This window comes from Phenylobacterium sp., assembly GCF_035475775.1.
In the GTDB taxonomy this organism is placed as follows: Bacteria; Pseudomonadota; Alphaproteobacteria; order Caulobacterales; family Caulobacteraceae; genus Phenylobacterium.
Genome location: NZ_DATIMC010000060.1, coordinates 1 through 55373, shown reverse-complemented (window position 1 = coordinate 55373; position 55373 = coordinate 1). Strand labels below are relative to the sequence as shown.

Below are 55373 nucleotides of genomic sequence, written 5' to 3'. Positions count from 1 at the left end.
GCCCGGGCGCATCGCGTCGCCGGAAATGGCGTTCTCCACGGCCGGGACCAGCACCACCAGCCGCACCGGCAGCCCCGCCGCCATCACCATCCGCCCGAGCGCCAGCGCGTGCGCCGCCCCGCCCATGTCCTTCTTCATCAGCCGCATGCCGGCCGAGGGCTTGATGTCGAGGCCGCCGGTGTCGAACACCACGCCTTTGCCGACCAGCGCCACCAGCGGCGCATCGGCCTTGCCCCAGCCGATCTCGATCATCCGCGGCGCGCGCTCGGGGACGGCGGCGCGGCCGACGGCGTGCACCGCCGGATAATTGGCCTCCAGCAGGCCCTCGCCCGCCACCACCGTGATCTGCGCGCCGTACCGCTCGGCGATCTCGCGCGCGATGGTCTCGATCTGCCTGGGCCCCATGTCGTTGGCGGGGGTGTTGACCATGTCGCGGGCGAGCGCGCAGGCATGCGCCACCTGGCGCACCTCAGTCGCCTCGAAGCCCTCCGCCAGCAGCCGGGGCTTGTCTGCGGCCGGCTTCTTGTAGCGGTCGAACTTGTAGCCGCCGAGCGCGAAGGCGAGCGCGATCTGGTCGGCGGCGAGCGCCTTCGGCGCATGGGCGATGCGGTAGGTCCCGGCGGGCAGCTTGGCGGGAAGCGCCCGGAACGCCATGGGGTCCGGCTTCGCCCCGAGCCCGAACAGCACGCTGGCCAGCGCCCCGTCGGCGTCCGGCACGGCCAACACCTGGCCGGCCTTGCCCTTGAACTCGGAGATGGCGGCGTAGGCCTTGGCCGCAGCCGGGGCGGCGTCGAGCGCCCGCTCCGTCTCGCTCTCCAGGAGCGCGCGCACCGGGATCGCGGGGCCTTCGGCGGTATCGAGGATGACGTCGGACATGGGCGGCCTGGCGGGGGAGGATTTCTCCCTGTCGCGCAAGTGCCGCCCCGCCGCAACCGCCCCGCGCCCCAAAAGCAGAAGGCCCCCCGGCGTCGCCGGGGGGCCTTGCCATTCAGGAAGTCCCCTGGACCGATTACGGCAGGTTGTTCGACACCGTCGTGAAGGTGTTCTGCAGCTTGGTCCCGAGGGTGGTCAGCGCGGTGACCAGCACCACCGCCACCAGGGCGGCGATCAGGCCATACTCGATGGCCGTGGCGCCCGACTCGTCCTTGAGGAAACGGGTAATGGACTTGGACATGACTTGCTCCTTCCAATTCGCGGGCCGGCGGCGGAGGGGTAGGAACCACCGCCTGCTCGTCCAATCGCAGGAGCAACTTCGCCGAACGCGTTTAATTCCCAGTAAATAAGAGAGTATTCGCGACGTTATTTCTTTGGTTTACTGAAATTAATCATGAGTATCGGTTAAGCATGTCGCCGTTGCTCTAGAGAATTTTGCTGTAGATTCAACGCCCCATATGCGCGCGAGCGGCCCGCGGCGACCCATTCCGGCCGCCCGAAAAAATCGCGCGGGCTGCGGGCTTCGCCGCGATCAGGCCGCCCGACGCCCGGCGCCGCGCACGAACAGGAGGCCCGCGAGCCCCACGCCGAGCAGCAGGACGATGCTCGAGAAGCCGCCCTGCTGGGTGTGCGTGAGCCGGGTGCCGATGTTGACCAGGCTGGGCGCGAGCCAGGCCGTGGCCACGCCGGACAGGGCATAGACGCCGAAGAAGGCGCCGGTCTGCTCGGGCGGGGTCAGGCGGGTCAGCGTGGTCCGCGCCGAGGCGTACTGGCCGGTGATGAAGATCGCATTGTTGAAGCCGATCAGCAGGTAGATGAGGTCCGGAAGCGTCCGATAGACCGGCCCGGCCCACAGCGGCGCATGGGCGTGCGGATCGTAGTGGATCGCGTAGAGGATGGTGTCGGGCCGCATGCCCAGGAGCGCGATCAACCCCAGCATGGTCATGAAGATCTCGATCCTGAGCGCGTTCTTCGGTCCCAGCCCGGCATCCAGCCAGCGGCCGACGAAACCGCCGAACACGGCCACCACGGACAGGATGATCCCGGTGATCAGGAGATCGAGCGGCCCCCATTTCATGACGCCCGCGGCCAGCACGCCGAAGAAGAACAGCACCCCGTTCATGCCGTCGACGAAGAACATCCGGCTGACCAGATAGACCACCGCGTCCTTGTAGCGGCGCACGGTCTTCAGCATGCCCCACAGGTCGGCCGCCCCCTCGGCGAAGGCGCGCAGCGCCGGCACCCCGGTGCGCGGCGCATCGGGGGTGAACAGCAGCAGCGGGATCGCGCCCACCAGCAGGATGCCCGCCGAGAGCAGGGCCACCACCCGCTCCGGCTCGTGCAGCGCGGGGTTCAGCCCGAACAGCGGCGTGGCAGGCACCCAGGCCCAATGCACCTTGCCGGGCAGGGCGAAGGCCCAGGCGGTGAACGCGAGCGCCAGCACCGAAGCCCCGTTGCCGAGCGACAGCGCCAGCCCCGAGGCCTTGTGCGCTCCGCTCAGCCCGGCGGCGCGCACCAGCATCGAGTTGTGCAGGACCTCGGTGTAGGAGAACAGCACGTTGACGACCATGGCGATCAGCATGGCGGCGGTGACGGAGAGCGCGCTCTGGTCGGGTCTCGCCCACCACAAGGCGGCGATCATCGGGGTCATCACCGCCACCAGCAGGGCGAGCCAGGCCTTGCGCGGCCCGAGCTTGTCGATGGAGGCGCCGAGGAAGGGCGCGGTCCCCATCACGATCCAGCCCGCGTACTGCTGCCAGCGCGAGATCACTTCCTGGCCGCGCACCGGGTCGCCGACCATCACCGAGGCGACGTAGGGCATGAAGATGTAGATGGTCATCAGGATCACGTACGGATCCCGGCCGCCCTCGAAGATCGACCAGGAGACCGCGCCGCGGTCGAGCCTCGCATCGCCGCCGATCTCGGAGACGATCGGCGGATCGAGCACGGACGCCGGGCCGTGCGTCTCGAGCGAGCTGGATTCGGCCAATTGCGTCTCCCCGGGTCCGCCCTTGTTGGACAGGCGGTTTGCGGCGGACGTTAGACGCTGCGTTCCCGCACGGCCATCCTCCATGTCGTCCCGGGCCGCCCCCCTTGCCGTGGAGGGGAGCGGCAGAATTCAGGCCAGCTTCTTCTCGGCCGCGGCGACCGCCGCCGCCGCATCGGCCGTCCGGCCCTGCGCGCCGAGCGCCTGGCAAAGCGCGGTCAGGCACAGCCGCACGTGCCAGGGGGTGGCCGAGGCGCCCATCAGGCCGATGCGCCAGATGCGGCCCTTCAGCGGCCCCAGGCCCGCGCCGATCTCCAGGTCCCAGGCTTGCAGCACGTGGGCCCGCACTGCGGCCTCGTCGATCCCCTCGGGCACGACCACGGCGTTCAGTTGCGGCAGGCGGTGGGCGGGGTCGACCAGGATGGCGAGCCCCACCGCCTCCAGTCCCGCCGCGAAGGCCTCGTGCACGCGCGCATGGCGCACGATCGCCGCCTGCTGCCCCTCCTCGAACAGCGCGACCAGCGCCTCGTGCAGGCCGTAGAGGGCGTTGATCGGGGCGGTGTGGTGATAGGTCCGGCCGCCCTCGCCGCCCCAGTAGGACATCAGGAGGTTGAAATCGAGCAGCCAGTTCCTGACCTTCTCCCGGCGGCCGGAGATCGCCGCCTGCGCCCGCTTCGAGAGCGCGATCGGCGCCAGCCCCGGCGGCGCGGAGAGGCACTTCTGGGTCCCGGAATAGACCACGTCGGCGTCCCAGCCGGCCACGTCCACCGCGATGCCGCCCAGCGAGGTCACGCAGTCGACGACGCTCAGCGCGCCGTGCTTGCGGGCGATGGCGCAGAGCGGGCCGGGATCGGTCCGCGCGCCGGTCGAGGTCTCGGCGTGCACGAAGGCCAGCACCTTGGTCGGCGCCGCGGCCAGCACCGGCTCCACCTTCTTCGGATCGACCGGCTGGCCCCACTCGTGGTCGATCGTGACCACGCTGGCCCCGGCGCGGCCGGCCATGTCGGCCATCCGCCCGCCGAACGCGCCGTTCACCGCGATCACCGCCCGCTCGCCCGGCTCCAGCAGGTTCATCATCGCCGCCTCCATGCCGGCGGTGCCCGGCGCGGGCAGCGGCACGCAGGCGTGCTCGGGGGCGTTGAACAGCCGCTGCAGCGCGGCCTTGATCTCCTCCATCAGCGCCTGGAACTCGGGATCGAGGTGGCCGATCGTCGGCCTGGCGAGCGCCGCCAGCACGCGCGGGCTGACATCGGAGGGGCCGGGCCCCATCAGGATCCGGCGCGGCGGTTGGAAGCTTTGCATCATCACTCCGTGATTCACGGCGTGGTGATTAGGCGCCTCGCGCGGCGCACGCAATTCTGAATGCGGGCCTTCCTCTGGAGGTCTGTCCCTGATTGCGCCCGTCGCGGTTTGCGGAGACTGCGGCGGGCGCATGCATCTCAGCCGTCCAGCAACCGGTGGCGGATGCGTTCGCGCAGGGCCCGATCGACCCCCAGCGCCTGCTCCAGATAGGCTTCCACCGAGCCGTAGCGCTCACGCATGCTCGCAAACGCGGTCTCCAGGTACTCCGGGAAGACGGAAACCGCAGTGCGCACGGCCTCCGGGCTCGCGGTGCGGCCCAGGTGCGCGGCGAAGTAGGGCTCCAGCGCGGCCATCTTGCGCTCGATCCGCGTCTCGTCGTTGGTCAGCAGGAAGTCGGCCATGATGTCGTCGGGATGCACGCCGGCGATGTGATGGGTGAGCGCGCAGGCGATGCCGGTGCGGTCCTTGCCGGCCGCGCAATGGACGATGACCGCGCCCTCCGCTTCGCCGAGCGCCCGGAAGTAGGCGCTGTAGAGATGGGTGTAGCGGGCCTCGAAGGGCGTCAGCCGGTAGTAGTTGCGGGTGTCCTCGAAGAACCAGCCGGCGCTCAGGTCGCAGAGCTTCAGCTTGTCCAGCCAGTCGGGATGTTCCGAGACGATGTCGTTCTCGATCACCGCCGCGTCGAAGCCCGCCCAGCGGCGCGACGGCTCGCGCTTGCGCTCGTGCGGCTGGCGCAGGTCGACCACGACGCTGACCCCCAGTCCGCGCAGCCGGGCGAGGTCGGCCTCGCTCGCCATGTGGTGCGCGCCGGACCGGTAGAGCCGGGCGGATTTCAGGCCGCGGCCGCAGGTCGTCGGATAGCCCCCGAAATCCCGGAAGTTCTCGATCCCGTCGAAGTCGATGTGCCGGCTCATCGGCCGATCCTGTAACCCGCTTCGGCCGGCGGATCGAGACGGCTATGGCATCGCTGCCGGAGTGGCGGGCGCGGCGGGATGGGCCTCCTGATAGCGGGCGCCCGCAAGAGCGTTGGGGAGCGAGTAGTTGCCCTCGTGGCAGGCGTATTCGTAGATCGGCCCCTTGGTCGCGCGCATCGGCATCTCGGCGCGCCAGGGCTTGGTCAGATAGGCCGGGTCGTCGACGCCGAACTGGTACAGGATCTCCCCGGGCCCCGTGCGGGTGAACCGCTCGATGAGCTTCGCCTGCGGCGAATAGACGATGTCGCCGTTCAGCGAGGAGACGTGTGAGCGGGGCTCGAAGTTGGTCGTCTCGATGACCAGGGTGTCGCCCTCCCACCAGCCCACCGAATCCCCCAGCCAGGGGCGGATCTCGGCCGGGATGTGCCGGCGTTGGGGGTCGAGCCGGATGATCCGCACGTCGTGGTTCATTTCGATCTCGATGGCCACGGAGTCCTTGGTCTGGACGATCTGGTAATTGGCGTTGAAGCCGGTGTTCATCATTGGCGGCCCGTCGGGCGAGCCGATGGCGATCAGGCAGCGCTCTTCCGCAGGCCGCGACTCGGGCCCGTCGTAGGAGTGCCTGTCAGCGGCCTTGAGGGCCGCCTTGCCAGCCTGGTTGTAGGGGATCTTGCCGTCCGCCGGGTCGACCACCCATGACGAGCGCATCTGTCCGTCGATGCGGCCCAGGTGCAAGTCCATCTCCAGGATGTCGGCCTGCGGGGCGTTCTTCACCTCCGGCGGCGCCGGCAGCTTCGGATCGACGCTCGGTTCCAGCAGGCCGCCCACCATCTTCCTGAAGCCTGCGATCACCATCGCCTCCTCCTGAGGCGTCGCGATCAGGCCCTTGAAGATCGGCGGCCGCTCCAGGAAGGTCAGCGCCGAGTTGGTCCAGATCCCCTGAAGGTCGGGCGCTCCATAGGCCGTGTGCGGCGCACGATAAGGAGCGGCGAACGCGGTTCCGGCGACGAGCGTCGCGGCGAGAGCGAGTAGCGGCAGGCGGCGCATGATCCCCTCCGACTCCGGATGGCGTCCGTTCGTGTTCTTTCATGACTTTCGTGGTCGAAACCGCCTCAGCGGAACGGCGGCTCGTCGAAGCTGCGGAGCTTGCGCGAGTGCAGCCGCGCGCCCTCGCCCTTCAGGAGGTCGACGGTGGCGATGGCGATCTGCAGGTGCTGGCCGATGGCCCGCTCGTAGAACGCGTTCGCCTGGCCGGGCAGCTTGATCTCCCCGTGCAGCGGCTTGTCGGAAACGCAGAGCAGGGTGCCGTAGGGCACCCGGAACCGGTAGCCCTGGGCGGCGATGGTGGCTGACTCCATGTCGATGGCGACGGCCCGGCTCTGGTTGAACCGCTGGGCCGAGGACGAATAGCGGAGCTCCCAGTTGCGGTCGTCGGTGGTGACCACCGTGCCGGTGCGCAGGCGCCGTTTCAGCAGCTCGCCGGTTTCCCCCGTCACCCGTTCGGCGGCGGCGTTGAGCGCCACCTGCACCTCGGCGATCGGCGGAATCGGGATCTCCGGCGGCAGCACCCGGTCGAGCACGTTGTCGTCGCGCAGATAGGCGTGGGCCAGCACATAGTCGCCGATGGTCTGCGAGCCCCGCAGCCCGCCGCAGTGGCCGATCATCAGCCAGGCCTGCGGCCTGAGCACCGCCAGGTGGTCGCAGATGGTCTTGGCGTTGGACGGGCCCACCCCGATGTTGACCAGCGTGACCCCGCGGCGGCCGTCGGCCATCAGGTGGTAGGCCGGCATCTGGTGCTTGCGCCATGAGCCGGCGGCGACCTGCGCCTCTGGATTGGGCGTCTCCGCCGTGACGTAGACCTGGCCAGCCGCCGAGAGCGCCTTGTAGGCGCCGCCGCGCTTGAGCTGCTCGCAGCCCCAGCGGACGAACTCGTCGACGTAGCGGTGGTAGTTGGTGAACAGGATGTACTGCTGCACGTGCTCGGCCGGCGTGCCGGTGTAGTGCGCCAGCCTGGCCAGGGAGAAGTCGGTGCGCAGCCCGTCGAACAGCGCCAGCGGGCGGGGCAAATCCCCGGGCGTCAGCCAGGATCCGTCGGCGATCTCGTCGCCGATGTAGGCGAGCTCGGTGGTCGGGAAGTAGCGGGCGATCTCGGCCGAGCTGCGGTCGGCGAGCTCGATGTCGGCGGCCCCGTCCAGCACATAGGCGAAAGGGATCTCCTGCGCCGAACGGCCGACCTCGATCTCCACCTCGAAATCCCGCTGGATCAGCGAAAGCTGCTCGACCAGGTAGTCGCGGAACAGGTCCGGGCGGGTGACCGTCACCGAATAATGGCCAGGCAGACCGATGCGGGCGAAGGCCCGGCCGATCCGCGGATAGGCCCGCCCCGCCGGCCAATGCAGGCGAAGCTCAGGATAGCTGAAGGCGGCTTCGGCGCGCAGCTTCGGATCGGGCGGCGTTCCCTCGGCTAGGAACGCCCGCAAGGCGATGCGCAACGCCTCCACGCTTCGGCGGTACTCCGCCTCCAGCCGGTCGGTGATGCCGGCGGCCGTGCTGTCCAGGGCCATGTCGCCTTATATCGCGCCCCGCCCGGGAAGCGAGCGCCGAGACAAACCGCGCTCGACTGCCGCGGCGTTCATGTTGTCATCGTCCCTTCGCCAGCCCATGTTGGATTCGAACAGCCGTTCGGCAGGTCGACGAGCTTGCTGGTGGGGAGAGCCCGGCAGTGACAGCGCCCACGCGCGAAAGACGCCTCAGCGCGATCCTGGCGGCTGACGTCGCGGGCTACAGCCGCCTGGTCGCCGCCGACGAGGAGGGCGCCCTGGCCCGGTTCGCCGCGCTTCTCGGCGAGGTGATCCGTCCTGCTGTCGGCCGGCGCGGCGGCGAGGTGATCAAGACGACGGGCGACGGTGTTCTGGCGACCTTCGCGAGCGCCGCGGCGGGCCTGCATGCCGCGCTCGAGATCCAGGCCGGCGTGGCCGAGCGCAGCGCCGATCTGGCGCCGGAGCGGCGCCTGCTCTTCCGCATCGGCCTGCACGTCGCCGACGTGGTGGTCGAGGCGGGCGACGTGTTCGGCGACGGGGTCAATGTGGCCGCGCGCCTGCAGGCCATGGCCGACCCTGGGGGCGTGCTGGTGTCCAGCCGCGTGCAGGAGGACACCCAGGGGCGCGTCGAGGCGGTGTTCGAGGACATGGGCCCGCAGCAGCTGAAGAACATTCCGCGCTCGGTGCAGGTTTATCGCGTCCGCGCCGAGGGTCCGGCTCCGGCCGCCGCGACGCCGCGGCTGCCGTTGCCCTCGAAGCCTTCGATCGTGGTGCTGCCATTCCGCAACATGAGCGGCGATCCGGAGCAGGAGTACTTCGCCGACGCGGTCACCGACGACATCGTCACGGCGCTGTCCCGCTGGCGCTGGTTCTTCGTCATCGGCCGCAACTCGAGCTTCGCCTACAAGGACCGCGAGGTCGACGTGAGCAGCGTCGGCCGCGACCTTGGCGTCCGCTACGTGCTGCAGGGCAGCGTGCGCCGCGCGGGGCCCCGGATGCGGGTGAGCGCGCAGCTCATCGAAGCCTCCGACGCGACCCACGTCTGGGCCGAGAACTACGACCGCGAGGTGACCGACGTCCTAGCCGTGCAGGACGAGATCACCGAGCACGTGGTGGGCGCGATCGAGCCGGCCATGCTGCAGAGCGAAGGCGTGCGCACCGCGCGCAAGGACCTCGCCGACTTCGACGCCCTGGACTTCTACCAGCGCGGCATGTGGCACCTGAACAAGGTGTCGCGGGAGAGCTGCAAGGTGGCCGTGGGCTTCTTCCGGCGCGCCATCGAGCGGGACCCGGACCTGCCCCTGGGCTACATCGGCCTGGCGCGCGCGTTCTATGGCGCGGCGGTGTACGGCTGGTCCGAACGGCCGCTGTCCGATCTGGCCGAGGCGCGCGAGGTGGCCCGCAAGGCGATCCGTCTCGATCCGCGCGACGCCTACGGCTACTTCGCCTGCTCGGGCGCCTCGCTCTATCTCGGCCGCCACCGCGAGGCGCTGGAGGAGGCGCGCAAGACTATCGCGCTCAACCCGAACTTCGCCTTCGGCCACTTCCGGCTGGGCCAGGTGCTGGTCTATTCCGGCCGCGCCGCCGAGGCCATCGGGCCCATCGAGCGGAGCATCCGCTACAGCCCCTATGATCCGCAGCTCGGCGCCATGCGCTCGCTCCTGGCGCTCGCGCACTTTCACGCCGGCCAGTACGAGGCGGCCATCCGCCACGCCGAAAGCGCCACCGCCCTGCACGACCTGCGCGCCTCCGGCGTGATCGCGGCGAGCCTGGTGCGGCTCGGGCGGCTGGAGGAAGCGCAGGCGGCGTTCGCCTCGGAGGACCAGGACCGCGCCCGCCGGACGCGCGTGCCGAGGCTGTCGCCCTACGCCCGTCCCGCCGACCGCGACGGCTTCGTCGAAGCCCTGAAGGTCGCGGGCGTCGGGGATAGCCTGCTGGAGCGGATCAGCTAGCCGGCCGGCCGGCGCGATCCTGCGGGTGCCGGTCGGCGGGATAGCGCGTCTTGATCAGCATGGTGATGCCGCCGCGGGTCATGTCCGTGTCGGGGGCGTGCCAGACGTTGAGCTCATAGTCGTAGCCGGGCGCCCAGGCGAAGGTCAGCGGGATCGGCGGATCGGCGGCGAGCGCCGAGTGGATGACCCCGCGGATCGCCTCGCGCAGGCTTTCGGGGATGGTCTCGAAATGCGTCTTCCAGGCGCGGCCCAGCGGCGTCTTCTCGTCGCCCAGGAACGCCAGGTCGAGCGGCCGCCCCGGCGCGAAGTGCTGCTGCCGCTGGGCCTTGAACGCCCCGATGCGATCGGGGTGGAACTCGCGGTTCAGCTGCGCAAGGTAGGTCTGCAACATCGGCATTGGATGGGATCCCCCACAACGGCCCCGATCGGCCAGGAACTCGCATGATTATGCCCGAAATGCGCGCCTGTCTCGGGCGCCCTCCGGGCGGGCTCAGCCGTCGAGACCGCCGCTCACCAGCCCCTGCAGCCGATCCGGCGCGGTCAGCCGCACGCCCGCGGCCGACAGCTCGACCCAGCCCTGGCCCGCCCATTCGTTGAGCTTGCGGTTGACCTTCTCGCGCGAGGCGCCCACCCGCCGCGCGAGCTCCGACTGGGTCAGTCCGACCAGCCCGCGCGCGCTCTGCTCGGCGAGCAGCGACCGGGCCAGCCGGCCGCCGAGGTCCAGACCGGCCATGGCTTCCAGCGCCGCATTCGTGCGCCGCAGGCGGGCGCTCAGCACCACGAGCAGGGCGACCGCCGCCTTGGGCTCGGATTCCAGGGTCTCGAGCAGCGCGGCGCGCGGGATGCGCCACAGCCGACTCCGGCGAGTCGCGGCCATGTCGGTCGAGCGCGGGCCGCCGTCGATCACGGCCATCTCGCCGATCAGGGCGCCGCGGCCGAACGCCACGAAGCGGACGTCGCGGCCGCCGCCGAGACTGGTGCGGATCTCGATCTCTCCGTCGAGGATCAGGAACACCGCATCGCCCGGATCCCCCGCCTGGCACAGCAGCGCCCCCGACGCGAGGTCGAGCGGGGCGCCGGCGCGGGCCAGCGTGAGGCACGCCTCCATCGAGAGCACGCGCAAGACTTCGCCCTCCTTGAGCGCCGTCGCGACCCGCTCGAGGGTCTCGCTGGCCATGACCATGCCGCGTCCTCATGGAAGCGCCGCGGCGGAACGAGAAAGCCCGCCGACGCACCGGCTGTGAGATTATCACAGACGATGCGCCGTCGGGTCTCCCTCGGGGAGAGGGCGTGGTCAGCGAGCGGTGCGGCTCGCGACGATGATGCTGGGGTGCGCGCCGGTCGAGGCCTGCAGGACGTTGAGCTTGGTGACCGCCTGGGCGGTCATTTGCGAGGCGCACTTCTGCTGCTCGAGGCGCCGGCCGATGTCGCGGCTCAGGTCGCCGCCGCAGAATTGGGTCGCGGCGTTGTCGATGCGCTTCAGGGCGACGGCGGAGCCCTGCGGGGTCCCGAGGTTCAGGTCGCCGAGCTTGACGACCATCTGGTCGGCGGTCTGGGCGAAGGCGGCGCCGGACGCCAAGCTGAGCGCGGCGACGGCGGCGGTGAAGCTGTAGCGGTTCATGATGGAAGCTCCTTCGAGGGGTGTGTCGCTGGTCGCGACGTCAGCTTCTTAGGCCGGCCCCCGAACCGCGGCTGTGACCGGCGTCACAGGCCGGGCGGGATGGACACGGCGCCGCTTCGCCGCCACAAAGCGCGCCCGAGCCTTTGGGGGCCTCCGCCGCATGAACCGCCTGTTCACCAGCCTGATCGTCGCGGCCATGGTCCTGGGCGTGGCGGTGGGCTGGGCGCTCAACCGATACGCCAGCCCCGATCAGGCCAAGGCCGTCGCCGAGAACCTGTCGATCGTCACCGACGTCTTCCTGCGGCTGATCAAGATGATCATCGCGCCGCTGGTCTTCTCGACCCTCGTCGCCGGCATCGCCCACATGGAGGACGCCGCCGCCATCGGCCGGACCGGCGCCAAGACCATGGGCTGGTTCATCGGCGCCTCGATCGTCTCGCTGACCATCGGCCTGATCATGGTCCACCTGCTGCAGCCGGGCGCGGGGCTCTCGCTCACCGCGCCGGACGCCGGCAAGGCCGCCGCGGCGGTGGACATGTCGAAGTTCACGCTCCGGGCCTTCGTCACCCACCTGGTGCCGGCCTCGATCATCGAGGCGATGGCCAACAACGAGATCCTGCAGATCGTGGTGTTCTCGATCTTCGTCGGAACCGCGGTGGCTTCCGTCGACGACCGCGCGCCGGCGGTGCTGGCGCTCATCGAGCAGGTGGCCGCGATCATGCTGAAGGTCACCGGCTACGTGATGCGCACCGCGCCCCTGGCGATCTTCGCCGCGCTGGCCTCGACGGTGGCGACCCAGGGGCTGTCGATCCTGGCGACCTACGCGAAGTTCGTGGGCGGCTTCTACCTGTCGCTGGCCATCCTGTGGACGCTGCTGGTCGCGGTCGTCGTCGCCGTGGCGGGTCCGCGCGCGCTCAAGCTGATGGCGGCGATCCGCAGCCCCGCGCTGCTGGCCTTCTCGACCGCCTCCTCGGAAGCCGCCTATCCGCGGACGCTGGAGGAGCTCCAGAAGTGGGGGATCTCGCGCAAGGTGGCGAGCTTCGTCCTGCCGCTCGGCTACTCGTTCAACCTCGACGGCTCGATGATGTACTGCACCTTCGCGACCCTGTTCATCGCCCAGGTCTACGGCATCCACATGTCGATCGCCCAGCAGGTGACCATGCTGCTGCTGCTGATGGTGACCTCCAAGGGCATGGCCGGCGTGCCGCGCGCCTCGCTGGTGGTGATCGCCGCCACGCTCGCCTATTTCCGCATGCCGGAGGCCGGCCTGATCCTGATCCTCGCGGTCGACCACCTGCTCGACATGGGCCGCTCGGCCACCAATGTGGTCGGCAACTCCGTGGCCTCCGCCGTGGTCGCCAAGTGGGAGAACCAGATCGAGGCGCCGATCCCGGCCTGGGGCTCCGGACCGCCGGCGCCTCAGAATGGGTAACCGGAGAACGGAAATAACGGGATTCATGGTGAATCTTGGCGCGGCCTTCACCACGGCGCGCGCAGGCTGCGGCTGAACGCGGGAGACTGCGCCCCATGGACGTCCGTCACCACGACGCTGCGCGAGACGGCCTGAAGATCCTGCACGTCGACGACGACGCGGTGAGCCGCCTGGTGATGCACCATCTCCTGGTCGAGCTCGGCCATGCGGCGGAAGCGGCCAGCTCCGCGGCCGAAGGCCTGGCGCGGCTGGCTCTCGAGCCGTTCGACCTGATCATCTCCGACATCCACATGCCGGGCCTCGACGGGCCGGGTTTCCTGGCGCAGCTCCGCGCCGGCGCGCCCGAGACCGCGGCGATCCCGGTCATCGCCATCACCGCCGACGTGATGAGCCGCGCCTGCGAGGACTACCGCCTCCTGGGTTTCCAGGCGGTGATCTCCAAGCCGTTGCTGCTCGAGCCGCTGAAGCGCCTCATCCGCGCCGCCACCGCGCCCGGCGCCGAGCGCGCCTTCGCCGCGGCCGGCTTCAGCAAGGCGGGCTGATCCCTAAGGCCGATCGCGCTCGTCGGGCCTGAGCAGGCGCGCGCGGGTCGAAAGCCGCTGCTCCATGCGCTCGGCCTCGTGGCGCAGGGCCTCGGCCTTGGCCAGCAGCCACTCGCGCTGCGGGCCGGGGGCGAGCCTGGCGGCCGCAGTCTCGGCGGCGTTCGCCTCGTCTCTCAGGGCTTGCGGCGTCATGGCGCCCAGAACCGTCATTCGACGGTTCGGTTCCGAGGCGTGGCGGTCAGGCGGCCTGCGCCGCCCCGGCCGTGTCGCCCTCCAGCGCCCGTTCGATGGCCCGGAAGAGCGTCGCGATCTGCAGCGGCTTGGCCACCACGCCGTCCATGCCGGCCGCTAGGTACTCGGCCTGTTGCTCCGGCAGGGCGTTGGCGGTCACCGCCAGGATCGGCGTGCGGGGCCGGCCGCCGGCCGCTTCCTCCGAGCGGATCAGGCGCGTGGCGCTGACGCCGTCCATCACCGGCATCTGGATGTCCATCAGGATCAGGTCCCACTCGCCGCCGCGCCAGGCGGCCACCGCCTCGGATCCGTCCGCCGCGAGCGTCAGCGACAGGCCCGCCTGGTCCAGGAGGGCGGCGATCACCTGGCGGTTCACCTCGTTGTCCTCGGCCGCCAGGATGCGCAGCGAGGCGGCGGCCGCCGGCGCCTCGGGCTCCTCGCGCGCCGCAAGGGTCTGCGGCCCGGAGATCCGCTCCAGCGGCAGGGTCACCGTGAACAGCGAGCCGCGGCCCTCGGCGCTGTCCACCGCGATCGTCCCGCCCATCAGCTCGACGAGCTGGCGGCAGATGGCCAGGCCCAGCCCCGTCCCGCCGACCCGCCGGGTGGACGAGCCGTCGCCTTGGACGAAGCGCTCGAAGATCCGCGCGCGGGTCTCCTCGGATATGCCCGCGCCGCTGTCGGCCACCTCCAGCCTGAGCCCCTCCGGCCCGTGACTGATTCCCACCGCCACACTGCCGTGGTCGGTGAACTTCACCGCATTGGAGACCAGGTTGTAGAGCACCTGGCGGATGCGCACCCGGTCGCCGAGGAACGAACCCTTCGCGGCCGCCTCGATCGAGAAGCTCAGCGCCACGCCCTTCTGGTCTGCCATGTGGGCGAACGGGGCCACCGCGCCGCGCGCGATGTGCTCCATGTCGAACGCCTCGCGCTCGATCTTCAGCTGGCCCGCCTCGATCCGCGCCAGGTCCAGCACGTCGTTGAGGATGGCCAGCAGGGTCTCGCCGCAGCCGCGGATGATCCGAAGGCGGCCCATCTGCTTGCCGGGCAGGGATTCGCCCTGCATCGCCTGGGCCATGCCCAGGATGCCGTTCAGCGGCGTGCGGATCTCGTGGCTCATGGTGGCCAGGAACTCGTCCTTGGCGCGGCTCGCCTGCTCGGCGGCGGCGGTGGCGTCGGAGAGCCTGCGCCAGGCCGCCATCAGCTTGTTGCGCGCCGGCCAGAGCAGCATGGCGTAGAGCCCCAGCGTCGCCGGCGGCGTCAGGGCCCGCAGCCAGTCGCCGGCTTGTGCGGATCGCACCGTCATGCCGACGGCCACCAGGCCGAGCACCGCGAGGTGCGGCGACAGCGCCGCCATCAGCATCTTCGGCGCCGAATAGTAGCGCAGCAGGATATTGACGGTGGAGAAGCCGATCAGGGCGATGGCGAACAGCCGCGCCCCGCCGTCGCCGCGCGAGATCATCACCGCGGCCGCCGCTGCGCCCAGGACGGCCAGGGAGAAGGTGAGGGCGAGGCCGACGGCGCTCGGCGCCTCGAAGCCCCGCCGCCGCGCAAAGGCCTGTTCGCTCAGGCTCACCAGCGTCCACGCCGCCAGCCAGCCGGTGACCCAGGCCGCCGGCGCCACCGGCCAGCCGGCGATCGCCACCAGCGCCGCCAGCGCCGCGCGCAGCCAGAGGTTGGGGGCGGCGAGCAGGTCCTGGCCTTCGGCGCCGCCGCCGGGTGCGGACTTTGCGTTCGAACGGGTGTTCATCGCCGACCTCTTGCGGGCCGATGGAACACCCGGACAGGTTAACCTCCGGTTGCGCGCGGCAGTTGAGTGATCGGCGGTTCTGCGCCCGATCGGTGCACCGCGCCCACATTCCCGCACACCGGCGGGTGAACCGCGGCTGAACGAACGCGTCCTGCACAGTTCAGCTTGTTCGCGGCAGGGTCCTGCCCCTACAGACGGCGTGGCCGTCGTCCACGAGGAGAACACCATGCGTCGCAACATCCTGCTGGCGGGCTTTGCGCTCGCCGTCGTCATCCCCTCCGCCGCCGCGGCGCAGGAGACCTGCGAGCAGCGGGCCCAGAACCGCGTCGCCGGCACGGCGATCGGCGCGGTCGCCGGCGCCCTGATCGGGTCTTCGGTGGCCGGCCACCACGACCGCGCGACCGGCGCCGTGGTCGGCGGCGTCGCCGGCGCGGTGATCGGCAACCAGGTCGCCAAGGGCCCGGCCGACTGCCGCCACGCCTACGGCTGGTACGACGACCGCGGCGGCTGGCACGCCAACGCCGTCGATCCCAACCTCGCCTGGGGCTACTACGACCGCCGCGGCGCCTGGGTCGAGGGCCGCCCCGCCGATTACCGCCCGGCCGAGTACCGCGCGCCGCCGCCGCGCGGCGATTGGGACGACGACCGCGCCTGGGGCGACCGGCCCGGCTCTCCGGACCTGCGCGCCTACGAGGACCGCATCCACGAGGAGATCCGCCACGGCGTGCGCGACGGCCGGATCGACCGCGGCGAGGCCCGCGACCTGATGGGCCGGCTGCGCGACATCCGCGCCGACGAGGCCCGCATCTTCGAAGCGCGCGGCGACCGCCTGCCGCCGGACGCCCGCTACCGCCTGCGCGAGCGCCTGCGCGACCTCGACCGCGATGTCGATCGCGCCGCCCGCTATCGCTGAGCCGCCGGCGCGCGCCCTCCCCGGCCCTGTGCTAGACCGGCCTGGGAGGGCGCCATGCGGCTGTTGCTCAATATCCTGTGGTTCGTGTTCGGCGGCTGGATCTCCGGCACGGCCTGGATCCTGGCCGGCGTCCTCCTGGCGATCACCATCGTCGGCCTGCCCTGGACGCCCGCCGCCTTCCGCATGGCGGGCTTCAGCTACTGGCCGTTCGGCCGCATCGTCATCGACCGCGACGACGGCGCGGCGAGCTGTCTGCTGAACGTCCTGTGGCTGCTGCTCGCCGGCTGGTGGCTGGCGCTGCACCACCTGGTGCTGGCCTTCGGGCTGGCGATCACGATCATCGGCATCCCCTTCGCCTGGCAGCATGTGAAGCTCGCCGGCCTGGCGCTCACGCCGGTCGGCAAGGCGGTCGTGGAGGTCTGAGGCTCCGCTACTCCGGCGCGTTCCTTCGCACCTCGCGGTACCAGACAAGCTGCTCGCTGGTGGCCAAGAGCTTGCCGTCGCGCCGCCAGTAGCTCGACCGCTCGTCCGAGGCGCCGCCGCCGCCCACCCGGCCCTCGCACTCCACCAGGATGAAGTCGTCGCCCACCGCGGCGATCTCCTCGGCGGTGGCGTGCAGGTAGGCGGTCAGCGTCAGGGTCGTGGTCATCGCGTTGCGGCCGAGCGCATACATCGCCCTGGGCGCCGAGTGGTCGGTCATCATGCCCAGCAGCGCCTTGTCGAGCGGCCCCCGCCGGGAGCGCGCCCAGGCCAGCGTGCGCGAATCCCCCGAGGGCGTCGGCGGGAAGGCGTCTCCCATGCGCCGCTCGAACGCCGAGGCGCCGAAGTGCAGCGCCGCCCCTTGCGGCGGCTCGGGCGCGGGCAGGCTCTCCGGATCGGGCGCGTCGGGCATCTGCGCGAAGGCGAAATCCGGCGTCCGCGGCCGCTTCGCCATCGTCACCATGCCATGCACGCCCACCTCGTCCGAGCCGGCCGGCAGCACCTCGACCTCCCAGACGCCCACCGAGCCGCCCTGCCGCAGCCGGCGCGTGCGGATGTCGAGCGGGCCGGCGGGCAGCGCCGCGGCATAGGTCAGCGTCAGCGACAGCGGCTCGCCCACCGCCTGCGGCTCGGCCTCGACCACCCGGATGCACAGCCCGATCGCATAGCCGCCCCACAGCCCGCCGCCCGGATTGCCCCACTCCGCCCCGGCCACGGTGGCCCAGCGGCCCGGACCCAGGCGCTCCAGCGGGATCGATACGGCGGTCTTCGTGGCGCTCATCGCCCCTCTCTACCCACCCGCCGCCGCGTCAGGGAAGCTCCGAGCTGTCCGTCCATGTCGCGTCCCCTCCTCCTCGATGGAGGTAGGGTCTCGAACGAAGACGGGTTATTCAGCGGGTCGCCGACCGGTTGGCCCCGATCCCAATCCGCCTCGGGTCTCATGGCGGCCTGCCGGCCTGCCCCTGTCACCCCTTCCCTCGATGGGGAGGGGCAGGGGTGGGGCGCGGCCGCGGCGCCGCAGCAAGCGCTCGAGTGGCGCCGACCCCTCACCAACGACAACGTCGCCGCAATGCGCTCACCCCATCCCAACCCTTCCCCATCGAGGGGAAGGGCTTCGCCGCAATCAATCCCACATGACCTCGGGTATCGCGGGGGGCCTCGCTGGTGCTTCGCCTCGCACTCGATCCCATGAGCGGTAGCGCCAAGGCTGCACCAATTCCAACGGCAGAACCTTAGGCACGAAGGCCGGTGCCCCCACTGCCTGAATCGCCTGGCATTGCTTGGCCAGCTGGTCTTTCGGTCCCTCTCGCTGTGGGATGAAGCACCAGGGCCTTACGGCCCAGGTGTCAGGTACGCGACCATCTCTGCGAAGAGCCGCTCTCACACCATCCCAATTGTCCCGCCAGGCCTTCAGCCGCCGAATCATGGAGCCAAGAGAAGCGCTGAAGCTGATCTCGCAGAGGAAGACGGTGCGAGCCCGGAAGTCGCAAGCGACTGCGTCGCAGAACCAGTGCTCGCCTGGTCCTGGATTGAGCGCATCAGATATCTGAATGCAGTACTCGGTGTTCACGAACATGGCACGATCGGCGCGCAAGTACTCGACCACCACGCCTTGGTAGTAATCCATTGCACCCTCCCCCCTACGATTAGCTTCGCGCGCGATCCCAATCCGCCTTGGGTCGCATGGCGGCCATCATGCCTGCCGGCCTGCCCATGTCACCCCTCCTCCTCGATGGAGGAGGGGCAGGGGTGGTGGTGGCGCCTCTGACCTGGGGCGAAGCTCGCGAGTGGGCGCCGGAGCCAATGAACGCCCTCCCGTCACCGCCCTGCTCACACCACCATCCCCGCCCTTCTCTATCGAGGAGGAAGGGTCGTGAACGAAGACGGCTTGTTCAGCGGGTCGCCGACCGGCTCGCCCCGAACCCGACCCGCCTTGGGTCTCATGGCGGCCTGCCGGTGCACAGCGAGCTTGGAATCCACCCCATCGGGAACGGCTACGACTTGCGGATCTGGGAATGACTCAGCTTGGATCCCGGCCTTCGCCGGGATGAGCGGGGGCGGGCTCACCCCGCCGCCGCGCCCTCCGCGCGCTTGGCCTGCACCCGATCGAACTCCGCCCACACACCCGCCTCGCCGTGCCACTGGCCGCGGGTCGCGGCCTTCGAGTACTCGGTCGCGCGGGCCTCGAAGAAGTTGGCGTGCTCGACGCCGGAGAGCATCGACTGCAGCCACGGCAGCGGGTTCTCGCGCCGGCCCCCATAGACCTCCGGCAGGTTGAGCTGGCGCAGGCGCCAGTCGGCGATGAAGCGGATGTAGGCCTTGATGTCGTCGGGCGTCATGCCCTGCACCTCGCCCGCCTCGAAGGCGAGGTCGATGAACTTGTCCTCCAGCCCGACCACCGTCTGGCAGCAGTCGACGATGTCGGCGGCGACCGCCTTGGTCACCGCGCCGGTCTCGGCCTGGAAGGCGTGGTAGAGCTTGATCATCCCCTCGCAGTGCAGGCTCTCGTCGCGCACGCTCCAGGAGATGATCTGGCCCATGCCCTTCATCTTGTTGTGGCGCGGGAAGTTCATCAGCATGGCGAAGCTGGCGAACAGCTGCAGCCCCTCGGTGAAGCCGCCGAACATGGCGAGCGTCCGGGCGATGTCGGCGTTCGTCTCGACCCCGAACTGCTGCATGTAGTCGTGCTTGTCGCGCATCGCCTGGTAGTCGAGGAAGGCGGTGAACTCCGCCTCCGGCATGCCGATGGTCTCCAGCAGCAGGGCGTAGGCGGCGATGTGGATGGTCTCCATGTTGGAGAACGCCGCCAGCATCATCTTCACTTCGGTGGGTTTGAAGACGCGGGCGTAGCGTTCCATGTAGTTGTCGTTCACCTCGACGTCCGACTGGGTGAAGAAGCGGAAGATCTGGCTGAGCAGGTTTCGCTCGCGGTCGTTCAGCTTGGCCGCCCAGTCCTTGCAGTCCTCGCCGAGCGGGATCTCCTCGGGGATCCAGTGCACCTGCTGCTGCTTCTTCCAGAACTCGTAGGCCCACGGGTAGCGGAACGGCTTGTAGGCGAAGGACGGAGTGAGCAGGCCGGGCAGGGGCTTCGACTGGGTCACGGGACTTGGCCTCGGATGAACGGACGGACGGGTTTCACGCTACCACCGCCGCCGACAACATCTAGCGCGAAGTGCGGCGCGCGCCCCAATATGTTGTGAACAAGCGCCGCTCCCCTGTCATGTATGGACGGCCGCAAGGCCGATCCGGGACCCATGTCGCCTGACCGCGGGGACTGGAGCTTGGCCTCGCCGCAGAGCTCGATCGTCTCCGTGCGGCGCACCCGCGAATCTTTTCTGCGCGCTTCCGCGTTTTCCGCGGTTCTATTTCCGCGGCCGGACGGAGAACGAAAACGCGACCATCGAATCGGCGTGCGGATCGACGCCCTGCAGCAGGTGCTCGCCCTTCACCTCGCGGTGCACGAAGCCGACCGAGGTCTGGATCGCGCCCTTGCGCCAGCCGACGCCCACCTGGGTGTCGCCGACCAGCTTGGAGGTGGGATCGGTCGACCAGCCGGCGCGGTTCCAGCCCGCCTCGCCGTGCAGCATGTTGAGCCCGACGGCCCGGCCGCTCGCCGCGGCGAAGATGTACCAGCGGCCCTGGTCGCCGAACTCGGCGCCGTCGCGCACGCCCAGCGCCTTCAGCCGCTCGGCGGCGAGATCGGCCCGGGAGAGCTGCACCGTCGCGCCGGCCTCGGCCGAGCCGGATCCGAACGAGTCGAACGCCAGGTCCGCGTGCGGCTCGACCTCGACGGCCACCCCGCCGGCGCCGAACGCGAACTTGCCGAGCGCGAGCCTCATGGTGTCCGCGGCCGGCTCGCCGATCGCCCAGCCGGCGTTACGGTCCAGCAGGCGGCCGATGGGGTCGCTGTCGGCGGGCGCGGAGCCGGGGGCGAAGGCGGCCTGGGCCAGCGCCTGGGCGGTGGGAAGCCGCGGCGAGCCTTGCGGCGCCGCCAGCGCCGGCCCCGCGGCGCAGCCCAAGGCGATGGCGAGAATAGACGCTCGCCGCATCAATTTATCTCCCAGCCCGGTCCTTGCGGCGCGGAACCCGCGCGACAAATCCACAACAAGCAAAGGCGCAATCGGCCAACTCGTTCCGCATCACTGCCAAGCTGACGGATCGGTCGCCTTGATCTGCCTCAAACTGGACCTTGCAAGACCTGGGCCAGCCCGCCTATTGGCAGGCGAGACACTCCTCGTAGTCGGTCTTTTCGCCGCTCTGGACCTCGAGCGCCGCCGTCGCCTCGCCCCCCGCGTGCGCCGCCCGCTGCACCGACTTGGACCGCAGGTAATAGAGCGACTTGCACCCCCGCTCCCAAGCCATCCAGTGAAGCATGTGCAGGTCCCATTTCTCAACGTTGCCCGGGATGAACAAGTTGATCGATTGGGACTGGCAGATGTCCGGCGTGCGGTCGGCCGCAAGCTCCACGACCCAACGCTGGTCAATCTCAAAGGCGGTCTTGTAGACGTCTTTCTCGTCCTGGCTCAAGAAGTCGAGGTGCTGCACCGAGCCCTCGTTCTGCAGGATCGAATCCCAGATGGCGGGCGTGTCCTGGCCCTTCGCCTGGAGCAGGCGCTCCAGGTAGGGGTTCTTCACCGCGAAGGAGCCCGAGAGGGTCTTGTGGGTGTAGATGTTGGCCGGGATCGGCTCGATGCCGGCGCTCGTCCCGCCGCAGATGATCGAGATCGAGGCGGTGGGGGCGATGGCGAGCTTGTGGGAGAAGCGCTCCATCACCCCGCGCTCGGCGGCGTCCGGGCAGGGGCCGCGCTCGGCCGCCAGCGTGCGCGAGGCGGCGTCGCACTGCCGGCGCAGGGTCTTGAACAGCCGCATGTTCCAGCTCTTCGCGAGCGCGCTCTCGAAGGGCACGTTCTGGCTCTGCAGGAAGGAGTGGAAGCCCATCAGGCCAAGCCCGACGGAACGCTCCCGCTGGGCGGCGTAGACGGCGTTCTTCATCTCCGGCGGCGCGCGCTGGATGAAGTCCTCGAGCACGTTGTCGAGGAAGCGCATGACGTCCTCGATGAAGCTCGGATGGTCGCGCCATTCGAGGAACTTCTCGGCGTTCACGGACGAGAGGCAGCAGACCGCCGTGCGCTCCTCGCCCAGGTGATCCTTGCCGGTGTGCAGCATGATCTCCGAGCAGAGGTTGGACTGGCGCACGCTGAGGCCGAGCTCGCGCTGGTGCTGCGGCATGGCGCGGTTCACGGTGTCGGCGAAGATCAGGTAGGGCTCGCCGGTCTGCAGGCGGATCTCGAGGATCTTCTGCCACAGCGAGCGGGCGTCGACCTCGCGGATCACCTCGCCGGTCTTCGGCGAGCGCAGGCCGAACAGGGCGCCCTCGCGGACCGCTTCCATGAACTCGTCGGTCACCGAGATCCCATGGTGCAGGTTCAGCGACTTGCGGTTGAAGTCGCCGGAGGGCTTGCGGATCTCCAGGAACTCCTCGATCTCCGGGTGGTGGACGTCGAGGTAGACGGCCGCGGAGCCGCGACGCAGCGAGCCCTGGCTGATCGCCAGCGTCAGCGAGTCCATCACCCGGATGAACGGGATGATGCCGCTGGTCTGGCCGGCGGCCTTGACCTTCTCGCCGATCGAGCGGACGCCGCCCCAGTAGGTGCCGATGCCGCCGCCGTTGGAGGCCAGCGCCACGTTCTCGTTCCAGACGCCGACGATGCCCTCGAGGTTGTCCGGCACGGCGTTCAGGAAGCAGGAGATCGGCAGGCCCCGCCCCGCGCCGCCGTTCGACAGCACCGGCGTGGCCGGCATGAACCACAGGTTGGAGATGTAGTCGTAGATGCGCTGGGCGTGCTCGGCGTCGTCGGCGAAGGCGGTGGCGACGCGGGCGAACATGTCCTGATAGGACTCGCCCGGCAGCAGGTAGCGATCTTCCAGCGTGGTCTTGCCGAAATCGGTGAGCAGCGCGTCGCGCGTGCGCTCGACCTCGACCTTCCGCACCAGCTGCAGCTGCGGCCGCTCGGCCCGCGCCTGGCCCCGCTGCGCCGCTTCGGCAATCCCAACCTTCGCCGCTTCACTCATTGTCCCAAACCCTACTCTGCAGGCGGTGGCTCTCCCAGCTCCAACCTGCTAGCCCCAATATGTTGTGGGCCAGGAGCCCAGACAACCCACATATGGGGACACAGTGCCTAAGGAGTCGTCAATGAGGCGGGTCCATCCGCCCCCAGGTTTTTTCGTAAACGAGACGTTAACGGCGCCCCTCGCGCCTCCGCAGGCCAGGGCTCAGGGCGGCTGCCGGATCGCCCTGGATCACGCGACTGTGAACGGGGCCGTCACCCCCTGAGCGGCCAGACCGCCGCAATCAGCAAGGTGCCCGCAACCAGCACGAGGATGCTCAGGGGGGCGCCCAACCTGGGATAGTCGGAGAACCGGTAGCCGCCCGGCGCCATGACCAGGGTGTTGCACTGGTGGCCGATGGGCGTGAGGAAGTCGCAGGCGGCGCCGACCGCGACCGCCATCAGGAACGGATCGGGGTTGAGCCCCTGCCGCAGGGCGAACCCCGCGGCGATCGGCGCAAACACCAGCACCGTCGGGGCGTTGTGCATGAAGGGCGCGCTGATCATCGCCAGGAGCATGAGCGCGCCGAGGCCCACCAGCGGCGGAGCGGCCCCCATGATCTGCGAAAGCCAGCCCGCGGCGAGATCGGCCCCGCCGGTCGCGTGAATCGCTTCGCCCACCGGGATCAGCGCGGCGATCAGCACCAGCACCGGTCCGTCGAGCGCTGCGTAGGCCTCGCGCACCCGCAGGCCGCCGAAGGCCAGCATGGCGACCGCGGCCGCGAAGAAGGCGATCGCCACCGGCGCAAGATGGAAGGCGATGGCGAGCATGGCGAGGGCCAGGATGGCGGCTGGCGCGAGCCCGCGGCGCAATCCCCCGAGCCGGACGTTGCGCTCGGCGAGCGGCAGGACGCCAAGACCCTCCAGGGCGCCCGGCAGGTTCCGCTCTCCGCCCTGCAGGATGACGATGTCGCCCACCCGAAGCCTGACGCTGCGGAGGGTCTGGTTGAGTCTCAGGCGATAGCCGCTGCGGCTCACCGCCAGCAGATTCACGCCATACTGGCCATGGAGGTCGAGCTTGGCGGCGGACATTCCGGCCAGGATCGAGTCCGGCTCGATGACGCCTTCAACGACCCGCACCTCCTCGGTGGGCTGCTCCATCAGCACCGGCCGATCCGAGCGAGTGAGCTTCAGCTTGGCGCGCGAGATGATCGCATCGAGCGCTTGCTGCTCGCCTTCCAGGAGCAGGACATCGCCGGGCTGCAGGTTGGTGTTGGCGTGGGGCGCGCTCCGGCGGCTGCCCCCCCGCAGCAGGGCCATGACCGAGACCCGGCCCTCGGCCAGGTGCTGCAGGTCGGCGATGCGGCGCTTGTCCGCCGCCCAGTCCTCCGGAACCTCCACCTCGGTGACATAGGGCTTGGCCTCGAGCACCGCGTCCATGGTCCTCGCGCCCGTCCGGGCGAGCGGCAGGAGCCGGTAGGCGAACACGAGGAAGACCACGCCCATGGCGGCGAGACCCAATCCGACGGGGGCGAAGTCGTACATGCCGAACGGCTTGCCGAAGAGCTCCTGGCGCACCTGCGAGACGATGATGTTGGGCGAGGTGCCCACCAGTGTCACCAGGCCGCCCAGCAGCGAGCCGAAGGACATCGGCATCAACAGCCGCGAGACCGGCGTGCCGGTCCGCCGGGCGGTCTGGATGGCGATCGGCATCAGGATCGCCAGCGCGCCTACGTTCTTGGTGGCCATGGACAGCAGGGTCACCGCGGTGACGAACACGGGCGCCTGGCTGCGCGCGCTCTTCAGCCTGGGCGTGATCGGCCGCAGCAGGGCTTCGACCAGACCCGACTTGGCGAACCCGGCGCTGACCACCAGCGCGCAGGCGATGATCACCACGACATCGTTGGAGAAGCCCGCGAAGGCGTTGGCGGGCTTGACGAGCCCGAGCATGACGGAGGCGAACAGCGCGAGCAGCGAAATGAGGTCGTAGCGGAAGCGACCCCAGACGAAGCACGCGATGGTGACGAAGACCAAGCCGAAGGCGAGGGCCTGGTGGATGGTCATGCGCTCTCCCCGGGCGCCGGATCACGGCGGACCGAGGCAGGGAACGCAAAGCTCGGCCGATGGCTGCCTGGGTTCGTCCCGCGGTTACGGCCCAGCAGCCCTCGACGGAGCTCCCATAGCAAAGGAGCCCGGCCGTCGGCCGGGCTCCCGTTAGCTTCCGAAGAAGCCGTTCGAAGGATCGAGATCAGAAGTTGATGTCGATCGTCGAGCGGCGGTTCAGCGGCTCCTTCACACCATCGGGCGTCTGGACCGCCAGGTCCTTCTCGCCCTTCCAGTCGACCGCGAGGGTGGACTGGTTGACGCCCAGGCCCACCAGCGCATCGGCCACCGCTTTCGCACGGCGTTCCGACAGACGCAGGTTGTAGGCGTCCGAGCCGGAGGTGTCGGTGTGGCCGACCACCACCACCTTGGTCGCGTGACCTTGGCTGGCGTAGTTGGCGGCTTCCTGCACCACCTGCTGCGCTTCCGGCGTCAGGATGTACTGATCGAACGGGAAGTAGACGATGAACTGCTTCGCCTCGAAGGCCGGCGGCGGAGGCGGCGGCGGCGGAGGCGGAGGCGGAGGAGGCGGAGGCGGAGGCGGCGGCGGGGGCGGCGGGGGCGGCGGAGGCGCTGCAAACGAATAGCGCAGTCCCAGCGTCACCGAGTCGTCCTTGTACTTGCCCGAGAAGCTGCCGGGCTGCAGCGCAGCCGTGCCTGCCGAAGCGAACGTCATGTCCGACCCGCTCAGATACCGATAGGTCAGGTCGACGTTCAGGCGATCCGTCGCCCGCCAGGCCACGCCAGCCAGCAACTGCCAGGCGAAGGCGGTGTCGTCGTCGCCGATATGCAGGTTCTGGAGCGCGGGGTTGGCTCCGCCGGTCGGCGTGCCGGTGATGACGCCCGTGACGTTCGAGAACTGGCCGTCGACGTGCATCGAGAGGTGGTTCACGCCGACGCCGGCGCCGATGAACGGATCCAGGCTGGAACTGGGCAGGATGTCGTAGATGACATTGCCCATGACCGTCCACGACTGCATGTCGCCGTCGGGCGATCCGCAACGCGGAGCGGCGGCCGTGCGGGTCACGCCAGGGGTGCAGAGGCCCAGGACAGCCTGGTTCGTGCCGCCGCGGACGGACTCGACCTCGCCGGGCCGGTAGCCCACCTCGAGCTCGACCCGCCAGTGGTCGCTGACCTGGTAACCGACCCGGGCGAACCCGGCCCAGTCGTTCTTCTGGTCGAAGTTCCAGATGAAGGGGATGCCGTTGGCAGCGTTGTTGCTCGACGTTCCCTTCCAGGTTTCCGGCCAGTGGTAGCCGAGATCGGCGGCGCCGTACCAGCCGACTTGCGCGGCAGCGCTGGAGGCGGTGAAAACCGCGACCAAGGCGGCTCCCGCCAGGAGTTTGAACTTCATTCTCAGAGCCCTCTCGTTGCCCTCACTGCTGCGGCCATTTGACCCAGCACGGTTTATATCAAGGCCCGCTGGTTACGTAAGTGTCGCTGAAGCCACACTCGGACCGCAATCTCCGGACCCCGACCAACCCAAACCAGGACGCTATACAACCTCTACCATTGCAAGCAACGCGGACACGAAGAGCTGAGCCCTCCATCCACCGGTTTCGATGGTCCTGGCGTCCGTCGAAGCCTGTGGGTTGCAGATCGCTGTCCAGATCGTCACCTCCGCGCCGAGCCGGCTGATCCTGCCAGATGAATCGCGAAGTCATTGTTAATGTTTTGGAAGCCGGCGAAACGCCGCGCGACCGACGCGCAGGCGCGGAGATGACCTCCGCGCCAAGCCTTCCGTTCGCGCTGCAACGCAACAGGCCCATACGCCCCATTCGATCCCGCGCCGCCCCTGCAGCGATGGCCCTTCAACGCGCCAAGGCCGCGCTTGGTTCCTCCGCCGCCTGATTCGGCACATGGCCCAGTCACGCCATTATTCCGGCGCCCCCTCGCCCTAGGGAGGGCGAAGCCGCGCAGCCCCCGGAGAGCCGCCGCCATGTTCGGAATTTTTCGCCCTCGCCTCGCCGGACTCGCGGCCTTGGGGCTGGCCCTCGCCGGCCCAGCATCGGCCGCCGAAGCCCGAGCCGCCCAGGTCGAGGTCCGGGACGCCTGGAGCCGGCCGGCCGCCGCCGGGGCCACCGGCGCGGGATACCTGACGCTGGTGAACCATGGCCGCATGGCCGACGCCCTGATCGGCGCCGCGACGCCGGCGGCGCGGCGGGTGGAGATCCATCGCACGCGGATGGCCGGCGGCGTGATGTCCATGGCGCGCGTGTCCCGTGTCGCGATTCCGGCCGGAGCGAGCGTCACGCTCGCGCCCGGCGGCACGCACCTCATGCTGATCGGACTGGCCAGGGCCCAGCGGCCCGGCGAAGAGATCCCCGCCGTCCTGAGCTTTGCGAGCGGCGCCCGCGTGCGGACGCGGCTCGCCGTGAGGATCGAGCCGCCGAAGACCGCGATGGCCCACTGACGAGGATTTCGGCGTCACCGCCAAAGACGCCGGCAGGCAAAAATATGGCCCGCTGCGGGGGATAATCGCAGCGGGCCGCTTCTTGAGCAGTCGCTCTGATGAGCGGGCGTTTCCTCCCCGAAACGCCGGAGACCTCAGGACTTGCGCCTTCATGTCTCTCGCGAAACGGAAGGAACGGCAATTTTCTGCCCGAGTCAACGGACGCCGGGCGAGTTCCCGGCAAGGCCTGATCAGAATTTCGCGAGGCCCTAAAAAATCTACGCCGCCGTTCTGGCGACGGCGTCAGGCCACGCGCGCCTTCAAAGCCTGGAAAGCGGCGCAATCGACGTCGAAGACGAAATCCGGCCGCGCCGCGGTGACCGGACCGAGCCCGGCCTCGGTCAGCCTCCGGGCGGCCTCGGCGAGATGAGCGGCGTCGACCAGGAGTCCGTTCGGCCGCCGTGCGGCGCCCTCGGCGACGAGCTTCGCCACGACCCGCGCCTCCGCCGCGCTCGCCGACTGCGCCCAGATAAGCGTCGCGCGGGCCCGCGCTGCGGCGCGACCCTCGACGATGCGCAGCAGGCGCTCGGCGGTGGCGAGGCTCGCGGCGCCCCAGCGCGCGCGAAGGCTGGCGGCGAGCTGCGCCTGGCTCCGCAGGATCAGCCCGTCGGCGAGCCTCTTCAGGCCATTGGCCGCGAGCGTCGCCCCGCTGGTGGTGATGTCGACGACGAGCTCGGCCGCGCCGGCGGCGGGGGCGCCTTCGGTCGCGCCGCCGGACTCCACGATGCGGTAGTCGGCGACGCCGTGGCGCGCGAAGAAGGCGCGTGTCTGGGCGAGATACTTGGTGGCGACACGCAGCCGCCCGCCGGTGCGGGCGAGGTGGTCGTGCGCCACCTCCTCCAGATCGGCCATGGTCTCGACGTCGAGCCAGCTCTTCGGCCCGGCGACCACCAGGTCGGCGCGGCCGAATCCCAGCGCGCGGAGCAGCAGGACGCGACTGTCGAGGCTCTCGTTGCGCTCGCGCAGCAGATCCTCGCCGGTGACTCCGATGTGGACGTCGCCGGTGTCGAGCGCCTCGGCGATCTCGCCCGCCGAGACCAGCCGCACCTGGGCGCCCGGCAGCCCTGAGAGGCTTGCGAGATAGCCCCGCGCGCCGCCCGCCGTCTGCAGCTCCAGCCCGCAGTCGGAGAGCCAAGCCTCCACCTGCTCCTTCAGCCGGCCTTTGGACGGGACGGCGATGACCAGCGGCTGGCTCACGCCTCGCCCCCCGCCCAGGCGCGCCAGGGCCGCACCACGCAGCCCACGGCCGCCGAGCCGGGCGCAGCGCCGAGACGGCTCAGGAGGGCGTCGTAACGACCTCCGACGGCGATCGGCCGATCCTCGCCGAGCACGGCGCTGCGCACCTCGAAGGTGAGCCCGTCGTAGTAGTCGAAGGCGTGGCCCAGCGCGGGAGCGAAGCGCACGTGGTCCGCAGGCGCGATCTCCGCGAGGCTGTCGAGCCGCGCCCGCCAGGTCTCCAGCGCCGCTTCGAGCGGCCCCGTCTTGCGTCCCGCAAGCGCGCGAACCTTGGCCAGGGCTTCATCCGGCATGTCCGAGATGGCCATGAAGGCCGAGAGCGCGGCCGCCTGATCGGGCTTGGGCGCCGGCGCGCGCGCGGCCTCGGCCTTGCGCACCAGGCGGGCGGCGACCTCGGCGGGGCCGCGCCCGCCAACCGGTTCGATGCCGGCGAGGCTCCAGACCTCCTCCAGCAAGGCGGCGGCCTGGGCCTGTGGGAGGCCGGCGAGGCGGGCGGCGAGCGCGCTTTCCGGCCCGGGCGGCTCAGGCTCGCGGCCGGCGCGGGCCAGCTCGGCGGCCAGCAGGCGCGGCCGGCCCGCAACGCGCTTGAGCCGGCCCGCCAGAGCGCCCGACATGCCGAGCGAATCGATGAACGGCGCGAGGAGGCCGACGTCGCCGAGCCAGAGCGTCAGGTCCTTGCGGCCTCCGGCGCGCGCGGCCTGCCAGGCGAGGCGGGCGATCTCGGCGTCGGCGCGGGCGGGCGAGGGTTCGGCCGGGGCGAACACCTCGACGCCCATCTGCAGGAATTCCTCTGGCCGATCGGACCCGGGCGCGGCGCGGAAGGCGGGGCCCTCGTAGCAGTATCGGCCGGCCGCGGCCTCGCGCGCGATGTGCTGGCGCGCCACGGCGACGGTGAAATCCGGCCTCAGGCACATCTCGGCGCCGCCTTCGGCGTGGACCACGAACAGGCGCGCGCGCATGGCCTCGCCCGCAAGATCGAGCAGCAGGCCGAGCGGCTGCAGCAGCGGCGCGTCCACGGGCTCGGCGCCGGCGGCAAGCAGAGCCGCGCGGATCGCGGCCCTGGCCTCGGCGGGGACGGCGGGCTCGATCCTCACGCGCGCGCCTCCAGGATCTTGCGGATCGCCCCCACCAGCGCGGCGCGCGGCACGGTGAGCTGGCCCGGCCGCTCGGCGCGCCAGGCGGCGTTGTCGGCGACGCCGGCCGAGAGCGAGCGTCCGAGGTCGAGGTCCTTCACCGTCGCGGTCCCGGCGGCGAACTCGTCCTCGCCGATGATCACCGCGGCGGGCGCGAGCCGCCGGTCGGCGTACTTCATCTGCGCCTTCATGCCGGAGCTGCCGAGATAGACCTCGGCGGCGATCCCGGCGGCGCGCAGTTCGGCCGCGACGGCGAAGTAGTCGGCCATGCGGCGCTGGTCGAACGCGATCACCACCACGGGCCCGCGGACCTCGCCGGCCGGGTCGCGCCCGGCGGCCCGGAGCGCGGCGGCCAGCCGCGAGACCCCGAAGGAGAAGCCGGTGGCGGGCGTGCGCTCGCCGGTGAACCGGGCCACGAGGTCGTCGTAGCGGCCGCCGCCGCCCACCGAGCCGAAGCGCACCGCCTGGCCGCGCTCGTCCTTGGTCTCGAGCAGGAGCTCGGCCTCGAAGACGGCGCCGGTGTAGTACTCCAGCCCACGCACGACCGATGGATCGAAGACGGCGCGGTCGGGTCCGAGGCCGAGGCTCGTGAGCGCCGCCTCGATGGCCGCCAGCTCGGCTAGGCCCTCGTCGCCCTCCGCCGAGCCGCCGATCACGTTTGCGAGGCGGTCCAGGGTCTCCCCGCGCCCGGCGCCGGCGCGAGTGAAGGCGAGCACCCGCTCGGCCGCATCGGCGGTGAGGCCCGCGCCCTTGGTGAAGGCGCCGGATTCGTCGAGGCGGCCCTCGCCGAGCAGCCGGCGCACGCCGCCCTCGCCCAGCCGATCGAGCTTGTCGACGGCGCGCAGCACCGCCAGCTTCTGACCCTCCTCGACGACGCCCGCCGCGGTCATCAGGCCGTTGAGCAGCTTGCGGCTGTTGATCTTCAGGATCGCCGCGCCTTCCGGGGCGCCGGCCGCGACCAGGCCCTCGGCGGCCATGGCGATGATCTCCGCGTCGGCCTCGGGCCGGGCGGAGCCCACGGTGTCGGCGTCGCACTGCACGAACTCGCGATAGCGGCCGGGGCCCGGCTTCTCGTCGCGCCACACCAGGCCAAAGGCGTAGCGGCGGAACGGCTTCGGCAGCGTCGTCCAGTTCTGCGCCGCGAAGCGGGCGAGCGGCGCGGTCAGGTCGTAGCGCAGCGCCAGCCACTGCCCAGAATCGATATCCGGGTCGTCCTGCAGGGCGAACACGCCCTCGTTCGGCCGGTCGGCGTCGGGCAGGAACTTGCCGAGCGCATCGGCGTATTCGAAGGCCGGGGTCTCCAGCAGCTCGAAGCCGTAGCGCTCGTAGACCGCCGAGACCGACGCCAGGATCGCGCGCTCGGCCGCGAGGTCGCGGGCGCGGCGGTCGACGAAGCCGCGGGGGTTGCGGGCTTCCGGGCGTGAGGCGTCGGTCATGCCTGCGCGCTTAGCGGTTGCCGCGCCGGCGCTCAAGGAAGGGTTCTGAGAAGGAAGGTCGTCCATGCGTCGGATCCTGCTGGAGGCGGTCGCGACGGACGGAGCTGTGTGGGAGCCCCGGCCGCGTCGGCGGGGCTCGGGCGGCGGCGCTTAGGGCAAGCGGTCCTGTCCCGATCCCGCGAGGGTCGGATGGTGGGGCCGGCGATGCTGCGCGTTGCCGCTCATGGGGCGGCGCATATAGCGGAGAAAGCTGAAGAAAGCGAATCCGGCTCAGCCGGAGGGACGCGGCGGCGCCGCGTCGAACTCCGCTTCCCGCTCACCCCCGCGGAGGCGGGGGTCCATGCTGAGACGGCATCGAGCTCAGCCTGTGCGGTCGAGGCTCAGCTTGGGTCCCCGCCTCCGCGGGGACGAGCGGGATAAAGTGGGCGAGGCCCGGCGACGGCACGCCTCGATGTCCCAGCCGCATCCACGAGAATACGCAGAAGAATCCGGCGGAGCTTTCGACGTTTTCTGCGTCTTCTGCGGTTTCGAATGAGGCCGCCGCGCGCCTCAGCGGGGCTTGCGGAAGCGGAACAGGAACTGGTCGGTCTTGCCGCGGATGGCGGGGTTGAAGACCGTCTTGGTGTGGTCGTCGGCGGGGTTGGCGAGGACGTCGCTCGAGCCGTCGAACTTGAAGCCGGCGGCCTCGACCTCCGATTTCACGGCGGCGGGATCGATGCGGTGCAGGGTCTCGGTGGCCGAGAGGCCCGTCCCCGGCGCGGCGTGGTCCAGCACCACGAACACGCCGCCCGGCTTCAGCGCCGCATAGACCGCCCTGTTGAAGGCCGGCACGTCGGCCGGGCCCATGAACTTGTCGTGCAGGTCATGGTAGTTCTGGCGGATGAACACCGCGTCGAGACCCTTCGGCAGGTCCATGTGGTCGATCGGCGGCGTCGAGACCACGACATTGGCGTAGGCGGGCTGCGAGGCGGTCGTCTTGAGCAGGCCCACGACTTCCGGGTGCGCCTTGACCACCTCCGCCGGCATGACCGCGTAGACCTTGCCTTTGGGGCCGACCGCCTGGCTTTCCGCGCGCACGAAGCGGCCCGCCACGATGTCGGCCACCGTTTCGCCGGGCTTCAGCCCGATGAACGCGATCACCTCCTTGGCTTTCAGGGCCGGATCGGTGAGCGCATCGGCGGGGGCCGGCGGCTGCTGTGCGTAGGTGACGGCCACGGGCGCCGCGCACATGAGCGCCAGGCCGATGGCGAACGCCGTTCCGTTGAGCTTGTTCATGAATCCCTGCCCCAGAGCCCGCCGCGCAATGCGGCATCCGACCTAAAGACGATCTTGCCTTCGCCGGACCGACAACGCCACTCCTACGCGGAGCGGCCCGAGGGGGGTAGGTTCAACTTCTGGATCAGGGCGGCGGTGGAGGGGTCGTGGGGACCGGCCCTTCCGCCTTCGAGCTCCGAGAGCACGCGGACGGCGAGGGTCTTGCCGAGCTCGACGCCCCACTGGTCGAAGGAGTTGATCCCCCAGAGCACACCCTCCACGAACACCTTGTGCTCGTAGAGCGCGATCAGCGCGCCCAGCCGCTCGGGATCGAGCCGGTCGAGCAGGATGAAGCTCGAGGGCCGGTCGCCCGGGAAGGCGCGCTGCGGGGCGAGCGCGTCGATCTCGGCCGGCGGGCGGCCGGCGGCCTCGAGCTCGGCGCGGACCTCGGCCTCGGAGCGTCCGACCATCAGCGCCTCGGCCTGGGCGACCGCGTTGGCGAGCAGCTTGCGCTGGGCGGCGGGGTCGCCGTCCGAGCCCCCGCGCACGGCCACGATGTCGACCGGAACCACGTCCGTCCCCTGGTGCAGGTACTGGAAGAAGGCGTGCTGGCCGTTGGTGCCGGCGTCGCCGAACACGGCGGTCGCGGTGGCATGGGCGACCGGGCGGCCCTCCGCGTCGACGCGCTTGCCGTTGGATTCGGTCTCGAGCTGCTGCAGGAACGCGGCGAAGAGGCGAAGCCGCTGGGCGTAGGGCACGACGGCGCGGACGCGGCGCTTCAGCCCGTCTCCGTTGAAGACGTGGGCCAGCGCCAGCAGGACCGGCGCATTCACCTCCAGAGGCGCCTGCCGGAAATGGGCGTCCATCGCCGCGCCGCCCGCGAGCAGGCGCTCGAACGCCTCGAACCCGAGCGCCACGGCGCAGGAGAGGCCGACCGCCGACCAGACCGAGTAGCGACCCCCGACCCAGTCCCAGAAGGCGAACACCTGATCGGGTGCGACCCCGAAAACCTGGGCCTTGTCGGGCGCGGCGGAGACGGCGACGAGATGACTGTCGCCTCTCGGCCCCAGCGCCGCGCGCAGCCAGCCGCGCGCGGCCTCCGCGTTGGTCAGCGTCTCCAGCGTGGTGAAGGTCTTGGAGACCACCACGACCAGCGTCTCGGCCGGATCGAGCCCGCTCAGCGCCTGGGCGAGCTCGGCCGGGTCGACGTTGGCGGCGAAACGCAGGTCGATCTCAGGGTCGAGCGGCTTCAGCGCCTCCCAGACCAGCCTGGGTCCGAGATCCGAGCCGCCGATGCCGATATGGACGATGGCGCGCAAGGGCTTGCCGGTCGCGCCGCGCCTGGCGCCGGAGCGGACCGCCTCGGCGAAGCTCCGCATCCTGGCCCGCATCGCCTCCACCTCGCGCGAGACCGGCGTCCCGTCGGCGCGGAACCCGGCGCCTTGCGGCGCACGGAGCGCCATGTGCAGCGCGGCGCGGCGCTCCGAACGGTTGACGGCCTCGCCCGCGAACAGCGCCGTGCGCGCGGCTTCGACCTGCGAGGCGCGGGCCAGGTCCAGGCAGACCTCCAGGTCGGCCAGCGACCAGGGCTGCTTGGAGAAATCGAGGTCGAGGCCGGCGGCGCTGAGCGACAGCCGCGCCAGACGCTCGGGCTCGGCCTTGAAGAGATCCGCGATCCGGCGCGCGGCCGCGCCGGCCGCTGCGGCCTCGAGCCTCGTCCAGGCGGCCTCGGTCTCAGGCGGGTCCATGCGGCTGCATCCTCGCCATCACGACAGGGGTGGATACTTGACGCTGCAGCCGTAGGGGCGGGTCACGGGATGGGCGATCGGGCGATGTGCCTCGAGGTCCGCCAGCGCGTCGGCCACGTAGTTGTCGGCGCCCTTCAGGCTCTTGGGGTCGGTGAAGGGGCGATCGTCGATGCCGCCCATGTAGACGAGCCGCCCGTCGCGATCGATGACGAACATGTGTGGCGTGGTCTTGGCCTCATAGGCGCGGGCGAGCCGGCCGTCGGAATCGATCAGCACGGCGGTGGCGTGCGAGCCGACCTTCCTCTTCCAGGCGCGCACCTCGGGCGGGGTCATGTACTCGGCGCTGGTCCTGGGCGCGGTCATCACGGTGAACCAGACGACGCCCTGGCGGCGGGCCTTGGCCTGCAGGCGCTGCATGTTCCCGGAATCGTAGTGCTTGTGGCTGTAGGGGCAGGCGTCGCTGGTCCACTCGAGGACGACGATCCTGCCGCGGTCGTCGGCGAGCGCGCGGACCCGGTCGCTGGCGTCCGTGGCCTGGAAGTCGGGCGCAGGCTGATCGATCTGCGGCCCGGCGAGGGCCGGCCCAGCGATCCCCAGCGCCGTGAGCGCGACCAATGCTGTCCGACGCGTGAACCCCATCACCCCGCCTTCGCGGCGCCGGCGTCGAGGGCGTGGATGACGACGCCTTGGGTGAGGATGGCGGGCAGGATCACCGGCTGGGCCCCGCCCGCGCCATAGACCAGGTACAGCGGCACGCCGGCCCGGCCGAAGCGGGCGAGCTCGGCGGCGATCGCCGGGTCTCGGCGCGTCCAGTCGGCCTTCAGGTAGGTGAAGCCGTCGCGCTTCATGGCCTGGGCGACCGGAGGAGTGGAGAGCACGACGAGATCATTGACCTGGCAGCTCACGCACCAGGCGGCGGTGTAGTTGACGAACACCGGCTTGCCGTCGGCGCGCAGGGCGGCGAGCTTCTCGGGCGAGTAGGACGAGCCGGCCAGGTCGGCCCGCGGGGCGGCCTGCGCCCGGGCTGCCCCCTGGCCGTACGGCGGTGAGATCACCGCCACCGTCGCGACCGCGACGAGCGCCACGCCGAGCAGTCCGAGAGCGCCGCGCCGGCCGTCGGCCGCCACGGCCTGACGACGTTGCTCCAGGCCCAGCAGCCAGGCGGCGAACGCGAGCACGATGGCGGCGGCCAGGATGCGGGCGAGCGCCGCCTCGCCCGCCTGGATGGTCAGCACCCAGACGAGCCACGCGGCGGCGGCGTACATCGGGAAGGCGAGCACCCTGCGGAACACCTCCATCCAGGGCCCCGGCCGCGGCAGGCGCGCCAGCAAGCCGGGGACGAAGGTCACCGCCACGAACGGCGCGGCGAAGCCCAGGCCGAGCGCCAGGAAGACCGCAAGCGCCGCGGCCGGCGGCTGGGTCAGGGCCCAGCCCACGGCCGCGCCCATGAACGGCGCCGTGCAGGGCGCCGCCACGACCACGGCCAGCACGCCGGTGAACACGTCGCCCGCCAGCCCCCCGCGCGCGGCGAGGCTCGATCCCGCGCCCTGCAGCGAGGTCCCGACCTCGAACACCCCGGAGAGGTTGAGCGCGACGGCGGTCATCAGCAGCGCCAGCACCGCGACCACCGGCGGCGACTGCAGCTGGAAGCCCCAGCCCACGGCCGCGCCCGCGGCCTTCAGCGCGATCAGCGCCGCCGCGAGCGCCAGGAAGGCGGCCAGGACGCCCGCGCCGAAGGCCAGGCCGTGGCGGCGCGCCTGCGCCTGCTCGCGCCCGCCATGCGCGGCCAGCGAGGCGGCCTTCATGGCGAGCACCGGGAAGACGCAGGGCATCAGGTTGAGGATCAGCCCGCCCAGGAAGGCGAAGAGCGCCGCCGGAAGCAGGCTGAGGCTCCCGCCCAGCGCCGCCTTCGGGAGCGGCGGGCCCAGGCCGCCGGCGCCGGCCGGCAGCGGGCCGGGCGCGGCGGTGAGCTCGTAAGCCTTCCCGTCGATGGCGAGAACGCCCGCCAGCGCCTTCGGCTGGGCACCCCCCTGGAAGGCGTAGCCGGGGACGAGCGTCAGCGTCAGGCCGGCGGGGCCGCGGTCGAGGCCCTGCGGCTTGGCGTGGTCGATGACGGTGGAGTCGTAGGGATAGAAGTAGGCGTCGCGGACGTCCGCGCCCTTCAGCGGTCCGCCCACGATCCCGAGCGCCACGGCTTGGCCGCGCCTGGCGAAGGCGGCGGTGAGGGCCGCGGACCGGGGGGCGGCGGCGAGCGCCTTGGCGATCGGCCCGGCCCATCTCGGATCCGGCGGCGCCGGGGCGGCGGTCACCGGCAGGGCGATCTGCAGCCGGGCGTCCTCCGGGACGCAGATCTCCTTGCAGACCAGGAAGGACGCCTTGGCCGTCAGCACGGCGGTCTGGCCGGGCCGCGCGTCGGCCGCGGCGATCACCGGGACGGGCAGCAGCACCTCGCCCTCGTAGCCATAGTTCACCAGCGGCCCGACCGGCAGCCGCCTGGGCGTCGGCCAGACGAAGGCGCCGGCCTTCCAGCCCGCCGGCAGCGTCCAGGCGAGCGTCGTCGCCTCGCCGGAATCGCCGGCGTTGCGCCAGTAGGTGTGCCAGCCGTCCTGGATCTTCTGGCGCAGCGCCACGTACACGGTCTGGCCCGGCGCGATCCCTTGCGTCTGCGACACCAGCTCGGCCGTGAGATGGCCGGTGTCGACAGCCTGCGCGCGGGCGGCGCCGCAAAAGGCCAGGGCGGCCAGCATGGCTGCAAGCCAGCGCATCATCACCTTCGAACCTCGCCCCGCGACAGGATCCCGCGGCTATATGGCCTCTCCGGGGCGGCCGCGCAAAGCGAGGCTCGACGGAGGGGGCCGCACCCCGCCATCATCGGCGAATCGCCCCGCCCTTGGAGAGTCCGCCGTGCCCGCCCGCTTCGACGAGATCGAGATCGGACAGGTCGTCTCCCTGGGGGCGATGGCCGTGGAGCCGCAGGTGCTGGCGAGCTTCATCGCGGCCTTCACCCCCGGCTGGGCGGCGGAGCGCGGCGCGCCGGACGCCATGGTCTACGCGATCTGGGCCAAGCTGGATGCGGTGGCGCACACCGACTGGCCGCAGACCAAGCGGCTGGGGGTCGACGCGCTGCGCTGGGTGAGGAACCCGCCGGTGGGCGAGCTGCTGCGCGGCCGCATGACGGTGATGGCCAAGGACCCGGTGGGCGAGGACAAGGGCATCGTGATCTGCCAGCACGATCTCCTGGACGAGGCGGGGCGGCTGGTCTTCTCCTGTCTCACCCGCGGCGTCTTCGCCCGCTGAGACGGCGCATGCGGGCCGAGCTGATCCGACATCCGGCCTTTTCGTGCGACGCCGTGTCCGCCATCGCGGTGAAGGTCGAGCGGTCGAGCGCGGGCGTCCTGCGGCTGCGCTATGTGGCGAGGGGAGTCACCGACGGGCTGACCGTGCCGCCGCCCGCCCCGGCCGAGCGCACGGACGAGCTCTGGAAGACCACCTGCTTCGAGGCCTTCGTCCGCGCTGGCGAGGGCTCGGCCTACTATGAGTTCAACCTGTCGCCGTCGTCGCGGTGGGCGGCCTATCGGTTCGACGGCTACCGGGAACGCATGCGGCCGGCGCAGGAGATCGCCCAGCCCCTGATCGCGCTGCGCCGCGCGGGCGAGCGGCTGGAGCTGGAGGTGAGCCTCGGCCTCGGCGGGACCGACCTGCCGGCCGAGACGCCCTGGCGGCTGGGGCTGAGCGCGGTGATCGCCGAGACGAGCGGGCGCTCCTCCTATTGGGCGCTGGCGCATCCGGGCCGGCGGCCCGACTTCCACGACGCGATTGGCTTCGCGCGCGAACTTCCCGTAACGGAGCGGCCATGAAATTCGGCATCGACCGGCTGATCGCCGAGCCCGAGCTCAGGAAGCCGCTGGAGGGCCGGCGCGTCGCGCTGGTGGCGCACCCCGCCTCGGTCACGCAGGACCTGACGCACTCGCTCGATGCGCTGGCGGCGCTGCCGGGCATGAAGCTCTCCGCCGCCTTCGGCCCGCAGCACGGGCTGCGCGGCGACAAGCAGGACAACATGGTCGAGAGCCCGGATTTCGACGATCCGATGCACGGGGTGCCGGTGTTCAGCCTCTACGGCGAAGTGCGCCGCCCGACCGGGCAGTCGATGCACACCTTCGACGTGGTGCTCATCGATCTGCAGGACCTGGGCTGCCGGATCTACACCTTCGTGACCACCCTGCTCTACGTGCTGGAGGCGGCCGCCCAGCACGGCAAGGCGGTGTGGGTGCTGGACCGGCCGAACCCGGTCGGCCGGCCGGTGGAGGGGCTGACGCTTCGGCCCGGCTGGGAGAGCTTCGTCGGCGCCGGGCCGATCCCGATGCGCCACGGCCTGACGCTGGGCGAGCTCGGCCGCTGGTTCGTCCGCCACTTCGATCTGGACGTCGACTACCGGGTCATCGAGATGCAGGGCTGGCGCCCGGACGAGGGGCCTGGATTCGGCTGGCCGCTCGGCGAGCGGGTCTGGGTGAACCCTTCTCCCAACGCGCCGAACCTGTGGATGGCGCGGGCCTACGCCGGGACGGTGATGCTGGAGGGCACGACGCTCTCGGAGGGCCGCGGCACCACCCGGCCACTGGAGCTGTTCGGCGCGCCGGACATCGACGCCCGCGCCGTCGCGGCCGAGATGCGCCGCCTCGCGCCCGAGTGGCTGGCGGGCTGCGCGCTCCGCGACTGCTGGTTCGAGCCGACCTTCCACAAGCACGTGAAGCAGCTTTGCGCAGGCGTGCAGATCCACACCGAAGGGCCGGTCTACGACCACGCCCGCTTCCGGCCGTGGCGGGTGCAGGCGCTGGCGTTCAAGGCGATCCGGCGGCTCTACCCGGACTATCCGCTGTGGCGCGACTTTCCTTACGAGTACGAGCTCGAGAAGCTGGCCATCGACGTGATCAACGGGGGACCGGGCTTGCGCGAATGGGTCGACGATCCGGCGGCCGAGCCGGCCGACCTGGACGCGCTCGCCCGGACCGATGAGGCGGCCTGGCTGGAGGCGCGGCGCGAGGCGCTGATCTACTGAGCCGCGCGCTGACGCGGCAGGCTGAACATCGTCCGGTCCGCCGGCGTGAAGCTCAAGGCCTCGATCACCCGCTCGCGCTCGGCGTGGGCGGGATCGCCGTCCTCGCTGCGGATCCGGAACGGGACGCGCACCGGCCCCACCTTGCGGTAGTCCGAGTAGGACACGGTCATGGGGCGCGGCCCCGTGCGGTCGACCATGCGGGCGAGAAGATGCGTGCGGCGGTCGAACCACAGCTCGCGCGGCCGCCCGCCCACCGGCTGGATGCGCAGCACGTCGAAGGCGGCGCCGGCGGGCCCGCGGCGGACGCCCAGCGCCTCGGCCTTGGCGTCGAAGCGGCCGGTGTAGAAATAGGCGTGGACGCGGAAGAACGCCTCGGTGCGCGCCGCCGCCACCGTCGGGCGATCGTCGACGCCCGTGACCCGCCCATCGGGGTAGATCTGCCAATCGCCGCCGCCGTTGAAGCCGTGGATGTGCAGGCCGGCGGGCTCGTGCGTCTCGACGCGCATCCCGTAGCGCACGGGATCGAGCCAGGCCTCGTAGCGCAGGCCGCCGTCCTGGCCCGTCTCATGCCAGCCGCGCAGCAGGTTCCAGCCCGCGCCGCCGCTCGCCGCCCGCGCCTGGGCGAGCACCGCGAGCGCGGCGGGGGAATAGCGCTCCGCGTGGGCGTGGGTCGCGGCCACCGCCGTGAGCACAGGCAATGCGAGCGCGAGCACGAGGGATTTGAGGCGCGAGGTCATCGGGCCCGCGACCAAGCGCGCAAGGGTGTCGGCAATGCGGCGCTGAGCGGGGTCTAAGCGTTGGCGGCCTGCGGCTGGGCGGGCGCGCGGGCCATGGCCAGCGCCACCAGCCGGTCCCAGCCCACCAGCGACATCAGGTGCGCATAGATCTGGCCGAGCGCGCCGTTGTCGCGCAGCTCGATGAACTTCTCCGCCGGAAGCTTGTTCAGCTTCTCCTCCGACACGCCGAAATATTCGGCGATCTTCTGGGTTTCCGCCGGCGTGCCGTCGGGATTGGTCGGCGTGAAGGTGGCGGTCTTGGTCTCGAAGAGGTCGAGGTCCTTCAGGAGCTGCACGAACGCGACCGTGCGCCGGCGCTCGGTCTCGAAGTTGTTGCAGAACTCCATGCAGCGCTTGGTGTAGTCGCTGGGCTGGTTGTCCGCCTCGAAGAACGGCATCTCGCCGCCCTCCACGATGAAGTCCGCCGCCCGGTCGATGCACAGCACCATGCGGTCCTGGGTGTCGTCGGTGGCGAACACGAACGGATAGCGGCGGATGTAGGCGGGGATGTAGACGCCCGGCTCGAACAGGCCGTTCTCCTGCACGAACATGTTGTCGCCGGCGTTCAGGCCCATGACCGCGATCGGCATCTTGTCGTCGCCGACGAAGATGATCGGCCCGGAAATCGCCGCCAGCGGGAACTCGCCCACCGTGAGCGGCACGGCATGTCCGGACTTGGCGAAGCTGAACGGCGTGTCGATGGTCTTGACGCCCAGCTTGCCGTGCAGCTCCGGATTGAGCGGCTCGGGCTTCTGGTAGAACAGGACCGTGCCGGAGATCTCGCCGAGATTGGCGGGCTGCTGGGCGGTGGTGGCCATGGAGAACCTTCGAGCAAGAGAGCGGCGGCGCAGGCGGCGGACGCCCGCCCGCGAGGTCGCTGGCTTCTAGCCGATCGGGCGCCGGGCGGCAATTGAGGCGCCTCGCCGCTTGCGGAGCGGCCGAGGTTCGGGAGGCGCAAGTCATCTCCCGAAATCGGGCCAGGGATCACACGGCTCTCACCTCCTCCACCGAAAGGACGGCCGCCGCGTTCTCGATCAAACGGATCAGGTCCGCCGTGTCCCTCGGTGAGACCCGCGACAGCACGAGCCTGATCTCGTCCTCGTCGCCGTCTTCGCTGGGCTGCAGCACGAGCCGCTTGATCCTGGTCGAGCGCGACCCGAGCGCGTCCTCCACGATCCCGGCGGAGAGCTCCCCGCGGCGCCCGCGAATGCGCAGGTCGAGCGAAACGTGCGTGGCCCGGTACTGCTCCTCGATCGGCTTCAGGCCGGCCAGGATCACCAGGATGATCAGCGTCGCCGCGACGGCGGCCGTATAGAGCCCCGAGCCCGCCGCCAAGCCTACTCCCGCCACCGCCCAGACGCTGGCCGCCGTCGTCAGGCCCTTCACCGCCTCGTTGCGGAAGATGATCATCCCGGCCCCGAGGAATCCGATGCCGGAGACGACCTGGGCGGCGACCCGGGAAGGATCGAGGACGACGTGGGCCCCGAGCACGTCCTGGAAGGCGTAGGCGGAGACGATCATCGCCAGGCACGCGCCGACGCTCACCAGCATGTGCGTGCGCAGGCCGGCCGCCCAACGCAGCCGCTCCCGCTCCCAGCCGATCGCGCCCCCCAACGCGGCGGCCAGCACGAGCCGCAGGACGAGCTCCCACTGAGCCAGCATGTCTAGGCGACTCCTTCTGCCGGGCGCCGGGCGAGCATCGCTTCCGCCGAAGCGATGGGCAAGCGGCCCCCTTGCCCCTCCGCCCCGCAGAGGCTTCACTTCGGGAATTGGAGCGAGCCCGCCGCCGGGCCGCGGGAGGATTTCCGATGCCGATCTATTACCCCGACATCCTGGAGCAGAAGACCGAGCCCAGGACCTTCGCCTACGGCGACAAGGACGTGATGCTCTATGCGCTGGGGATCGGCATGGGCCGCGACCCGATGGATGGGCGCGAGCTGCCGTTCGTCTATGAGAAGGGGCTGAAGGTGGTTCCGACCGCGGCCACCGTGCTGGCGGCGGGCGCCAGGCGCGCCGCGGCCCAGGCCGCGCAGCAGAAGCCGGGGCATCGGGTGAGCGAGCTCAACCGCGTGATGGTGGTGCATGGCGAGCAGAAGGTGGAGCTGCACAAGCCGCTGCCCGCCTCGGGCAGCTTCACCGCCCAGAGCCGCACGGTCGGGGCCTACGACAAGGGCAAGGACAAGGGCGCGGTGGTGGTCAACGAGACGGTCTGGACCGACGAGTCCGGCGAGAAGGTCGCCACGCTCACCGGCTCGACCTTTGCGCGCGGCGACGGCGGGTTCGGCGGACCATCGGAGGGCGCGCCCGAGCCGCACCAGGCGCCCTCGCGCAAGCCGGACCTCTCCGTGCCGTTCGAGACGCGGCCGGACCAGGCGCTGATCTACCGCCTGAACGGCGATCGCAATCCGCTGCACTCCGATCCGGAGTTCGCCAAGCGCGCCGGGTTCCCGCGGCCGATCCTGCACGGGCTGTGCACCTACGGGATCACCTGCCGGGCGGTGCTGCAGGAGATCGTCGACTACGACGCCGAAAAGATCCTCTCGCACCAGGCGCGGTTCTCCGCCCCCGTGTTCCCCGGCGACGTCGTCACGGTGGATTTCTGGAAGGACGGCGACGTGGTCTCCTTCGAAGCGCGCGTGCTCGACCGCGGGGCCACGGTGATCAAGAACGGCAAGACCGTCCTGCGGCGCTGAACCGGCGGCCGGGGACGCGGAAGGGGGATCACCATGGCTGCGGTCATGACGGCGAAGCACGCGCTCGGCGCGGACGAAGCGAAACTGCTCGGCGAACTGCGCGCTCTTCGGCGTAGCCAGCGGGCGCACGCGCCGGACGCGCACATCCCTCGGCTCACGCTCGGTCAGCGGGTCGCCGACCAGGTCGCCGCGAACATGGGCTCGTGGCGGTTCATCATCATCCAGTCCGCCGTGCTGGTCGTCTGGATCGCCCTGAACCTCACCGCCTACGTGCGGCACTGGGACCCCTATCCGTTCATCCTCCTGAACCTGGCGCTGTCGTTCCAGGCCGCCTACGCCGCGCCGTTCATCATGATGAGCCAGAACCGGCAGCAGGACATCGACCGCCAGCAGGCGGCGAACGACTATCGGGTCAATGTGAAGGCCGAGCTGGAGATCGAGCTGCTGCACGACAAGATCGACGAGCTGCGCGGCAAGGAGGTGCTGGCCCTGACCCAGGCCGTGGAGAACCTGACGAACCTGCTGCGCAAGTCCGAGGGGGGCCGCGGCGACTGACTGCCCGCGGCGCGAACCTGCGGCCCCGATCGTCCGTTGCACGGGCGCCGCCCGCATCGCGGCGCATGCGAAAGGTCCGCGCCATGAGCAAGCTGAACGAGTCCGACCGCGACAAGATTCCCAGCCGCGAATACGCCTTCCCGAAGGAGCGCAAGGAGCCGCTGGAGGACGCCAGCCACGTGCGCAACGCCCTCGCCCGGTTCGACCAGGTGAAGGGCGTCAGCGACGCCGAGCGCGACGAGGCCTGGAAGCGCATCCAGGCGGCCGCCAAGAAGTTCGGCGTCAAGCTCGAGGAGCGCAGCTGGCGCGAGCTCGGGAAGTCGAAGGACTGAGAGCTACGCCGGCCGGCCCTGGGTGAGGCCGCCGTAGAGGTCGGGGCGGCGGTCGCGGAAGAAGCCCCAGGCGGCGCGGTGGGTGGCCAGGAAGTCCAGGTCGAACTCGGCTGTCAGCACGCCCTCGTCCTCGCGCCCGACCGCCGCGACCAGATCGCCGCGATGGTCGGCGATGAACGACGAGCCATAGAACAGCTGGCCGCCGTTCGGATAGCCGGCCCACGGTTCGAAGCCGGTGCGGTTGGCGCCCACCACCGGGATCACGTTGGCGACGGCGTGGCCCTGCATCGCCCGGCGCCACGGCGCGGCGGTGTCCAGCGTCGGGTCGTGCGGCTCCGAGCCGATCGCGGTGGGGTAGAGCAGCACCTCGGCGCCCAGCAGCGTCATGGCGCGGGCGGCCTCGGGATACCACTGGTCCCAGCAGATGCCGACGCCCAGGCGCCCGCGCCGGGTCTCCCAGACCTTGAAGCCGGTGTCGCCTGGCCGGAAATAGTACTTCTCCATGTAGCCAGGGCCGTCGGGGATGTGGCTCTTGCGGTAGACCCCGAGCAGTGCGCCGTCGGCGTCGGCCATCACCACGCTGTTGAAGTAGTGCGGCCCCTCGCGCTCGAAGATCGAGATCGGGATCGCGACGCCCAGCTCCTGGGCGAGCGGGGCGAGCGCCGTCACGCAAGGGTGCTCGCGCCAGGGGTAAGCCTCGCGGAACCAGCGCTCCTCCTGGGCGACGCAGAAGTACGGGCCCTGGAACAGCTCGGGCGGCAGCACCACCTGGGCGCCCTGCGAGGCGGCCTCGCGCACGAACTCGGCGGTCCTGGCGATGTTGGCCGCCATGTCGGCGCCATAGGCCGACTGGATGGCCGCCACGGTGATCTTGCGGGCCATCAGGCGGGCTCCTGCTGGGTGATGCAGTGGAAGGAGCCGCCGCCGGTCAGGATGGTCTTCGACGGCAGGCCGATCACGGCGCGGTCGGGGAACAGGTGCTCGAGCGCCTGAACCGCAAAGCGGCCGGCGTCCTCGTTGTAGACCGGCACGATCACCGCCTGGTTGGCGATCAGGAAATTCATGTGGCTGGCCGGCGCGGGCTTGTCGTCGCTGTCGTCCACATAGCCGGGCGAGGGGATGCGCACCACCTGAAGCGCCCGTCCCGCCGCGTCGGTCATGCCGGCCAGCCGTCGCGCCGCATCGTCGTAGGCCGCAGCGTTCGGATCGCTGCGGCCCCAGGCCATCGGACAGGCGACCACGCCGGGCGCAACGAGGCGGGCGAGGTTGTCGACGTGGCCGTCGGTGTGGTCGCCCAGCAGCCCCGCCCCGAGCCAGAGCACCTTCGTCGCGCCCAGGCTCGCCTCCAGCGCGCGCTCGGCGTCGTCCTCCCGCCAGCCGGGATTGCGGTTGCGGTTGAGGAGGCACTGGGCGGTGGTGAGGATGGTCCCCTCCCCGTCGTGGTCGAGCGCGCCGCCCTCCAGCACGAAATCGTGGCGTATCAGGGGGACGCCGGCGGCCTCGGCGATCTGCTCCGCGACCTCGTCGTCGTGCGCCAGCTGGTACTTGCCGCCCCAGCCGTTGAAGCGGAACGCCGCGGCGGTCGCCTGGCCGTCCCGGCGGCCGAAGATCGGGCCGGTGTCGCGCAGCCAGATGTCGCCGAAGCGGCCGGCGACGATCTCGACGCCCGCGACATCGCCGAGCAGCGCCAGGGCCGCCGCCTCGCCGTCCGGATGGCCGGTCATCAGCCTGACCCGCTCGCCGCCGGGGCCGGCCAGCGCGCGGGCCAGGGCCGCGACCTCGGCCTGCGCCGCCGCGAGGTCGCCCGCCCACAGCTCGGCATGGCTGGGGAACCCCAGCCACATGGCCCGGTGCGGCGCCCACTCGGCAGGTACGGCGATGCTCACGCGCCCTCGTCCGGAAAAGACGCGCGCAGATGGGCTGGGCGGGCCCCCGCGTCAAGCCCAAGTCGAAACGGGGGCGGCCCTGGCTGGACCGCCCCCGGATGCGCTTGGATCGCCCGATCAGAACTTGACGCGCGCGCCCACCTTGATGACCCAGGTGGGGGTCGGCGGCGAGGACGGCGTCTGCAGCGTCCCCTGCAGGCTCGCGCCGGTCTTGAACTGCTGGAACAGGTAGTAGTTGCCCGCGCCATGGCCCTGGGCGTTACAGGCGGTGACGTTCTGCGGGATCTTGGTGAGCGCGCAGTTGATCGCCACCACCGGCGCCAGGGCGAACGGGAAGCCGACCTGGCTGATCGCCCCCCAGTTCTTGTTGATCAGGTTTCCGACGTTGATGATGTCCATGTAGATCTCGGCCTTCGCCCGGCCGCCGGTGAAGAACACCGGGATCTCCTGGCCGATATGGATGTCGGCGGAGGCCACATCCTTCGAACGGAAGGCGTTGCGCGGGATGATCGAGCCTTCGTAGCCCTGCAGGCCGCGCGACTGGATGAAGGCGTTGAAGGCCGCCAGGTCGAAGGTGGAGGCGAACGCCACGTTCGGGTCGCTGGTGGCGGTCACCACCCCGCCCGCGCCCTTGGGCAGGTAGAGCAGCTGATGGTTGGTGCCGGTGGCCGCCTGGCCGAACAGCTGGTCCGCCGGGCCGGAGAAGCTCGGGGACTGGCAGCCGCCGCTGGAGGTGGTGCAGAAGGCGTAGCTGTAGGGCAGGCCCGCGCGATTGTAGGCGAACAGCCGGAAGGTCGTGAAGTTGTCGCCGAAGAAGGCGCGCTTGTAGCTGATCTCCAGCTTGTTCTGCCAGCGGATCTCGTAGTTCGAGGTGGCCAGCGCCGGGAAGTTCGGGTCGGCGGTGATGATATTGTTGAAGTTCGACGTCGCCACCGAGCTCGTGGCGGGCGTGACCTCGCGGACGCGCTGGTGAGTGTAGGTGTAGTCGAACGACAGACCCTTCGCCCAGCCGTCGTTCCACTCCTTGCCGAAGCCGAGCGCGAAGATCTTGGCGTCGCCCTTGGTGGTGTTGGTGAGCAGGATGTCGCTGCCGGCGGAGCGGCCGAGCGCATTCACGTAGCGCGTCGGATCATAGACCGGACGCCCGTCGGGGGCCGTGCCGATCACGTTGCGCAGCTCGAACAGGTCCTGGAAGTTCACCGCCTCCTTGGTCTTCGAGTAGTAGGCGTCGGCGTGCAGGCGCCACTCGTCGCCAAGCCAGCTCGTGTAACGCCCCAGGCTGCCGCCGAAGTCGGTGAAGTTCAGGTACTTCTGGGCCGAGACGGACGTCTTCCACACCGACGGCGGCTTGAAGTTCGGATCCAGGGCGTTGACGTTGCCGGTGCCGAGGTTAGCGCTGTTGGTGATGTCGTTCTGGGCGATCGCCGGGATCGAGGAGCCGGTCACGCCGGTCAGCGGCGCCGCGCAGGTGGCCGTCGAGCAGGTGTAGGTCTTCGAGCCGATGATGTTGCCGGTGTTCTGGAACGAATTGTAGAGCCAGACGCCGGGATTGCCGCCGGAGAACAGCCCGAAGCCGCCCGAGACCGTCAGCGTCGGATCCGGCTGCCAGTTGAAGCCGACCCGCGGCATCCACAGATCCAGGCCGTTGATCGTGGCGGTGTTCGCAAAGCCGTACTGGTCGAGGAACCGCGGGTTCAGGCGCGGCACGTCGTGGGTGGTGTAGCCTTCCCAGCGCACGCCGGCGCGCAAGGTGAGCTCCGGGATCGGGCGCCACTCGTCCTGCACGTAGAAGGTGGAGGTCTTGATCCGGACCGTGCCGGCCGCGGAGCTCGGGTTGTTGTCGAAGGCGTTCTGGTAGATCAGCCGGCAGGCGATGCCGGCCTGCAGATTGGCGATCGCGTTTCCGAGCCCGCAGCCCGAGGAGAAGGTGTAGGCGCCGGTCGCGTCCTGCACAAACAGGTCGAACTCGCGCAGATCCTCGAGCTCGTAGCCGCCGCTGATCACGTGGTCGCCGAGCGTGTAGCTGCCGCGGAAGCGGAGCTGGTAGTCGACGTTCTGCAGGTTGTTGGCCTGGCGCGAGAAATCCGGGCCGAGCAGGATCTGACCGCGCGACGGAAGCTGGACGGTGAACAGCGCGAAGGGCCCGGTGAACAGGTTGGTCGGCGTGTCCACCTCCTTGCGGCTGTACTCGATCTCGGTCTGGAAGCTGGGCGTCCAGTGCGAGTTCAGGTCGGCGACGAAGGAGGTGAGCTTCTGCTCCAGGGAGTAGTCGTTCGACTGCAGGTCCACCGCCTGCGAGTTCACGCTCGCGCCCGGCGTATTGTAGGTGGTGCCGTCGGTCTTCTGGTAGCTGACGAACAGGTGCTGGGTGTCGGTGATGTACCAGTCCAGCTTGCCGAACCACTTCTCGTCGATCACCGGGGCGGAGCCGCCGAAGTTCAGCGGATCGTAGCCGTACTTGGTCTTCAGGATGCTCTGGACGGTGCTCACGTCGGCCGTGGTCACCGCCGGGATCGGATTGGCTCCCGCAGCGTCGCCCGGCACCGTTCCGCCGCCGCCTCCGGTGCCCTGGAACTTCTCGTAGTCGAAGAAGAAGAACAGGTGGTCCTTCCAGATCGGGCCGCCGATGTAGACGCCCTTGTTGATGTCGCGGAACCTGGTGGCGATCCGCCGGTCGGCGGTCCCGTCGAACGCATCGGCGCCGATCTTGTGGCCCGCGGTGTAGTTGGAATCGCGCTCGTAGAAGGCGCCGCCGTGGAACTCGTTGGAGCCCGATTTGGTCACGACGTTCAGGATGCCGCCCTGGAAATTGCCGTAGCGCACGTCGTACGGGGCGACCTCGAAGTTGAACGCCTGGACGATATCGACGGAGAACGGCGAGCGCTGGGTCGGATAGCCGCCGTTGTTGAGGCCGAAGTCGTCGGACTGGCGCACGCCGTCGACGTAGACGGTGTTGGTGCGGCTGTTGGCGCCGGCCACCACCACGGCGTTGGCGTTGGTCGGGTCGATGGTGACGAAGGGGTTGAACCGCTCGAGGTCCTTCAGGTCGCGCGAGAAGCTGGGCGCCGCCTGGATGTCGGCGGAGGTGAAGGTGGAGCGCGGCCCGGTCTGGACGGCGGCGTTGGTCACCGCCCGCGTGCCGGTGACGACCACTTCGGAGACCGCGGTCTCCTCACGGAAGCTGATGTCCAGCGAATAGGGCGAGCCGATCGGGATCGCGCCGATGCGGATCGACTTCGAGGCGCCGCCGGGCAGGCTCGCCTTGACCGTGAAATCGCCCGTCGGGGGCAGGCCGCGGAGGCTGTAGAAGCCGTTCGAGGACGTGGCGGTGCTCACCGTCTGGCCGGTCTTGCTGTCCACGACGGCGATCGCCGCGCCGCCGGCCGGCTTGCCGCTGGCGTCGGTGACCGTGCCCGCCACCCCGCCGGTGATTTCCTGCGCCTGCACCGCGCTCGCGCCCGCGCACGCGAGGACGGACAAGGCTGCGCCGGCGGCGAGCCGCTTCATTGAAATCATCAGACACCCCCCTGATCATCCAAAACTCGCCGCCGCCGCTCAGCGGTCAAGGCGAGTCCCCGTCCGACCCTATAGCGCGGATTTTTCCGGGGTGGGCGACGGATTTGCTAGAGATGACAACGGGTCGCGCAGCTTGGCTGCAAGTGTGGCGCCGGCGCCCTTGCGGATCCTCGTCCGCTGTTCCGCCACATCGCGTCGTGATCTAGATTCCCTGGCGGATTCGAAGGAGCTCCATGGCGCGCGCGGCCTCCCTCACGCGACCGGATTCCGACTGGAGCGCGGCCCTGCTGCTCACCGCCGGCCTGACGCTCGCCAGGGTGGTGGCGCTGTTCCGTACGCCGCTGCAGCTCTATCCGGACGAAGCGCAGTACTGGCTTTGGTCGCGCGCCCTCGACTTTGGCTACTACTCCAAGCCGCCGATGATCGCCTGGGCGATCTGGGCGACGACGGCCCTCGGCGGCGACGCCGAGGCCTGGGTGCGGCTGGCCGCGCCGCTGTTCCAGGCCGGCGCGACGCTGGCGGTGTTTGCGCTCGGGCGGCGGCTCTACGGGGGCGCGGCGGGCTTCGCGGCCGCCGGGCTCTACGCCCTGATGCCGGCGGTGCAGATCTCCTCGGCGGTGATGGCGACCGACGCGCCGCTGCTGTTTTTCCTGGGCCTCACGCTGGTCGCCTATGCCGAGCTGCAGAGCGCCGAGGGCGGTGGACGGCTCGCCTGGGCGGCGGGCGTGGGCGCGGCGCTGGGGCTCGGCTTCCTCTCCAAGTACGCCGCCGTCTATGCGGTGATCGGGATCGTCTTGCACCTGATCGTGAGCCGCGAGGCGCGACGGGCCTGGACGCCGGGCGCGGCGCTCATCGCCATCGCGGTCTTCGCCCTGGTGCTGGCCCCCAACCTCGCATGGAATGCAGCGCACGGGTTCGCCACCTTCCACCACACCGCCGCCAACGCCGCCTGGGGCCAGGGCGGGGTCAATCCGGCCGGGCCGCTCGCGTTCCTGGCCAGCCAGTTCGCGGTGTTCGGGCCGATCCCGTTCGGGGCGCTGATCGCCGGTCTCGGGCTGGCGGTGCGACGCCGGGCGCTCGCCAAGCCCGACCTGTTGCTGCTGTGCTTCACCCTGCCGCCGGTGCTGATCGTGGCGGGCCAGGCGTTCCTGAGCAGGGCCAACGCCAACTGGTCGGGGGCCAGCTACCTGCCGGGCGCGGTGCTGGTCGCCGCCTGGCTGGTCCGCTGGCGGGCCCGCCGCTGGCTGGCCGCGGCGGTGGCGACCCAGGCGGCGCTGGCGGCCTTCGTGCTGCTCGCCCTGGCCCAGCCGCGCATCGCCGACGCCCTGGGCGCCTCGAACAGCCTGAAGCGGGTGCGCGGCTGGTCGGAGACCACCCGTCTGGTGATCGACCGGGCGCAGGCGGTCCAGGCCAACGGCGGTCTGAGCGCCGTGGCGGTCAACGACCGCTTCCTGTTCTACACCCTGGCCTACTACGGGCGCGGCTACTTCGGCCGCCCCGGCGCGCCGCCGCTCGTCTATTGGCTGCTGACCGCATCGCCGCAGAACCAGGCGGAGATGAGCGCGCCGCTGACGCTGGCCTTGGGCGCCCGAGTGCTAGGGGTGATCTACGAGGGCTTCCACCACCGCGAGATGCTGGCCGACTTCGCGGCCGTGCCTTGGCGCGAGATCGACCACATCGGCCTCGACCGCAAGCACCAGCGGCGGATCGACCTGTTCATCGGCGAGGGCTATCGCCCACAGCCGCGCGATCCGGTCACCGGGCTGCCGAAGCCGTCTTCATCCCGCCCCACACCGCCCTGAGCTGGGCGTCGCGCCCGCAGCCCACGCGGTAGGTCATGTAGGCCACCGGGTTCTTGCGCGCGTAGTCCTGGTGGTAGCCCTCGCCCATCCAGAAGGTGGTCGGACCGCGGATCTCGGTGGCGACGGGCTTGTGCAGCGCGCGGGCGACCTGCGCCTTCACCGCTTCGGCCTGCTGCTTCTCGCTCGCGTCGCCGGCGAACACCGCGGTGCGGTAGGTCGGGCCGCGGTCGCAGATCTGGCCGCCGGGATCGGTCGGGTCGATGTGATGGAAGAAGGCGTTGACCAGCTGCGGATAACTGATCTTCGACGGGTCGTAGGTGACCTTGATGGATTCCAGGTAGCCGTCGTGGTCTTCATAGGTCGGGTGCGGGCGGGTTCCGCCGGCATAGCCCACCACCACCTTCTTCACGCCGGGCGTGCCCTCGATGTCGTGCTCGGCCGACCAGAAGCAGCCGCCCGCGAACACCGCGGTCTTCAGCGCCGTGGCGGCCGGCGCGGCGGTGGCGGCGAGCAGCGTCGCGGCGGCGACGGCGGAAAACAGACGTGTGTTCATGGCTCTCAGGTTCCGATGCGTTCGGGAGATTATACGCAGCTTCGGACGAAATGGAGGCAGCGCCACCACAATGACCGTCATGGCCGGGCTTGTCCCGGCCACCCATAAGCCCGGACGACGCTGGCGTTCCTGAGCAGCACCGCTTGCGCGAAACCACGGAACTCGGTGTTTCTGGGTCCCCGGGACAAGCCCGGGGATGACGGCCGGTGAGGTGAGGAAGTTAGGCCGCGACCTTTTCCGCCAGCTCGAACCCTGGCTCGGTCTTGGCGCGGACCTCCTCGGGGGTCACGCCGGGGGCCAGCTCGGCCAGGGTGAGCGGGGTTCGGCCGCGGTTCACCTCGAAGACGCCGAGGTCGGTGACCACCATGTCGACCACGCCCTGGCCGGTGAGCGGCAGGGAACAGGCGTTGACCAGCTTCGGCGCGCCGGACTTCTCGACGTGCTCCATCACCACGACGACGCGCTTGACGCCGGCCACCAGGTCCATGGCGCCGCCCATGCCCTTGACCACCTTGCCGGGCACCATCCAGTTGGCGAGGTCGCCCGAGGCGGTCACCTGCATGGCGCCCAGGATCGACAGGTCGATATGGCCGCCGCGGATCATCGCGAAGCTGTCGGCGGAGGAGAAATAGGCCGAGGAGGGCAGCTCGGTGATCGTCTGCTTGCCGGCGTTGATCAGGTCCGGATCGGCTTCGCCCTCGTAGGGGAAGGGGCCCATGCCGAGCATGCCGTTCTCGCTCTGCAGGGTCACCGAGACGCCCGCCGGGATGAAGTTGGCGACCAGCGTCGGGATGCCGATCCCGAGGTTCACATAGAAGCCGTCCTGCAGCTCGGCCGCGGCGCGGGCGGCCATCTGGTCTCGCGTCCAGGCCATCAGACTTCCTCCCCGGCCGCCGCGCCGACCGCTTCCCTGGGCCGCGTCGTCGCCCGCTCGATGCGCTTCTCGTAGACCGCGCCCTGCAGGATGCGGTCGACGTAGATGCCCGGCGTGTGGATCGCGTTGGGATCGAGCGCGCCCGGCTCGACCAGCGCCTCCACCTCGGCGATGGTCAGCTTGCCGGCCGCAGCCATCATCGGATTGAAGTTCCGCGCGGTCTTCCGATAGACGAGGTTGCCCGCCCGATCGCCCTTCCAGGCCTTGACGATGGCGAGATCGGCGGTGAGGCCGCGCTCCATGACATAGCGCTCGCCGTCGAACTCGCGGATCTCCTTGCCCTCGGCCACCAGCGTGCCGACGCCGGTCCTGGTGTAGAAGGCCGGGATGCCCGCCCCGCCCGCCCGGATGCGCTCGGCGAGCGTGCCCTGCGGATTGAACTCCAGCTCCAGCTTGCCGGCGAGATAGAGCTGCTCGAACAGCTTGTTCTCGCCCACGTAGCTGGAGATCATCTTCTTGATCTGACCGCCGGCCAGCAGGATTCCCAGGCCGAAGTCGTCGACGCCGCAGTTGTTGGAAACGACGGTCAGGTCCTTGACGCCCGCGGCGCGGATCGCCGCGATCAGGTTCTCCGGAATGCCGCACAGGCCGAAGCCGCCGGCCATGATGGTCATGCCGTCGAAGAGCACGCCTTCCAGCGCCGCCTCGGCGGTCTTTCGCACCTTGTTCGCCATGCCTCGCCTCTTACGCCGCGGGGCGCTTCTTGAGAACCGGCGTTGGGCGATAAGCTTCCGCCATGCGCCGCCTGCCGATCCTCATCCTCTGCGCCCTGCCGGTCTTCGCCCACGCCGCGCCCGCGCGGCTGACGCAGGCCGGGGTCAGGGCCTTCGCAGCCCGGCAGGAGCGGGCCTGGAACGCCAGCGATGCGGCGGGCTTCTTCGGCCTCTTCACCCCCGACGCGCGCTTCACCGATCAAGCCCGCGCCAAGGACGGCCGCGTGGTGCCCTATGGGACCAGCACGCTCGCCCAGGCCCGCGCCCAGGCGACAAGCTTCTTCGCCAGGTCCAGGCACCATGAGACGAGCACGATCCGCAGCGTGCGGATCGCGCCGGACGGGCGCAGCGCCGTGGTGCTGGGCGACGAGGTCGCGGAGATCGCCACAGCGGGCCGCACGCGCCGGAGCTGCGCCGAAACCGAGCAGACGATCGTCCTCACGCCCGCGGGCTTGCGCTCGAAGGGCCAAACGGACACTCAGGTGGCGTGCCGTTGAGAGGGATGCGCGTGAGGGACCTGGCGGGCGATCTGGACTGGTGGCGGGCGACCCGGGGGGCTGCACACGCCGACCACGCGGCGATGCGCGAGGTGCTGGCCAGGCTGCACGCGTGGAAGGCCGAGCACGACAAGGACCGCGCCGGCCAGCCCGGGCCGTTCCTGCAGCTCGCCTGGGACGCGGTGTTCGGCGACGAGCACGCGCGGGTCGCCACGGCCATCGCCGAGATCGAGACGGTGCTGGGCGCCTAACCGGCTGGCCTCTTCTCCCGCGCGCCGGGAAGCCTCTAGAATGGGCGCATGCCGCAGATCGCCAGACGCGCCCTGATCGCGCTCGCCGCCGCCCTGATCGCCTTCCCCGCGCTCGCCCAGAGCGCCAACCCGAAGGTCAGGCTGCACACGCCCGAGGGCGACATCGTGGTCGAGCTCTACGCCGACAAGGCGCCGATCACGGTGAAGAACTTCCTGCACTACGTCGACACCCGGCGGCTGGACGGGGCGAGCTTCTACCGCTCGTCGACCCCGAAGGGGCAGACCACCTTCGACTACGGCATCCTGCAGGGCGGGCTGGGCACGGATCCCAAGAAGCTCTACCCGCCGATCCCCCACGAGAGCACGCTGAAGACCGGGCTCTCGCACACTGACGGGACCATCTCCATGACCCGCTGGGCGCCAGGCACGGCGACGGCCAACTTCTCGATCTGCGTCGGCGACCAGACCTATCTCGACGCCGATCCGAAGGACCCCAAGGGCAACCCGGGCTACGCGGCGTTCGGCAAGGTGGTCGAAGGCATGGACGTGGTGAGGAAGATCCTGGCCGAGCCGCGCGATCCCAAGAAGGGCGTGGGCGTCATGAAGGGCGAGATGCTGGCCCATCCGGTGCCGATCCTCACGGCGAGGCGGGTGGCGGGATGATCAAGCTGACCTTCTGCCTGGTGAGGCTGCCGCACCTGAGCCGCGAGGCGTTCCAGGCCTACTGGTTCGACCATCACGCGCCGCTGGTCGCCCATCACGCCGAGACGCTGCAGATCCGCCGCTATGTGCAGCTGCATTCGTCGCCGGCCGAGACCAGCGCGGCGATCCGGGCGAGCCGCGCGGCGCCCGAGGAGTTCGACGGCGTGGCCGAGCTGTGGTTCGACAGCCTGGAGGCGCTGGCCGCCAACAGCGAACGCCCCGAGGCGCGCGAGGCCGGCCGCATCCTGCTGGAGGACGAGCGCAAGTTCATCGACCTGCCGCGGTCGCCGCTCTGGTGGGGCCAAGAGCGGGTGATCGTGGGCGCGTGACCCAGACCGCCGTCCCCACGACGCCGCCGCAGCCCGGGCGACCCCAGCCCGCGCCCGCGCCGCCGCCGCCCAAGCCGCCGAACAACCTGGTGGGCCTGGCGCTGCTCGCGGGCTTCCTCGCGGCCGGCTGGGGGCTGGTCCGCGGCGTCGCGACAGGGCCCCTGACCTTCGCGTTCGTGATGCTGGGCTGGGTACTCTCGGTGATGGCGCACGAGTTCAGCCACGCGCTGACGGCCTACGTCGGCGGCGACCACACGGTGCGGGCGAAGGGCTACTTGGCCTTCGATCCCCGGCGTTACGGGGACCTCGGCACCAGCGTCGTGCTGCCGATCGTCTTCCTGGCCCTGGGCGGCATCGGCTTCCCGGGCGGGGCGGTCTATCTGCGCAACGACCTGATGCGCGGGCCGGTCTGGCGCGCGGCCGCCGCGCTCGCCGGCCCCGCGGCGACCTTCGCGATCCTGCTGGTTCTGAGCTTTGCGCTGTCCTTCTGGCGTGGGTGGGGACTTCAGACCCGAGGCGAGGCCACCCTGTTTGCGGCGCTGACCATGCTGGCGTTCCTGCAGGCGACGGCGTTGATCCTCAACCTGTTGCCGATCCCGGGCCTCGACGGCTTCGGCGCCATCCGTCCGTTCCTGCCGGCGAGCCTCACGCCACACATCCGTCGGGCGGAAGGTCTGGCCATGGTCGCCTTGCTGCTGGTGATCTTCGTGATCCCCGGCGCCAGCGCCTTCCTCATCCGCTGGGCCGCGGCCCTGAGCGCGGCGCTCGGCCTCGA

At 70.6% G+C, this 55373-nt stretch carries 52 protein-coding genes (1 of these 52 running past the window's edge); 18 read left to right on the top strand and 34 right to left on the bottom strand.

What is annotated here, in order from left to right; translation table 11 throughout:
* From VLI41_RS07390 to VLI41_RS07360, 7 genes are all read right to left on the bottom strand, one after another.
* Positions 1–876: the 5' portion of a leucyl aminopeptidase family protein gene (locus VLI41_RS07390; protein ID WP_325267428.1), read on the bottom strand. Its footprint begins 504 nt before the window's first position; the window shows 876 of its 1380 coding nt (coding positions 1–876); its start codon is at positions 874–876; its stop codon lies beyond the left edge, outside the window.
* 133 nt (positions 877–1009) lie between these two features.
* Positions 1010–1174, bottom strand: a complete 165-nt coding sequence (locus VLI41_RS07385; RefSeq protein WP_325267427.1) for a Flp family type IVb pilin — start codon at positions 1172–1174, stop codon at positions 1010–1012.
* 291 nt (positions 1175–1465) lie between these two features.
* A complete protein-coding gene (locus VLI41_RS07380) occupies positions 1466–2923 on the bottom strand; it encodes an MFS transporter (RefSeq protein WP_325267426.1) in 1458 nt (485 codons plus the stop codon).
* A 129-nt stretch (positions 2924–3052) separates the two neighbouring features.
* On the bottom strand, positions 3053–4225 hold the full coding sequence (locus VLI41_RS07375) for an alanine--glyoxylate aminotransferase family protein (RefSeq protein ID WP_325267425.1): 1173 nt from the start codon (positions 4223–4225) through the stop codon (positions 3053–3055).
* A gap of 134 nt (positions 4226–4359) precedes the next feature.
* Entirely contained in the window at positions 4360–5136 is a 777-nt protein-coding gene (locus VLI41_RS07370) for a tyrosine-protein phosphatase (protein ID WP_325267424.1), read from the bottom strand.
* Positions 5137–5178: 42 nt separating this feature from the next.
* Positions 5179–6183, bottom strand: a complete 1005-nt coding sequence (locus tag VLI41_RS07365) for a hypothetical protein (protein WP_325267423.1) — start codon at positions 6181–6183, stop codon at positions 5179–5181.
* A gap of 65 nt (positions 6184–6248) precedes the next feature.
* A complete protein-coding gene (locus VLI41_RS07360) occupies positions 6249–7700 on the bottom strand; it encodes an AMP nucleosidase (RefSeq protein ID WP_325267422.1) in 1452 nt (483 codons plus the stop codon).
* Between the two features lie 158 nt (positions 7701–7858).
* On the opposite strand from VLI41_RS07360, the gene VLI41_RS07355 reads away from it, so the two are divergent.
* Positions 7859–9628 (top strand): adenylate/guanylate cyclase domain-containing protein, encoded by a 1770-nt coding sequence (locus VLI41_RS07355; protein ID WP_325267421.1) that lies wholly within the window; start codon positions 7859–7861, stop codon positions 9626–9628.
* Here the strand turns inward: VLI41_RS07355 and VLI41_RS07350 are convergent.
* The 3 genes from VLI41_RS07350 to VLI41_RS07340 form a co-directional block, all read right to left on the bottom strand.
* Entirely contained in the window at positions 9621–10025 is a 405-nt protein-coding gene (locus VLI41_RS07350; protein ID WP_325267420.1) for a hypothetical protein, read from the bottom strand. The genes VLI41_RS07355 and VLI41_RS07350 overlap by 8 nt on opposite strands.
* A gap of 93 nt (positions 10026–10118) precedes the next feature.
* Positions 10119–10811, bottom strand: a complete 693-nt coding sequence (locus tag VLI41_RS07345) for a Crp/Fnr family transcriptional regulator (protein ID WP_325267419.1) — start codon at positions 10809–10811, stop codon at positions 10119–10121.
* Positions 10812–10922: 111 nt separating this feature from the next.
* Positions 10923–11249 carry a UrcA family protein gene (locus tag VLI41_RS07340; RefSeq protein WP_325267418.1) on the bottom strand — a complete coding sequence of 109 codons (327 nt, stop codon included), beginning with the start codon at positions 11247–11249 and terminating at the stop codon, positions 10923–10925.
* A 160-nt stretch (positions 11250–11409) separates the two neighbouring features.
* Here VLI41_RS07340 and VLI41_RS07335 point away from each other — a divergent pair, with 160 nt between their 5' ends.
* Complete coding sequence (locus VLI41_RS07335; protein ID WP_325267417.1) at positions 11410–12681, top strand: dicarboxylate/amino acid:cation symporter; 1272 nt, start codon at positions 11410–11412, stop codon at positions 12679–12681.
* Positions 12682–12776: 95 nt separating this feature from the next.
* Positions 12777–13223 carry a response regulator gene (locus VLI41_RS07330; RefSeq protein WP_325267416.1) on the top strand — a complete coding sequence of 149 codons (447 nt, stop codon included), beginning with the start codon at positions 12777–12779 and terminating at the stop codon, positions 13221–13223.
* A gap of 3 nt (positions 13224–13226) precedes the next feature.
* Here VLI41_RS07330 and VLI41_RS07325 read toward each other — a convergent pair whose 3' ends face one another.
* Together VLI41_RS07325 and VLI41_RS07320 are read right to left on the bottom strand one after the other, a co-directional pair.
* Complete coding sequence (locus VLI41_RS07325) at positions 13227–13433, bottom strand: hypothetical protein (RefSeq protein ID WP_325267415.1); 207 nt, start codon at positions 13431–13433, stop codon at positions 13227–13229.
* A 28-nt stretch (positions 13434–13461) separates the two neighbouring features.
* Positions 13462–15201 carry an ATP-binding protein gene (locus VLI41_RS07320; RefSeq protein WP_325267414.1) on the bottom strand — a complete coding sequence of 580 codons (1740 nt, stop codon included), beginning with the start codon at positions 15199–15201 and terminating at the stop codon, positions 13462–13464.
* 226 nt (positions 15202–15427) lie between these two features.
* On the opposite strand from VLI41_RS07320, the gene VLI41_RS07315 reads away from it, so the two are divergent.
* A complete protein-coding gene (locus tag VLI41_RS07315; RefSeq protein ID WP_325267413.1) occupies positions 15428–16114 on the top strand; it encodes a glycine zipper 2TM domain-containing protein in 687 nt (228 codons plus the stop codon).
* A gap of 54 nt (positions 16115–16168) precedes the next feature.
* Positions 16169–16537 (top strand): YccF domain-containing protein, encoded by a 369-nt coding sequence (locus VLI41_RS07310; RefSeq protein WP_325267412.1) that lies wholly within the window; start codon positions 16169–16171, stop codon positions 16535–16537.
* A 7-nt stretch (positions 16538–16544) separates the two neighbouring features.
* Here the strand turns inward: VLI41_RS07310 and VLI41_RS07305 are convergent, their stop codons facing one another.
* From VLI41_RS07305 to VLI41_RS07280, 6 genes are all read right to left on the bottom strand, one after another.
* Complete coding sequence (locus VLI41_RS07305; RefSeq protein ID WP_325267411.1) at positions 16545–17375, bottom strand: thioesterase family protein; 831 nt, start codon at positions 17373–17375, stop codon at positions 16545–16547.
* Between the two features lie 1282 nt (positions 17376–18657).
* Positions 18658–19695 carry a ribonucleotide-diphosphate reductase subunit beta gene (locus tag VLI41_RS07300; protein WP_325267410.1) on the bottom strand — a complete coding sequence of 346 codons (1038 nt, stop codon included), beginning with the start codon at positions 19693–19695 and terminating at the stop codon, positions 18658–18660.
* Between the two features lie 261 nt (positions 19696–19956).
* Entirely contained in the window at positions 19957–20643 is a 687-nt protein-coding gene (locus tag VLI41_RS07295; RefSeq protein WP_325267409.1) for a hypothetical protein, read from the bottom strand.
* Between the two features lie 163 nt (positions 20644–20806).
* Positions 20807–22666 (bottom strand): ribonucleoside-diphosphate reductase subunit alpha, encoded by a 1860-nt coding sequence (locus VLI41_RS07290; protein WP_325267408.1) that lies wholly within the window; start codon positions 22664–22666, stop codon positions 20807–20809.
* 251 nt (positions 22667–22917) lie between these two features.
* On the bottom strand, positions 22918–24705 hold the full coding sequence (locus VLI41_RS07285; RefSeq protein ID WP_325267407.1) for an SLC13 family permease: 1788 nt from the start codon (positions 24703–24705) through the stop codon (positions 22918–22920).
* Positions 24706–24889: 184 nt separating this feature from the next.
* Positions 24890–26098 carry an OmpA family protein gene (locus tag VLI41_RS07280; RefSeq protein WP_325267406.1) on the bottom strand — a complete coding sequence of 403 codons (1209 nt, stop codon included), beginning with the start codon at positions 26096–26098 and terminating at the stop codon, positions 24890–24892.
* Between the two features lie 627 nt (positions 26099–26725).
* On the opposite strand from VLI41_RS07280, the gene VLI41_RS07275 reads away from it, so the two are divergent.
* Positions 26726–27157 (top strand): copper chaperone PCu(A)C, encoded by a 432-nt coding sequence (locus VLI41_RS07275; protein WP_325267405.1) that lies wholly within the window; start codon positions 26726–26728, stop codon positions 27155–27157.
* 282 nt (positions 27158–27439) lie between these two features.
* Here VLI41_RS07275 and hisG read toward each other — a convergent pair whose 3' ends face one another.
* The 7 genes from hisG to VLI41_RS07240 form a co-directional block, all read right to left on the bottom strand.
* Positions 27440–28393, bottom strand: coding sequence for an ATP phosphoribosyltransferase (hisG, locus tag VLI41_RS07270; protein WP_325267404.1), 954 nt, complete (start codon positions 28391–28393; stop codon positions 27440–27442).
* Positions 28390–29526 carry an ATP phosphoribosyltransferase regulatory subunit gene (locus VLI41_RS07265; protein ID WP_325267403.1) on the bottom strand — a complete coding sequence of 379 codons (1137 nt, stop codon included), beginning with the start codon at positions 29524–29526 and terminating at the stop codon, positions 28390–28392. The genes hisG and VLI41_RS07265 overlap by 4 nt, the downstream gene beginning before the upstream one ends.
* Complete coding sequence (gene hisS / locus VLI41_RS07260) at positions 29523–31001, bottom strand: histidine--tRNA ligase (protein WP_325267402.1); 1479 nt, start codon at positions 30999–31001, stop codon at positions 29523–29525. Before hisS ends, VLI41_RS07265 begins: the two co-directional genes overlap by 4 nt.
* Before the next feature lie 549 nt (positions 31002–31550).
* Complete coding sequence (locus VLI41_RS07255) at positions 31551–32276, bottom strand: methyltransferase (protein WP_325267401.1); 726 nt, start codon at positions 32274–32276, stop codon at positions 31551–31553.
* An 83-nt stretch (positions 32277–32359) separates the two neighbouring features.
* On the bottom strand, positions 32360–34003 hold the full coding sequence (pgi, locus tag VLI41_RS07250) for a glucose-6-phosphate isomerase (protein ID WP_325267400.1): 1644 nt from the start codon (positions 34001–34003) through the stop codon (positions 32360–32362).
* 18 nt (positions 34004–34021) lie between these two features.
* Positions 34022–34642, bottom strand: coding sequence for a redoxin domain-containing protein (locus tag VLI41_RS07245; RefSeq protein WP_325267399.1), 621 nt, complete (start codon positions 34640–34642; stop codon positions 34022–34024).
* Positions 34642–36768, bottom strand: a complete 2127-nt coding sequence (locus VLI41_RS07240) for a protein-disulfide reductase DsbD family protein (protein WP_325267398.1) — start codon at positions 36766–36768, stop codon at positions 34642–34644. The genes VLI41_RS07245 and VLI41_RS07240 overlap by 1 nt, the downstream gene beginning before the upstream one ends.
* 139 nt (positions 36769–36907) lie before the next feature.
* On the opposite strand from VLI41_RS07240, the gene VLI41_RS07235 reads away from it, so the two are divergent.
* Genes VLI41_RS07235 through VLI41_RS07225 form a run of 3 tightly spaced genes read left to right on the top strand, consistent with a single transcriptional unit; the run spans position 36908 to position 39059 of the window.
* Entirely contained in the window at positions 36908–37300 is a 393-nt protein-coding gene (locus tag VLI41_RS07235) for an acyl dehydratase (protein ID WP_325267397.1), read from the top strand.
* A gap of 8 nt (positions 37301–37308) precedes the next feature.
* On the top strand, positions 37309–37860 hold the full coding sequence (locus VLI41_RS07230) for a DOMON-like domain-containing protein (protein ID WP_325267396.1): 552 nt from the start codon (positions 37309–37311) through the stop codon (positions 37858–37860).
* The gene (locus tag VLI41_RS07225) at positions 37857–39059 is read left to right on the top strand and encodes a DUF1343 domain-containing protein (RefSeq protein WP_325267395.1); all 1203 of its coding nucleotides are present in this window, start codon (positions 37857–37859) and stop codon (positions 39057–39059) included. Before VLI41_RS07230 ends, VLI41_RS07225 begins: the two co-directional genes overlap by 4 nt.
* Here the strand turns inward: VLI41_RS07225 and VLI41_RS07220 are convergent.
* The 3 genes from VLI41_RS07220 to VLI41_RS07210 all read right to left on the bottom strand — a co-directional run bounded on the left by VLI41_RS07220 (position 39053) and on the right by VLI41_RS07210 (position 41497).
* Positions 39053–39796, bottom strand: a complete 744-nt coding sequence (locus VLI41_RS07220) for a hypothetical protein (RefSeq protein ID WP_325267394.1) — start codon at positions 39794–39796, stop codon at positions 39053–39055. The two genes, VLI41_RS07225 and VLI41_RS07220, sit on opposite strands and share 7 nt — an antisense overlap.
* A 53-nt stretch (positions 39797–39849) precedes the next feature.
* A complete protein-coding gene (locus VLI41_RS07215; protein ID WP_325267393.1) occupies positions 39850–40653 on the bottom strand; it encodes a SapC family protein in 804 nt (267 codons plus the stop codon).
* Positions 40654–40819: 166 nt separating this feature from the next.
* On the bottom strand, positions 40820–41497 hold the full coding sequence (locus VLI41_RS07210) for an MgtC/SapB family protein (RefSeq protein ID WP_325267392.1): 678 nt from the start codon (positions 41495–41497) through the stop codon (positions 40820–40822).
* 146 nt (positions 41498–41643) lie between these two features.
* Here VLI41_RS07210 and VLI41_RS07205 point away from each other — a divergent pair, with 146 nt between their 5' ends.
* The 3 genes from VLI41_RS07205 to VLI41_RS07195 all read left to right on the top strand — a co-directional run bounded on the left by VLI41_RS07205 (position 41644) and on the right by VLI41_RS07195 (position 43415).
* Positions 41644–42528 (top strand): MaoC/PaaZ C-terminal domain-containing protein, encoded by an 885-nt coding sequence (locus VLI41_RS07205; RefSeq protein ID WP_325267391.1) that lies wholly within the window; start codon positions 41644–41646, stop codon positions 42526–42528.
* A gap of 33 nt (positions 42529–42561) precedes the next feature.
* Complete coding sequence (locus VLI41_RS07200; RefSeq protein ID WP_325267390.1) at positions 42562–43083, top strand: DUF1003 domain-containing protein; 522 nt, start codon at positions 42562–42564, stop codon at positions 43081–43083.
* A gap of 83 nt (positions 43084–43166) precedes the next feature.
* A complete protein-coding gene (locus tag VLI41_RS07195; RefSeq protein WP_325267389.1) occupies positions 43167–43415 on the top strand; it encodes a DUF6582 domain-containing protein in 249 nt (82 codons plus the stop codon).
* A gap of 3 nt (positions 43416–43418) precedes the next feature.
* On the opposite strand, the gene aguB is transcribed toward VLI41_RS07195, so the two are convergent.
* From aguB to VLI41_RS07180, 3 genes are all read right to left on the bottom strand, one after another.
* Positions 43419–44297, bottom strand: a complete 879-nt coding sequence (gene aguB, locus VLI41_RS07190) for an N-carbamoylputrescine amidase (protein WP_325267388.1) — start codon at positions 44295–44297, stop codon at positions 43419–43421.
* Positions 44297–45301 carry an agmatine deiminase family protein gene (locus VLI41_RS07185; RefSeq protein ID WP_325267387.1) on the bottom strand — a complete coding sequence of 335 codons (1005 nt, stop codon included), beginning with the start codon at positions 45299–45301 and terminating at the stop codon, positions 44297–44299. Before VLI41_RS07185 ends, aguB begins: the two co-directional genes overlap by 1 nt.
* 117 nt (positions 45302–45418) lie before the next feature.
* Positions 45419–48817: a TonB-dependent receptor gene (locus VLI41_RS07180; RefSeq protein ID WP_325267386.1), complete on the bottom strand. Its 3399-nt coding sequence runs from the start codon at positions 48815–48817 to the stop codon at positions 45419–45421.
* A gap of 233 nt (positions 48818–49050) precedes the next feature.
* Here VLI41_RS07180 and VLI41_RS07175 point away from each other — a divergent pair, with 233 nt between their 5' ends.
* Positions 49051–50619 (top strand): ArnT family glycosyltransferase, encoded by a 1569-nt coding sequence (locus VLI41_RS07175; RefSeq protein ID WP_325267385.1) that lies wholly within the window; start codon positions 49051–49053, stop codon positions 50617–50619.
* Here VLI41_RS07175 and msrA read toward each other — a convergent pair.
* The 3 genes from msrA to VLI41_RS07160 all read right to left on the bottom strand — a co-directional run bounded on the left by msrA (position 50573) and on the right by VLI41_RS07160 (position 52780).
* Positions 50573–51172 carry a peptide-methionine (S)-S-oxide reductase MsrA gene (msrA, locus tag VLI41_RS07170; RefSeq protein ID WP_325267384.1) on the bottom strand — a complete coding sequence of 200 codons (600 nt, stop codon included), beginning with the start codon at positions 51170–51172 and terminating at the stop codon, positions 50573–50575. The two genes, VLI41_RS07175 and msrA, sit on opposite strands and share 47 nt — an antisense overlap.
* Positions 51173–51392: 220 nt before the next feature.
* On the bottom strand, positions 51393–52046 hold the full coding sequence (locus VLI41_RS07165; RefSeq protein ID WP_325267383.1) for a 3-oxoacid CoA-transferase subunit B: 654 nt from the start codon (positions 52044–52046) through the stop codon (positions 51393–51395).
* The gene (locus VLI41_RS07160; RefSeq protein ID WP_325267382.1) at positions 52046–52780 is read right to left on the bottom strand and encodes a CoA transferase subunit A; all 735 of its coding nucleotides are present in this window, start codon (positions 52778–52780) and stop codon (positions 52046–52048) included. Before VLI41_RS07160 ends, VLI41_RS07165 begins: the two co-directional genes overlap by 1 nt.
* A gap of 62 nt (positions 52781–52842) precedes the next feature.
* On the opposite strand from VLI41_RS07160, the gene VLI41_RS07155 reads away from it, so the two are divergent.
* From VLI41_RS07155 to VLI41_RS07135, 5 genes are all read left to right on the top strand, one after another.
* On the top strand, positions 52843–53316 hold the full coding sequence (locus tag VLI41_RS07155; protein ID WP_325267381.1) for a nuclear transport factor 2 family protein: 474 nt from the start codon (positions 52843–52845) through the stop codon (positions 53314–53316).
* Between the two features lie 11 nt (positions 53317–53327).
* Positions 53328–53567: a hypothetical protein gene (locus VLI41_RS07150; RefSeq protein WP_325267380.1), complete on the top strand. Its 240-nt coding sequence runs from the start codon at positions 53328–53330 to the stop codon at positions 53565–53567.
* 48 nt (positions 53568–53615) lie between these two features.
* On the top strand, positions 53616–54230 hold the full coding sequence (locus VLI41_RS07145; protein WP_325267379.1) for a peptidylprolyl isomerase: 615 nt from the start codon (positions 53616–53618) through the stop codon (positions 54228–54230).
* Positions 54227–54598 (top strand): EthD domain-containing protein, encoded by a 372-nt coding sequence (locus VLI41_RS07140; protein ID WP_325267378.1) that lies wholly within the window; start codon positions 54227–54229, stop codon positions 54596–54598. The genes VLI41_RS07145 and VLI41_RS07140 overlap by 4 nt, the downstream gene beginning before the upstream one ends.
* Positions 54595–55373 (top strand): site-2 protease family protein (locus tag VLI41_RS07135; RefSeq protein WP_325267377.1); only part of this gene is annotated, 779 nt, incomplete at its 3' end. The genes VLI41_RS07140 and VLI41_RS07135, both read left to right, overlap by 4 nt.

Excerpts from the sequence above, each read along its gene's own strand:
- VLI41_RS07175 (WP_325267385.1), top strand. The coding sequence starts at position 49,051 with ATGGCGCGCGCGGCCTCCCTCACGCGACCGGATTCCGACTGGAGCGCG.
- VLI41_RS07310 (WP_325267412.1), top strand. The coding sequence starts at position 16,169 with ATGCGGCTGTTGCTCAATATCCTGTGGTTCGTGTTCGGCGGCTGGATC.
- VLI41_RS07285 (WP_325267407.1), bottom strand. The coding sequence starts at position 24,705 with ATGACCATCCACCAGGCCCTCGCCTTCGGCTTGGTCTTCGTCACCATC.
- VLI41_RS07140 (WP_325267378.1), top strand. The coding sequence starts at position 54,227 with ATGATCAAGCTGACCTTCTGCCTGGTGAGGCTGCCGCACCTGAGCCGC.
- VLI41_RS07335 (WP_325267417.1), top strand. The coding sequence starts at position 11,410 with ATGAACCGCCTGTTCACCAGCCTGATCGTCGCGGCCATGGTCCTGGGC.
- VLI41_RS07330 (WP_325267416.1), top strand. The coding sequence starts at position 12,777 with ATGGACGTCCGTCACCACGACGCTGCGCGAGACGGCCTGAAGATCCTG.
- VLI41_RS07220 (WP_325267394.1), bottom strand. The coding sequence starts at position 39,796 with ATGACCTCGCGCCTCAAATCCCTCGTGCTCGCGCTCGCATTGCCTGTG.
- pgi (WP_325267400.1), bottom strand. The coding sequence starts at position 34,003 with ATGGACCCGCCTGAGACCGAGGCCGCCTGGACGAGGCTCGAGGCCGCA.
- msrA (WP_325267384.1), bottom strand. The coding sequence starts at position 51,172 with ATGAACACACGTCTGTTTTCCGCCGTCGCCGCCGCGACGCTGCTCGCC.
- VLI41_RS07240 (WP_325267398.1), bottom strand. The coding sequence starts at position 36,768 with ATGCGCTGGCTTGCAGCCATGCTGGCCGCCCTGGCCTTTTGCGGCGCC.
- VLI41_RS07320 (WP_325267414.1), bottom strand. The coding sequence starts at position 15,201 with ATGAACACCCGTTCGAACGCAAAGTCCGCACCCGGCGGCGGCGCCGAA.
- VLI41_RS07195 (WP_325267389.1), top strand. The coding sequence starts at position 43,167 with ATGAGCAAGCTGAACGAGTCCGACCGCGACAAGATTCCCAGCCGCGAA.
- VLI41_RS07315 (WP_325267413.1), top strand. The coding sequence starts at position 15,428 with ATGCGTCGCAACATCCTGCTGGCGGGCTTTGCGCTCGCCGTCGTCATC.
- VLI41_RS07280 (WP_325267406.1), bottom strand. The coding sequence starts at position 26,098 with ATGAAGTTCAAACTCCTGGCGGGAGCCGCCTTGGTCGCGGTTTTCACC.
- VLI41_RS07210 (WP_325267392.1), bottom strand. The coding sequence starts at position 41,497 with ATGCTGGCTCAGTGGGAGCTCGTCCTGCGGCTCGTGCTGGCCGCCGCG.
- VLI41_RS07215 (WP_325267393.1), bottom strand. The coding sequence starts at position 40,653 with ATGGCCACCACCGCCCAGCAGCCCGCCAATCTCGGCGAGATCTCCGGC.
- VLI41_RS07340 (WP_325267418.1), bottom strand. The coding sequence starts at position 11,249 with ATGAACCGCTACAGCTTCACCGCCGCCGTCGCCGCGCTCAGCTTGGCG.
- VLI41_RS07205 (WP_325267391.1), top strand. The coding sequence starts at position 41,644 with ATGCCGATCTATTACCCCGACATCCTGGAGCAGAAGACCGAGCCCAGG.
- VLI41_RS07295 (WP_325267409.1), bottom strand. The coding sequence starts at position 20,643 with ATGCGGCGAGCGTCTATTCTCGCCATCGCCTTGGGCTGCGCCGCGGGG.
- aguB (WP_325267388.1), bottom strand. The coding sequence starts at position 44,297 with ATGGCCCGCAAGATCACCGTGGCGGCCATCCAGTCGGCCTATGGCGCC.
- VLI41_RS07370 (WP_325267424.1), bottom strand. The coding sequence starts at position 5,136 with ATGAGCCGGCACATCGACTTCGACGGGATCGAGAACTTCCGGGATTTC.
- VLI41_RS07245 (WP_325267399.1), bottom strand. The coding sequence starts at position 34,642 with ATGGGGTTCACGCGTCGGACAGCATTGGTCGCGCTCACGGCGCTGGGG.
- VLI41_RS07360 (WP_325267422.1), bottom strand. The coding sequence starts at position 7,700 with ATGGCCCTGGACAGCACGGCCGCCGGCATCACCGACCGGCTGGAGGCG.
- VLI41_RS07385 (WP_325267427.1), bottom strand. The coding sequence starts at position 1,174 with ATGTCCAAGTCCATTACCCGTTTCCTCAAGGACGAGTCGGGCGCCACG.
- VLI41_RS07365 (WP_325267423.1), bottom strand. The coding sequence starts at position 6,183 with ATGCGCCGCCTGCCGCTACTCGCTCTCGCCGCGACGCTCGTCGCCGGA.
- VLI41_RS07200 (WP_325267390.1), top strand. The coding sequence starts at position 42,562 with ATGGCTGCGGTCATGACGGCGAAGCACGCGCTCGGCGCGGACGAAGCG.
- hisS (WP_325267402.1), bottom strand. The coding sequence starts at position 31,001 with ATGACCGACGCCTCACGCCCGGAAGCCCGCAACCCCCGCGGCTTCGTC.
- VLI41_RS07160 (WP_325267382.1), bottom strand. The coding sequence starts at position 52,780 with ATGGCGAACAAGGTGCGAAAGACCGCCGAGGCGGCGCTGGAAGGCGTG.
- VLI41_RS07155 (WP_325267381.1), top strand. The coding sequence starts at position 52,843 with ATGCGCCGCCTGCCGATCCTCATCCTCTGCGCCCTGCCGGTCTTCGCC.
- VLI41_RS07305 (WP_325267411.1), bottom strand. The coding sequence starts at position 17,375 with ATGAGCGCCACGAAGACCGCCGTATCGATCCCGCTGGAGCGCCTGGGT.
- VLI41_RS07345 (WP_325267419.1), bottom strand. The coding sequence starts at position 10,811 with ATGGTCATGGCCAGCGAGACCCTCGAGCGGGTCGCGACGGCGCTCAAG.
- VLI41_RS07230 (WP_325267396.1), top strand. The coding sequence starts at position 37,309 with ATGCGGGCCGAGCTGATCCGACATCCGGCCTTTTCGTGCGACGCCGTG.
- VLI41_RS07290 (WP_325267408.1), bottom strand. The coding sequence starts at position 22,666 with ATGAGTGAAGCGGCGAAGGTTGGGATTGCCGAAGCGGCGCAGCGGGGC.
- VLI41_RS07375 (WP_325267425.1), bottom strand. The coding sequence starts at position 4,225 with ATGATGCAAAGCTTCCAACCGCCGCGCCGGATCCTGATGGGGCCCGGC.
- VLI41_RS07165 (WP_325267383.1), bottom strand. The coding sequence starts at position 52,046 with ATGGCCTGGACGCGAGACCAGATGGCCGCCCGCGCCGCGGCCGAGCTG.
- VLI41_RS07225 (WP_325267395.1), top strand. The coding sequence starts at position 37,857 with ATGAAATTCGGCATCGACCGGCTGATCGCCGAGCCCGAGCTCAGGAAG.
- VLI41_RS07255 (WP_325267401.1), bottom strand. The coding sequence starts at position 32,276 with ATGAACAAGCTCAACGGAACGGCGTTCGCCATCGGCCTGGCGCTCATG.
- VLI41_RS07350 (WP_325267420.1), bottom strand. The coding sequence starts at position 10,025 with ATGCCGATGTTGCAGACCTACCTTGCGCAGCTGAACCGCGAGTTCCAC.
- VLI41_RS07325 (WP_325267415.1), bottom strand. The coding sequence starts at position 13,433 with ATGACGGTTCTGGGCGCCATGACGCCGCAAGCCCTGAGAGACGAGGCG.
- VLI41_RS07145 (WP_325267379.1), top strand. The coding sequence starts at position 53,616 with ATGCCGCAGATCGCCAGACGCGCCCTGATCGCGCTCGCCGCCGCCCTG.
- VLI41_RS07180 (WP_325267386.1), bottom strand. The coding sequence starts at position 48,817 with ATGATTTCAATGAAGCGGCTCGCCGCCGGCGCAGCCTTGTCCGTCCTC.